A 56,562-nucleotide genomic window follows, 5' to 3' on the forward strand; every position below is an offset into this window, starting at 1 on the left:
ACCTCTTTCACTTTTTTCCATTATTATATCGAAATAGAGGCCAGCCTGCAAGCAGGCCGGCCTTAAACACGGGTTTTTTGTGCTTAATCTTCCAGATTAACAAAGTACGGCCGTGAAATAACACTGCTCCACGGCAGATATAACTGAGAAGTTTGCGGTATTTCTCCGTCCACTGTTATTTGTATCTGTGAGTAAAACGCATTTTCAGCGATTGTCAGGCTGATGGCATCGCGGAGCATGGCGGCCCTGGCAGCGGACTCTGCATCATTTCCCAGATGCCGTCTTATGGGTTGGGCCAGGTCCACGTGCACAACGCTGTTCTCAATGGTTACATCCTGCAGTTCCAGATTGTAAGAGAAGAATGGCTGGCTTTCGGCTAACACATAACGTACCAGCGTCTCAATCAAAGCCCGGTCTCTTAAAGGTAAGAACTCGTTGGTGGTCATACGCAGGTAATACCTGTCGCCGGATTGGGCCGGAGCAAAAATCAGCCGTTCTCCTTCCTGGCGCCCAAAGCGCCGGGACGCAAAAGGTTCATCAATGGCCATTCCTTCCTGTCCGAAAAATTCCTGCTCCTGGCCGTCCACAGTATAGCGCACTTGCTCAACGGTGGGAAACTGGCTAACGGTAAAAAGCAGGGAATCCAAAACGCCGGTGATAAAAGTGCTGCCGGCCATCTCATCCAGTTGGGCTGGCAAATCCAGCTGCACCGTACCCTCTTCCACAGAAACTCCTACTTGTGCATCTTTGGGGATGGTACGGCTCAGGCGACTACCCTGGACAGGGCCCCGGACTAACTCATCGATGCTGGAGCGCAAAAGGGAAGAAGTCCGCTTGATACGGCGGGTAACGGGAATCAGATTGCTGGCATTTTCATCGTAGAAAAACAGAGTGATTAAGCTTTCCCCTTCGCCCCGAGTAAAGCTCACCGGATTATAATAATCCTCCACGGTCTTCTCCATTTCCTGCACCACGTCCGACTGCTGCACGGATTGGTCCTGTATGCTCAGGTAGTAGACCCTTCCGTCCTCCAGACCCAACACCAACACGGAAGTGCGGTCGGCAAGAACCATTTTCTCTGCGCGGCCGGCAACCCCCAGGCTGTTTATTTCCTCACCATCCTGGTTATAAGTTATCACGTGGGTGGAATCATCCCGGTACTGACGCCAGGAGGAAACGATAACCTGTCGTCCGTTAGGAGATAAAACCACGTTAGACTCATCGGGCAGCCGTACACTCCATAGTTTCTCCCCATTTGCATTAAGATAAAGCAGTTGTTGATTTTGCGTGGCTTCATCTGTAATGACCAAGGCCAGGCGGGAGCCGTCCCGGGCCAGAATAATCCTGTTTACGGTGCCCTCTGCTTCATAGCTCCAATTCTCGGTACCGCTTCTGTTATAGCGGAACACTTGATTTTCCCTGGCGCTAAACAGCATGGAAGCTTCGCTATCCAGGCTCATCAGATTCTGCCCGGCACGCTCCCAAAGGGGTTCGCCGTCAATGGAGAATACGCCCAACACCGGTTCATCGTCTTCCAGCCAATTGATAAAAACATCATTGCCTCTGCCGGCAATTTTGGCATCCAGTACTGCAGGGAATGTTTTTTCCCATTGTACTTCTCCCTCTTTGTTTAACAGCAGTAAAGTATCCGGCTCTTTTGCTTCTTCTTTTTCTTTGCCGGAAACCCTGATTAAAATATTTTCTCCGTCCCCGGAAACAGAAATCAGGTCCACAGGTCCGTCTAAACTTTTTGTGGCCCGCTCAGTTTGGTCCGGGTCCATGATTAAGAGCTTTCCTCCGGCGGTACCTACAGCCAGATAACGCCCCTCCGGCTCCAGATAAGTTACCAGCGGTTCGCTGCTCATGGCCATCTCCCAGCTTAAATTCCCATCGCCCTCCAAAAGGTATACACCCCGTGATGCGGTGGCCACCAGCGTAAGAGGGCCGCTTCTGGTCACAGCAAGATCACGGATTTGCACATCACTGCTTCTCACGTAAAATCCACCCTGCAGAGCCTGCGCTTCTCCTTTTTCCACGCCGGGGGCAATGGGCTCCACTGGGTCCCCATTGCTTGTGTTGCGGCCACTGCAGCCTCCCAATAATACACCCAGGGCCATTATTATAATCATTAACTTTGTTTGTCCCTTAAAAAATTGCATGAATACACCTCGGCTTAATATGCACTACGTCTATTATAACGCCTATTTTGGGAAGTTCCTTTAATTCTGTTTTAATTTTTATTAACAGACTGAGCAGCCTCTGCTTCTGGAATTAAAGGCAGTTTCACTACAAAACGGGAACCGATGCCGTCATCATTATCCTCTACGAAAATTTGCCCGCCATGGCGCTGGACAATTTCATACACAATTGATAAGCCCAGTCCGGTACCGCCTGCCTCACGGGAACGGGCCTTGTCCACACGGTAAAAGCGCTCAAAAACTTTTTCCCGGTGCTCAGCCGGAATGCCTATTCCGGTATCAGCCACAGTCAATACCAGCCAATTGGGGTCCTGTTTCAGGGAAACATGCACCTGTCCGCCGGCAGGAGTATACTTAATGGCATTATCTACAAGATTAAAGACCACTTGCTTGATCTGATGCAAAACGGCAAAAACCGGTGCCGTTTCCTCCGGAACCGTATAATCAAGGGAAATCTCTTTTTCCAGGGCTTTCTTTTTCAGCATTTCCAGAGTATTGACCACTGTGGGCACCAGATCGGCCATGGCCACCGTGTCTTCTGCCGCCAACCGGTCCAGCCGGGTAAGATCCAGCAGGCTTTCCACCAAGCGAATCATCCGCTCCAACTCCTGGTCTATATCTTCCAGAAATTCCTCCCGCTCCTCTTCCTCCAGCGGATATTCGCGCATGGACTTAACCAGAATGTTAAGGGATGTGAGCGGTGTCCGCATTTCGTGGGACGCATTGGCCACAAACTCCCGCAGCTGACGGGTCATTTCCTGCAGCCTTTCCGCCATGTTGTTAAACTGTTTAGCCAGGCGGCCAATTTCATCCTTGGAACGGACCGGCACCCGCTGTGACAGGTCTCCGCGGGCCATCTGTTCGGTGGCGCCGGTCAAAGCTTCAATGGGACGGGTCAGGCGCTGAGCCAGATAAATTCCGATTAGCGCCGCAAATAATAGCGAAAGGACCGTGGCAATCTGTAGCAGTCGGCTGATATCGCCCAGTACCTGATAGATAAAGGCCAAAGATGTGGAGATAAAAACGGTTCCCACAATATTTTCTTCACTGTAGATAGGAACGGCAACCTGCATCACCCATTGCTGGGACTGCTGGGAAAACTGGACGCTGCGCCCCTCTTCCCCCTCCAGGGCCGCCTCTATCTCCTCACGCTCCAGGGTGGAGCCCACCATTCCCCCCACACGCAAAGAATCCCCCAGTACCCGCTGGCGGTGATCGGTTATCAGTACACGGGCATTAATTTGCTGGGCAAACCCTTCGGCCAGATTAGAGATGGTAACCACATCCGGCGTTGTCCGCAAATAACTGCCCGCCAACTCCGAAATGGGCATGGCGGCCCGGGACACAGTTTCGTACTGATGGTCTATATAGTATTGTTCAAGAAGGCTGTGGAGAAAAAAAGAAGTCAGTACCATGACCGCCAACATTAAAATAACATATGTGGCGGTCAGTTTGGTACGGATGCTGTTAACCATTTTTAGCCTCCCGGAATTTGTACCCGGCTCCCCAAACCGTTAAAATTAACTGTGGTGTGCCCGGGATCCGGTTCAATCTTTTCCCGCAGATGACGAATATGCACATCCACAGTTCGGGCATCACCGTAGTAATCATAGCCCCAGACATGTTCCAGCAGTTTCTCGCGACTGAAAACGCGGCCGGGATGACTGGCCATTAAACTCAGCAGAGCAAACTCTTTGCTGGTAAGATCCACTTCTTTATCCCGGACCCGGACCTTGTGCTGGAATAAATCAATCTGTAAATCCTGCAGACGAATTACCTGCAGATTGCCGGAATCTCCGGAGGAAGACTGTGAGCGACGCATAATAGCCTTAACTCTGGCGGCCAGTTCCCTAGGATTAAAAGGTTTGGTAACATAATCATCGGCACCCAACTCCAGGCCCAGGATTTTATCGATATCCTCACCCCGGGCTGTAAGCATAACTATGGGCACATCGCTGGTTTTGCGGATATTGCGGCAAACCTCAAAACCATCCAGCTTGGGCAGCATTAAGTCCAGCACTATTAAATCCGGGCTTTCCTCGTTAAAAACCCGCAGGGCCTCTTCACCGTCAAAGGCCACCAGCACTTCATACCCTTCCTTTTCCAGATTGAACTTTAAGCCTTTAACAATGGTTTTTTCATCATCTACCACAAGAACGCGGGGCATAGGCTTCGTACCTCCTTTACGAATGTAGACGGTATGCATCTCTGATTTTTTGAATATCTTCCCAAACCGGTCGCTTGCGTGACGGATCACGTAGCAGGGCGGCGGGATGGAACGTGGCCATCATTTGCAGGCCGTCTTTTGTAAACCACCGGCCCCGCACCGCACTGACACGGGCTTGGGGGTCGATTAACGCCTGGGTGGCCAAAGAACCCAGGCATACTACTATGCGTGGTTTTAGCAGAGCGATTTGTTTTTGCAGATGTTCGCTGCAGGCTGCCGCTTCATCCGGGTTTGGCGTCCGGTTTTTAGGGGGGCGGCACTTAACCACATTGGTAATATATACTTCCTCACGGGAAATCTCAGCGGCGGCCAGAATCTTATTTAAAAGCTTCCCCGCCTCACCCACAAAGGGGCGCCCCTGTGCATCTTCCTCTGCACCCGGTGCCTCTCCCACAAAGAGTAAGTCGGCATCGGGGTTACCCTCTCCAAATACTACCTGAGTGGCCTGGCTACGCAGCCCACATTGAGCGCAGTCTAATACATCTTTGGACAGAGCGGCTATAGTTTGGGGTTGTTCCACAACAGGCAGAGGAGCAAAAACTTTGGCGGGCTTTTGCAGCCTTTTTTTCTCCGAGCCTGGTACCAATAGATCAAAAAGTATTCTTTCGCGCATATTATTCACCATATGAATAGTTCCACGTCAAACTCTGTTCTCCTCTTCCCTTTATAGAGAAGAGAAGGGTGATATACCCTTCTCTTCAGCACAGTTTATATTATTTAGCCATCTTAACAAAATAGAGGTGCATACGGTGGTCGTCTGTAAGTTCGGGATGAAAGGAACTCACCAGAATATTACCCTGTCGCGCCGCCACCACCCGATCATCACAGGTGGCCAGAATTTCCACATCTTTGCCGTATTGGGTGATCAGGGGCGCCCGGATAAATACGGTACGAAACGGCTCATCTCCCAGACAGGCTATAGGCAAGTCTGCCTCAAAGCTTTCCCGCTGCCGACCAAAGGCATTACGTTCCACACAAATATCCATCTGGCCCAGCAAAAACTGGTCTGAACCCTCAACTTTCCTTGCTAAAAGAATCATTCCCGCACATGTGCCGTACACCGGCTTACCCTGTTCAATGAGGCCTTGAATGGAAGAAGCCAAATCATAGCGGTCAATTAGCTTGCCGATGGTGGTACTTTCACCGCCGGGAATAATCAAACCGTCCAGATCGGCAAAGTGCTCTTTCTTTTTAACGCACGCCACTTCCACACCGCACTTTTCCAGAGCAGCCACATGCTCGCGCACCGCACCCTGCAGGCAGAGAACGCCAATCTTCATTAACTACCAGCCCCGTTCCTGCATCCGCTCTTCCGGGCGAATGCCGGAAATCTCCAGGCCGGGCATGGCCTCGCCCAACCCACGGGAAACGTCGGCCAACAGCTTGGGGTCATCATAATGCAGTGCCGCATCTACAATGGCTTTGGCCCGGCCCTGGGGGTCTGTGGATTTAAAGATGCCGGAGCCCACAAAAATACCATCACAGCCCAGCTGCATCATTAACGCCGCATCCGCCGGAGTAGCAATGCCGCCTGCAGCAAAATTCACCACCGGCAGCCGGCCCAGTTCTTTAATCTGGCGCACCAGCTCATAAGGTGCGGCAATATTTTTGGCAAAGGTCATCAGCTCATCATCGGGAGTATTAATTAGCTTGCGGATTTCAATCATCATCATCCGCATATGCCGTACGGCTTCCACCACATTGCCGGTACCCGGCTCGCCTTTGGTGCGGATCATGGCTGCGCCTTCACCGATACGGCGCAAAGCTTCGCCCAGATTGCGGGCTCCACAGACAAAAGGCACGGTGAAATCATGCTTGTTGATATGAAATTCATCATCTGCCGGCGTAAGCACTTCGCTTTCGTCAATATAGTCTACACCCAGTGCTTCTAAAATCTGCGCTTCCACAAAATGCCCGATACGCGCCTTGGCCATCACGGGAATAGTGGCCACGTCCATAATGCGGGCAATTATATCCGGATCAGCCATGCGGGCCACGCCCCCTGCGGCACGAATATCTGCAGGTACGCGTTCCAGGGCCATAACGGCCACAGCACCGGCTTCTTCTGCAATCTTAGCCTGTTCAGGAGTGGTGACATCCATGATAACACCGCCCTTTTGCATCTCTGCCAGGCCTTTTTTAACTCGAAAAGTTCCTTGTTCTGCCATACTGTAATCCCCTTTCATCAGCAAACCCTGTTTCCATATATGTTTAGCTAATAATATATTTTACTACACTTTACCATAAAGGACAAGCAGGAGAAGGTTTTGGCAGGATAGTATTATATAGGTGAAATATATCACACATATCATAGCGGAAAAGGAGGGTTAGTATGCCACGGAAATTTATACTTACCGCTTTAGTTGTACTTGTGGTGGGAGTTTTTCTGGTTTTGTATCAGGGTAGCCCAGAGCAGGCTGAGCCAGAACAGCCAGCTGCGGCAGAACAGAACCAGGCTGAACAGGATCAGCAAATTGCCGAAGAAAGCTCTGACCTGCCGGATTTGCCGCAGCAGACGGCAGAAATGGAGTTGGTCGACTCCTACAGTGGGGACCGGGCCATGTGGGAAATACTGCGGCTGCACCGCAACGATTTCCCTCTGGATGACGGAGTGGTGGCCATTTATCAAGGCGAAAATGCCGAAGGAGTGCTTTGGGTATCTGTATCTCCCGATGTGGAGGAAGCAACCAAGTTGATGCAGCTGATGGTACAGGAATTGCCCACCAGCGACGTCTTCCGGGAAGAAGACGTTTTTGAAGCCGCGGGTAAAACCATCTACTATGTTACCGGAATGGGAAAGGATCATTATTATTGGCATGACGATCTTTATGTGTATTGGCTGCAAATAGACAGCCAGGATCCCATCAGCGAACTTAATGTCTTTTTGGAGTACTAGCGTTGTGTTTTTTTAATTCTTGCCTGAAAGACTAACAGGAGTACGGCAACCCCTGCCAGCATCAAAAAAAGTGACGGGGCCACTTCTCCCGGCCGTTGCGTGGGGGCCCTCTCTTGTTCCCTCTCCCCTTGGTCAGTTTGGGCGGAGGGGATTTTTTTTGGCTCGCTTTCTGCCAGAAATTCATTATACGCCGTAATATATTGGCTCTCATCCCAGTTATGATAACGGGCACCCATAAAAAGACGGGTAACCCTCTCCTCTTCCAGAAAGCCGGCCCAATTTAAATCAGCCATGGGTGTTAGCTGTCCCGCTTCGTTTAAAGAAAAAAACATTATCAGGCGCTCTTGGGCCTGGGGAATCTCCGGCTCTTGTCTGAATTGGCCGGAAGATGTCAGGGGGATTCTCAGCACGGCAGCGCCTATATCTCCCCGGTAAACAGTATCCACTTCCACCAACAATTCCGGGATATCAGCATCGCTCACTTCTATAACGCCACCGGCCAGAATAAACTCTGCTTCCTCCACCATCTCCGTCGGTGAAACCATGTCCACACCATGGACAGTGCCTGTCCACAACAGGACTAAAAAAAGGAGTAAAAACCCCAATCTTTTCATATTCTCACCTCTGTCTTCAGGACGGATCAAATGTGGTCTTTAATCTTTCCTTCTGGGAGAAGCGCTCCAAGGCCAGTTTTACCAGCTTCTGCAATAATTCATTGAAAGAAATCCCCGATGCTTCCCACAGTTTTGGATACATACTGATGGATGTGAAGCCGGGCAGGGTGTTTATTTCTATAATCCACATCTCTCCGGTTTTTTCATCCACAAAAAAGTCCACCCGGCCCAGTCCGGCACAGTCCAGCGCAATAAATGTTTGTACCGCCATCTCCCGAACCTTTTTTATGGTCTCCGGGGCCAGTTTTGCCGGGATCTCCAAACCGGAGTTATCGTCCAGATATTTGGCACTGTAATCATAAAAGTCGTTACAGGGGATGATTTCACCGGGAACCGAGGCCTCCGGGCGGTCATTGCCCAGTACACTGCACTCAATCTCACAGCCGGTAAGCATCTTTTCCACCAACACCCGCCGGTCATACTGCAGCGCTTCGTTTATGGCTTTCTCCAGTTGTGCACTGTCATAAGCTTTGGATATTCCCACACTGGAGCCCAGATTAGCCGGCTTTACAAAACAGGGAAAAGCCAACTCTTCTTCAATCTGTTTTAAAAGCTGTTTTTTATTCTCCTCCCAGTCGGCCACGGTAAACCAGAGATATGGCCCCACCGGTAAGCCGGCTGCCAAAAGCCCGGCCTTCATTAATATCTTATCCATACCGATGGCGGAGCCGGGAACTCCGGCCCCCACATAGGGTATCCGTGCCAATTCCAACAGGCCCTGCACCGTGCCGTCTTCGCCGTATGTACCGTGCAAGACCGGGAATACCACATCCACCGGAATTACCTCTCCTGCCTTTTCTCCCTCCAGAACATATAAGCCTCCAATGCCCGGTTCCGGCAGTATTGCCACCCGGACCCCTTCCAGCGTCCAGATTCCTTCCCGGGAAATAAATACCGGTAAAACTTCGTACTGGCCAACATCCCGCAACCCGTCCATAATGGACGCGGCGGAACGCAGTGAAACTTCATGTTCCCCGGAACGGCCGCCATGCAGGACGGCAATGGTTGTTTTACTCATAGTACCCCTCCATGCTCTTAGCTTGGCTATAGTCTATTCATAATTGTGGGCAAATGTGCACAAATACATGCGTCCACACTTCTACTCTTAAGTGTAAAGAGCAAGCGCCACGCGCTTGCTCTCTCTCTAATTTTCTTAGCTGACTTCTGCTTTTTCCGCTTTGGCTTCGGCTATCACCTGTTCGGCGGTATGAGCCGGCACTTCTTCATAGCGGTCAAATTTCATGGTAAAGGAGCCGCGCCCCTGGGTCATGGACCGCAGGTCAATGGCGTATTTAAGCATTTCCGACATGGGCACATTGGCTTTTACCACCTGTAGCCCGTCAATGGGCTCCATACCAAGGATGCGTCCGCGGCGGCTGTTCATATCACCCATGATATCGCCCATAAACTGATCCGGCACCGTTACCTCCACATACATTACCGGCTCAAGCAAGACAGGCTGGGCCTGTTCCGCCCCTTTTTTAAAGGCCAGGTTGGCGGCAATCTTAAAGGCCATTTCCGAAGAATCCACGTTATGATAAGAACCGTCGTAAAGTGTAGCCTTAATATCCACCACGGGATAGCCGGCCAGAATGCCCGACTCCATGGCTTCGCGCAAACCTTTTTCCACAGCGGGAATATATTGTTTGGGTACCGCACCCCCGAAGATTTTATCCTCAAACTCAAAATATTGACCGGACTCCAGCGGTGAGAATTCAATCCAGACATGACCGAACTGTCCACGTCCACCCGACTGTTTCTTGTGCTTTCCTTCCACCTTGGCGGTACCGCGAATAGTTTCTTTATAGGGGATTTTAGGCGCCAATAAATCTACTTCCACGCCAAACTTACTGGCCAGTCGGCTGGTGATGATCTCCAGATGAAGCTCACCCATACCGGAAATCAATGTTTGCTTTACCTCGGTGTTGCGTTCCATGCGGAATGTGGGGTCTTCCTCCAGGAAACGGGCCAAACCGGCGGCCACCTTGTCTTCCTCACCCTGCTTTTTGGGCTCCACCGCAAATGTGGTTACCGGTTCCGGGAATGCAATGGGAGCAAACTCCACAGCGACACTCTTTTCGCACAGTGTATCTCCGGTGGCTGTAGACTGCAGTTTGGCAACGGCGGCAATATCGCCGGCGGGAACCTGATCCAGGTTAATCTGGTTTTTACCCAACATGGTAAAGACCTGCCCTAACCGTTCTCCCTTATCCTTGCTGGAGTTATGCAATTGGCTGTCGCCTTTTAATGTTCCGGAATAGACTCGGAAATAAGAAATCTTACCCACAAAGGGATCGGCAAAGGTTTTAAATACCAACGCAGAAACCGGCCCATTGGGATCTATTTTTACAGCGACTTCTTCTTCGCTGCCTGCTTTCGTAGCTATTACTTCCGCCACATCTGCCGGAGACGGGAAGGCGGAAACAATCATGTCCAACAACGGCTGAGTACCGATATTTTCTGTGGCGGCGCCGCAAAGAACCGGGACAATACTGCCGGTGAGAATACCTTTGCGCAATCCGGAAACTACTTCCTCATCGCTGAGCGGCTCCCCTTCCAGATATTTCATCAGCAGGTCGTCGTCACTTTCAGCCACCGCTTCAATTAACTTTTCCCGGTAATTTTCCACGGTGTCGGCAAGATCGGCGGGGATATCCCCTTCATTAACTTTCTTTCCGTCTCCCTCAAAGGTCAGCGCTTTCATGGAAACCATGTCCACCACACCTTTAAAGGATGCTTCAGCGCCGATGGGAATCTGCACCGGGGCCACTTTGTGGCCGAAAAACTCCTGCAGGTTATCCATAACCTTATCAAAGTTTGCATTCTCTTTGTCCATACGGTTTACAAATACCAACCGCGGCAGACGGTTTTCATCGGCATAGGTCCATACTTTTTCCGTACCAACCTCCACACCGGAAGTGGCAGATACCACCACCACCGCAGCGTCGGCCGCACGCAATGCACCGGATACATCACCAATAAAATCAAAATATCCCGGGGTATCCAATAGGTTAATTTTGACACCGGACCATTCCACCGGTGCCAGAGCTGTGTTGATTGTTACCTGGCGTTTTACTTCTTCAGGGTCAAAATCCGTGGTTGTCGTGCCAGAATCAGCTTTTCCCAAACGATTGATGGCGCCGGTGGTATAAATCATGGCTTCCGCCAAAGAAGTCTTACCTGCCCCGCCATGTGAAACTAAGGCCACGTTGCGAATTTTTTCCGTTGTGTAGGTTTTCACGCCAAAATGCCTCCTTTTTAGTGCTAAAACAATTAGGACACAAAAAGTACAGGACAATCGGTACACAATACAAATTCTTTGGATACTTCGACTATCTGGGAAGAAAATCCTTCCCCGACCTTTAATATTTCTCCAAATACCAGAAATATGCAAATGCAAATTGGTGCAAATTGGGGACGGACCTTTTCTCGCACAAACCGTGCAATTTACTGCAACAGGGGTCAGACCCTTTTTTGCCCGGATGAAAGAACTTAAGGGTCTGACCCCACATCGACCCCACGCAAAAGAGGCACGCCGGTGCGTGCCTCTTTTTGATGTTACTTTTTCTTATTCTCTTCGCTTTTTGCTTCCTTTTTTTCAAACGCTACCTGTTCATCACAGGTGGTGCACTTTTTGGGTTTACAGCGGCCTTCCCGTTCCAGGCCGCATTTGGGGCACTGCCATACTGCCATGCATGTTCACCTCCAAACGTTTTATAATTTCCGTTTCACAAAGAGGATTTATCCTTTCCCCGCCAGAATAATATGTTAGAAAACCGGCAGGAAAGGAGAACAAAGATGACAACCAAAAAGCTCTATCGTTCACGGCACAACAGAATGCTCTCCGGGGTTTGCGGCGGCATTGGTGAATATTTCGATCTGGATCCCACATTAATCCGCCTGGGATGGGTTGTTTTTTCCGTATTTTCAGCAGGCTTTGGCGGGCTGTTGGCCTACATCATCTGCGCACTGATTATTCCGGAACAACCGGCATAAATATGTTTTTTACTCTTTACCGCACCCGGAGTGCGGTTTTTCTTTTATTTTAAAAGTCTTCTTTGGCATCAATCCAGGTCATCATGCGGCGCAATTCTTTACCCACTTTTTCAATCTGGTGCTCCTGCTCCAGATTATTGGTGGCTTTAAAGAACGGGCGGTTGGCCTGGTTTTCTAAAATCCAGTCCAGAGCAAACTTACCGGTTTGCACTTCTTCCAGGATTTTCTTCATTTCCTGGCGTGTTTCATCGGTGACAATCCGCTTGCCCCGGGTTAAATCACCGTACTGTGCGGTGTCAGAAACGGAATAGCGCATATAGGACAGTCCGCCCTGATAAATCAGGTCGATGATCAGTTTCAGCTCATGGAGACACTCAAAGTAAGCAATTTCCGGCTGGTAACCTGCGTCCACCAGGGTGTCAAAGCCGGCCTTAATTAACTCGGAAACTCCACCGCACAATACGGCCTGCTCACCGAAGAGATCGGTTTCCGTTTCCTCTTTGAAAGTTGTTTCAATTACACCGGCGCGGGTGCAGCCAATGCCTTTGGCATAAGCCATGCCAAGATCCCGTGCATTGCCGGTGAAGTCCTGATACACAGCCAAAAGTCCGGGTACTCCTGCACCTTCGGTGTATGTACGGCGCACCAGATGACCCGGGCTTTTCGGGGCCACCATAAACACGTCCACATTTGCCGGCGGCTCAATCTGCTGGAAGTGGATGTTAAAGCCGTGGGAGAAAACCAGGGCATCCCCTTCATTGAGGTAAGGCGCAATTTCATTTTCGTAAACTGCCCGTTGTGTTTCATCGGGCAGCAGAATCTGAATCACGCTGGCCTCACGGGCAGCATCTGCCACCGTCATCACCTTCAGCCCGGCGCTTTCCGCCTCGGCCCGGCGGGCGCTGCCTTCACGCAAACCCACCACCACATCTACACCGGAATCTTTTAAGTTTTGGGCCTGAGCATGTCCCTGGCTGCCAAATCCCATCACCGCCACGGTGCGGCCCTTCAACAATTCCAGGTTTGCATCCTGATCATAATACATTTTTGCCATCTTACTTTACCTCCCCATTTTTGGTTGTTTTGCTGCCGCGCAGCAGTGCTATTTTTCCTGTTCGGACAATTTCCAGAATTCCGTAGTGCGAAAGCAGAAGCGCGATGGCCTCCAGTTTTTCTTCGTTGCCCGTGATTTCAATAATCAGGGAATCCAGGGAGACATCCACAATTTTGGCACGGAATGTTTCCACAATCTGCTGGATTTCCGCCCGGTTTGCCGCATCAGCCTTCACTTTGATTAGCACCAGTTCCCGGTTTACCGAGGGCTCTTCCGTCAGATTGCTGATCCTAATTACATTTATCAGCTTATTAAGCTGCTTTATTACCTGCTCCAGCGTTTTCTCGTCGGCGTCCACTTCTATGGTCATGCGGGAAATGCCGGGATCCAGGGTTTTACCCACCGCCAGGCTTTCAATGTTAAAGCCACGGCGGGCAAAAAGGCCTGCCACCCGCACCAACACACCGGGTTTATTCTCCACAAGAACGGCAAGAACGTACTTCATCATTCTTCCCCCCTGACCATATCACAGATGGGACAATTGGGCGGTACCATGGGGAACACATTTTCCTCGGCGCGCACCCTAAAATCCATAACCACAGGTCCCGGTGTCTCCAGGGCCTTTTTAATCACCGCAGTGACCTCAGACGGTTTTTCTGCCCGCAGGCCCGTTGCTCCGTACGCTTCGGCCAACTTGACAAAATCCGGACCCTGCTCCATTACCACCGAAGAGTAGCGACGTTTGAAAAACATCTGCTGCCACTGGCGTACCATTCCTAGAAACTGGTTATTAATAATTGCCACTTTCACCGGTATGTTATACTCCACCGCAGTGGCCAATTCCTGTGAATTCATCTGAAAACTGCCGTCACCGGCAATACAGAACACCGTCTCTCCGGGACGTGCCACCTGTGCTCCCAGCGAAGCGGGGAAGCCGTAACCCATGGTTCCCAGTCCACCGGAAGAAGCAAAGGAGCGCGGTTTGTTAAACTTGTAGTATTGCGCCGTCCACATCTGATGCTGGCCCACTTCGGTGGTAATCAGCGCTTCACCATCGGTTTCCTGATAAATCATTTCAATGACGTATTGCGGCGAAATATCGCTGTCGTCTTCCTGATTATACCCTAAAGGCACTTCTTTACGCCATTCTCCGATTCTTGCCAGCCAGTCCTCATGGTTTTTGGGTTCAACTTTTTTCAGAACCTCACAGAGAACCCGTTTCACATCACCCACCACCGGAATGTCTACTTTCACATTTTTGCCGATTTCCGCCGGGTCAATATCGATATGAATAATTTTAGCATTTTTGGCAAAATGACTTAATTTACCCGTTACCCGGTCATCAAAGCGGGCCCCGATGGCAATAATCAAATCTGCTTCGTGCATGGCCATATTGGCCCAGTACATGCCGTGCATCCCCAACATACCCACCGACAGCGGGTGATTTCCGGGAAAACCGGAAAGTCCCATCAATGTGGTGGTGACAGGAATCTGCGCTTTTTCTGCCAGTGTTAAAAGCTCTTGGTGAGCTTCGGCATAAACAACGCCGCCACCGGCATAAATAACGGGCTTTTTGGCCCGGCCAATTGCTTTGGCCGCCCGGGTTATCTGACCGGGATGGCCTTCATAGGTGGGATTATAGCCGGGAATCTCCACTTTGTCGGGATAGCGATAATCAGTTACCGCCTGCTGCACGTCCTTGGGTAAATCGATGAGCACCGGGCCGCGGCGGCCGGTGGTGGCCAGATAAAAAGCTTCCTTGATAATTCTGGGCAGTTCTTCAACATCTGTAACCAGATAGTTGTGTTTGGTTATGGGCAGGGTAATGCCGAAAATATCCGCTTCCTGGAAAGCGTCGGTACCAATCAGAGGCGAGGCCACCTGCCCGGTAAATACCACCATGGGCACCGAATCCATATAAGCGGTGGCTATCCCGGTAACCAAATTGGTAGCTCCCGGTCCGGAAGTGGCAAATACCACCCCGGGGCGTCCCGTCATCCGGGAATACCCGTCTGCGGCATGAATTGCTCCCTGCTCATGACGGCTCATAATATGGCGGATATCGGCATCATACAGCTGGTCGTAGAGGTTTAAAACAGCTCCGCCGGGATAACCGAAGATCACATCCACATTTTCCTTTTTTAACGATTCAATAATCATCTGTGCGCCTGGTATTTTCATCTCGCTACACCTCTTTGAAAACAGCGCCGGTATTGGCTGAAGTTACCTGCCGTGCATAACGCGCCAGGTACCCTTTGCTGATTTTTGGCTTGGGAAGTTCCAACTCCGCCAGTCTTTTTTCCAGTTCTTCCTCGGTTAAATCCACCGCCAGCTTACGGTTGGGAATATCGATAATAATGGTATCCCCTTCCTGCACCGCCGCAATGGGACCTCTTTCCATGGCTTCGGGCGAAACGTGGCCGATGGAGGCGCCCCGGGTTGCCCCGGAAAAACGCCCGTCGGTAATCAGGGCCACATCTTTGTCCAGCCCCATGCCCGCCACCGCCGAAGTGGGGGTGAGCATCTCCCGCATACCCGGGCCGCCCTTGGGCCCCTCGTAACGTATTACAATAATATCGCCGGCGGAAATTTTGCCACCCATAATGGCCTCCACCGCTTCTTCTTCACTGTGAAACACACGGGCCGGCCCCGTTTTCTGCATCATTTCCGCAGCCACAGCGCCTTGCTTAACCACCGCGCCATCCGGTGCCAGGTTCCCCCGCAACACTGCGATGCCGCCGCTTTCGCTGTAAGCCCGTTCAAAAGGCCGGATAACTTCTTCATCCATAACACGAGCCTCTTCTATAAGCTCACCCACCGTCCGACCGCTGACCGACAGACAATCGCTGTCGATGAGGCCGCGCTCATTCAGCCGCTTCATCACCGCCTGAACTCCCCCTGCTGCCGCCAAATCTTCGATATGGCTCTCTCCCGCCGGAGATAATTTGCTGATCTGGGGAGTCTCGCCGCTGATTTTATCCACCAGCTCCAAATCTAATTTAACGCCTGCCTCATGGGCAATGGCGGGTAAATGCAGCACCGTATTGGTGGAGCAGCCCAGCGCCATATCCATGGCCAGTGCGTTGGTAAAGGCCTGCTTGGTCATAACTTTTTTAGCTGTTAAATCATTTTTTACCGCATCCAGAACCTGAATCCCGGCTTTTTTAGCCAGGCGAAAACGGGCTGCAGAAACTGCAGCTGCCGTGCCGTTGCCGGGCAGTCCCATTCCCAGGGCTTCGGTGATACAATTCATGGAATTGGCGGTAAACATCCCGGCACAGGAGCCGCAGCCTGGGCAGGCCGATTCTTCCAGAGCCGCCAGTTGTTCTTCACTCATCTGTCCGGCTTTAACCCGTCCCACCGCTTCAAATACATTACTTAAATCCACAGCTTTGTTTTCAAAGCGGCCGGCCATCATGGGGCCGCCACTGACAAATACCGCCGGCAAATCCAGTCTGGCCGCAGCCATCAGCATGCCGGGAACTATTTTATCGCAGTTGGGAATAAACACCAATCCGTCCAGCGGATGGGCGCTGACCATTACCTCAATGGAATCAGCAATTAACTCCCTGCTGGCCAATGAGTAATGCATCCCCTGATGGTTCATTGCCAGTCCGTCGCAAACGCCAATTGTAAAAAACTCCATAGGCGTACCGCCGGCCAGACGTACTCCTTCTTTTACCGCGTCTCCGATTTGGTGCAGATGTTTATGGCCGGGAACAAAATCGCTGGCGGCATTAATAACGCCTATTAGCGGCCTGTCCATTTCTTCTTCCACCCAGCCCATGGAGAAAAGCAGGGAACGATGCGGTGCCCGTTCCAGTCCTTTTTTCAGTTTATCACTTCGCATGGGGCTCTCCTCCTGTTTAATATCTTTTAATCCATTAGGGATGAATATCTGTTCCTGTGGTTCCCGCCAGTTCACGGAACCGTGCCACCAGATCCCGGGTGACAGGGCCTGGTGTGCCGCTGCCGATTTGGCGGCCGTCCACTCCGATGACCGGAATTACTTCTGCTGCGGTGCCGGTGAGGAAACACTCATCGGCCACATACAGTTCATGACGGGTAAAGGGCCTCTCTTCCAGCAAATAACCGGCCTCGGCAGCAAGATCAATAATTACCTGGCGGGTAATGCCACACAGGGCGCCCACATAGGAGGGCGGCGTCAGTATTTTACCCCTTTTGACAATAAACACATTATCGCCGGTTCCTTCTGCCACATACCCCTGGCCGTTTAGCATAATGGCTTCCATTACGCCGGCCCGGTTGGCCTCTATTTTTACCAGAATGTTATTCAGGTAGTTTAAAGATTTAATCTGCGGATCCAACGCGTCGGGGACATTGCGCCGGGTGGCCACCGTAATTACTTCCAGGCCCTGTTCATACAACTCTTCCGGAAACAGGGTAATGGAGCTGGCAATAATCACCGTGGTAGCTTTGGGACATTTGCGCGGGTCAAGCCCCAAATCCCCTGTGCCGCGGGAGACCACAATCCGAATATAGGCATCTTCCAGGTTGTTTTGCCGGATAGTCTCCAGGGTGGCTTCGGTCATTTCCTCATAGGACTCGGGAATATCCAACATAATGGATTTTGCCGACTCGTATAGACGGGCCATATGTTCTTCCAATTTAAAAACTTTTCCTTTATAGGCACGGATGCCTTCAAAGACGCCGTCGCCATATAGAAAGCCGTGATCAAAAACGGATACTTTTGCCTCCTGTTCCGGGACATATTTTCCGTTTAAGTAGATGATTCTGCTCAATATTTTCGCCTCCTCCGACTACTGAAATCTGGTTACTTTACAGCACTAAAGTACTAAAAGATGATTATGAGTAAAAAAAAACTCCCACCCTGAAAGGGGCGAGAGTATTCCTCCGCGGTACCACCCTTATTCTCCGGTATAACCGGACTTAGGTTCAACCTGCATGTAACGGGCAGGAACCGGCCGTGCCTAATAACTGTGGCAGTTTTCAGACGGCAGCTTCGGGGTGACTTTCATCAAGGTTATTTACCGGTTCACAGCAACCACCGGCTCTCTGCAAAATAAGCCTGGAATACTCTCCCCATCATTGCTTTTGTAAAAAATTTCTTTAATTATAGCGGAGTAGGTTTTCAATGTCAATAACAAAGTCTGGCAAACTCATTCACTTGCTTTAGGGCCGCTTCCCCGGCAAAAGCTTTGCCAGGCGTTTGGGATCAAAGCCCACCACCACTTCATCACCCACCACTATGGTTGGCACCGTGGTGTGACTGGACAAATCCACCATCCGCTCCCGGGCCTCTTCATCATCTTCCACATTATACTCCACAAAGTCCACCCTGCGCTCGGAGAGAAACTCTTTGACCCGGAGGCAGTAGGTACAGGAGTGGGTAGTATACAGTTCAACGTCCTGCATGACAAACTCCTTTCGGCGCTTTTCTCATAGTTTCTGCGCCGAAGCTGGAATTATGCCTAAACCACCGGATACGCCAAAATATCTGTTTCGTCAAAGAGCAGTCCGTCATCTACCAGGTAAAGCTGCTCCAGATTAGCTTCTTTCTTGCCGTTAGCCTTATTTCCCCCGTTATTTTTCTGTCCGGGAGGGAAACCGCATTTTTCTGTTTCGCAGATGCGGGGTTCAAGACCCTTGCGCCTTTTAAAGAACGCTTCCGCCACCTGCGGGAAAATGGCATAAGAAATAACATCTTCTTCGCTTTCGGCCAATTCGCCAACCTCTTTGGCCGCCGCCTCCATCTGGGGCTCCAACAGGTCAGCTGGCCGGCATTGGGCCGGCTCGGCATCGCCCAGCACTTTCTTCTGCAGCTCTTCATTTAACGGTGCCGGAGAGCGCCCGTAAAGGCCGCGCACATAATTTTTCACTTCGGTGGAAATCATCTTATAACGCTCTCCCAGAAGGACATTGACCACTGCCTGGCTGCCAACAATCTGAGATGTGGGTGTTACCAGCGGGGGATAACCCAAATCCTCCCGCACCCGCGGTACTTCCTTTAACACTTCAGGCAGAAGATGGCTGGCTTTTTGCTGCTCCAGCTGGGAAGCCAGGTTGGAAATCATACCGCCGGGAATCTGATAGTTTAGCACATTGGTATCCACACCCAGCGCGATGTCCAGAGGGATGTAGTAGTGCTTGCGTATTTCTTTGAAAAACTCACTGGCCTGGGAGAGTAGATCCAAATCCAGCCCAGTGTCATAAGGTGTTCCTTTTAGCGCCGCCACCAAACTTTCGGTGGGTGGCTGGCTTGTTCCCAGTGCCAGGGGCGAACAGGCGGTGTCCACCACATCCACACCGGCTTCGATTGCTTTTAAGTACGCCATAGAGGCCATGCCGCTGGTGTAGTGGCAATGCAGCTGGATGGGCACGCCCACCTCTTTTAAACGGGTAACCAGCTCCACCGCATCATAGGGGGAAATCAAACCTGCCATATCTTTGATGGCAATGGAATCTGCTCCCAGGTCCACCATCTGACTGGCCATATCCACAAAGTAATCCAGGTTGTGCACCGGCGACAAAGTGTAGGACAAAGTAGCCTGCACATGGGCACCTTCCTTACGGGTTACTTCCATGGCTTTGGCCATGTTGCGGGTGTCGTTTAACGCATCAAAAATACGAATGATATCGATTCCGTTGGCCACCGCTTTTTTGATAAACGCTTCCACCACATCGTCGGCGTAGTGTCGGTACCCCACCAGGTTTTGGCCGCGCAGAAGCATCTGCAGCTTGGTATTTTTAATGACGCTTCTCAGTTTACGCAACCTTTCCCAGGGGTCCTCATCCAGAAAACGCATACAGCTGTCAAAGGTGGCTCCACCCCAGACTTCCATAGAGTGAAAACCGATTTTATCCATCAGTTCCGCGACTCCAAGCATATGCTCCGTCTGCATGCGAGTCGCCATTAAAGACTGGTGTGCATCTCGAAAAGATGTATCCGTAATTCTGGCGGGCTTCCTTTCTGACATCGGTTCTCCTCCTCATAAATGAGTTTTTTTTTTTGGCAGCTCTGCTTTTCATAATTCTCTCTGTTGTTTTCATCAGGCAAAAAAAAATAGTTATGTTATCCAATATATCATTTTTTTTCAGAGTATTCAATAATTAATATTTTGCCTGTGCTTTTTCCGGCGTTTTTTAGCGCCTTGCCCATTGTGCCGCACTACTTCCTGCAATTCTGGCCGAGGTAATGTATTCACTGAAAAAAAGGTCGGTGATGGCTCTTCTGCCATGGATTCCCCCGGTAATCTCACCGGCGGCAAACAAGCCGTCTATCCCACCGTCTTCACTCATAACACGGTACTGTTGATCCACAATCAGGCCCCCCGGTGTAAGGGCAACATTGCCAAGAATGGCCACATGGTATGGGGCTGACAGCTCAGAGGTCACTTCCTGCAGCTCAGCAACCTCCATCCCCAGTCCGGAGGCTAATTCAGGCAAAGAGTTCATACGCATAAAATTACGGTTAATATCCGCATCTTCGTCTCCATACACCACATACAACCGGCCGCCCGCTTCCCGGACGGTTTCGGTAATGTCATTCTCATTTTCCAGCACCTCTCCGGCGGTGTTCAGCAGCACGGCGCCGGGAAAACTGCTGCGCTGCACCCTGCGTGCCTCCGGCAAATAAACGGGCAGCATGGTCACGTATTCCATATCCCGGGTCAACGCACCGGCATCTGTGGCCAACTCCAGTCCTGTACCTTGGTGGTTGCCGTCGGGACGGGGTGTAACGGCGGTGACTCCGCTGAATTCTTCAAGAAAATCCATGTTACTGCCAAAGCCGCCGTCGGCCAAAATAACGGCCTGAGCATAAATTTCCTCCGTCTCATTTTCCCGGTTTTCCACCACCATTCCCCGGATCCGTTGATTTTCTACCAATAGTCCTTTTGGCTGTAGGGCTTGGGTAGTTTCCACAGCTTTATCTTCCAGTTGACGTGCTGTGTTCCACACCACCAAATCGGCAGCTCTTCCCTCCTGGGGAAAATGCAGGCCCGGGTTTGTTTCCGAGGTAAGCTCTGAAAATTCCGTGTTGGTCAATTCCTCCAGCCAGGACAGGCCGGCAGCGGTGTCTTCGGCCAGGTGCATAATCAGGTTAAAATCCCCTCTTTCCCGGCCTCGCTCATAAATGTCCAGTGCCATGGCTTCCACGGTATATTCTAATTCTTCTTCCTGCTGATATTGTGTTCCGGCAGCCCAAAAAGCCGGACTGAAGGCGGGAAAACCGCCTGAATCCGGCTGACTTAAGTCAATATATAAAACATGAGCGCCTTCCCCGGCGGCGGCCAAAGCCGCCACCTCACCTGTGATTTCACTGCCAATCACGATCACGTCCACACTCCTTGGTAGGGGTGGATAGACAGGTACGTCACGGCGCAGGGAATAAACCCCGATAAGATAACCTGTGGCTATCAGCATAATCAGAAAGGTAATGGGGCGCCAGCTCCCAGTGCTGCTACTTCTTGCCATAAACTCACCTGCTTAAGCTTCGTTTTCCTCCACCACAACCCGGGCCAGGCTGACAACCCGGTCACCTTCATCCAGGCGAATCAGTGTCACGCCCTGAGTATGGCGCCCCTGAATGGAGATATCGGCGGCGTCTTGGCGAATTACCACACCACGGGCTGTAATCATCATCACTTCATCACCGGGGCGGACCATTTTGGCACCCATTACCGGCCCGTTTTTCTCCAGAATGCGAATGGTGTAGATTCCCTTGCCACCCCTGGTCTGTGCCCGGTACTCGCTAAAGGGCGTGCGTTTGCCAAAACCTTTTTCAGTAACCACCAGCATTTCTGTTTCTTGCTCCATCTCAGGAGGAAGTACTTCCAGCGACATTACCTTATCGCCAGGCCCCAGACTGATACCGCGCACACCACGGGCACTGCGTCCCATGGAACGGACATTCTCTTCGGCAAAACGGATAGACAGACCATGATAGGTAACCAAAGCCACTTCATATTTTCCGTTAGTGAGCCGAACATCAATTAGCTCATCGTTTTCTGCCAGAGACAGAGCTATCAGGCCGCCTTTACGGGCATTTATGAACTCCTCCAGCGGAGTTTTCTTCACATACCCCTGACGGGTACACATAAACATAAATTGCCCTGCGTTGAAGTCTTTGACGGGAATAACCGCGGTTACGTATTCGCCCGGCTCCACTGCCAGCAGGTTAACTATGGCCACACCGCGGGTAGTTCGTCCTGATTCAGGAATCTCAAATACTTTCTTACGGTACATCTTACCGCGGTTTGTAAAGCAGCACAGATAATCATGGGTAGAGGCTACAAAAACATGTTCCACAAAATCATCGCCTTTGGTGGACATGCCGGTTATGCCGCGCCCACCCCGTTTCTGTACCCGGTAGGTGGTGACAGGCAGCCTTTTTATGTAGCCGTTGTGGGTAAGTGTTACCACCATGTCTTCCTCGGCAATCAAATCTTCCACCGCAAAGTCGTCCTCATCAATGACAATGGCGGTGCGTCGGTCATCACCGTATTTTTTACGAATCTCGCCCATCTCATCTTTAATAATCTGATAGACCAGCCGCTCATTGGCCAGAATTTCTTTTAAGTAAGAAATCTTCTGAATCAGCTCCAGATATTCATCTTCCAGCTTCTGCCTCTCCAGTCCGGTAAGCTTTTGCAGGCGCATATCAAGAATGGCCTGGGCCTGAATCTGAGTGAGGCCGAAATTCTCCATTAGCCCGGTTCTGGCCTCCTCTGTGTTTTTAGAGGCTCGAATCAGCTTGATTACCGCATCCAGATTCTTCAGCGCGATACGCAAACCTTCCAGAATATGAGCACGCTCTTCTGCTTTACGTAAATCAAAGCGGGTTCTGCGGGTAATAACATCTTTTTGGTGTTCCAGGTAATGGCCCAGCATTTCCCGCAGGTTCAGCACCTGGGGCTTGTTATTAACCAGCGCCAGCATAATTATGCCGAAGGTCTGCTGCAGTTGGGTAAATTTAAACATTTGGTTAAGCAGAACCTGGGCGTTTGTTTCCCTCTTTAACTCTATCACAATACGCATGCCGGTCCGGTCTGATTCGTCCCGCAGGTCGGTGATGCCTTCCAGCTTCTTTTCCCGTACCAAATCAGCAATTTTTTCAATGGTTTTGGCCTTATTTACCTGATAGGGTAATTCGGTAACCACAATCCGGGACTTGCCGTTTTCCATGCGCTCAATTTGGGTTTTCGCCCGGATTTTAATAATGCCCCGCCCGGTGCGATATGCACTGCGAATACCTTCCCGTCCCAGAATCAAGCCACCGGTGGGAAAATCGGGGCCGGTGATATGCTGCATGATTTCCGTATCTTCGCACTCCGGATTATCTATCATATGTACCAGTGCGTCCACCACTTCGCGCAGATTATGGGGTGGAATGTTGGTGGCCATACCCACCGCAATACCGGCGGAACCGTTTAACAGCAGGTTGGGGAAACGGGCCGGCAGCACCTCCGGCTCTTCTAAGGTATCATCAAAATTAGGGCGAAAATCAATGGTTTCTTTATGAATTTCCGAAAGCATTTCCGTAGCGATTTTTGACATGCGTGCTTCGGTATAACGCATGGCCGCCGCCCGGTCCCCGTCAACGGAACCAAAGTTGCCGTGGCCGTCCACCAGGGGGTAGCGGCTGGAAAAATTCTGTGCCAGGCGCACCATGGCATCATATACCGCCGTGTCGCCGTGGGGATGGTACTTACCCAGCACTTCACCCACCAGACGGGCAGACTTTTTATGGGGTTTATCCGGCCACATCCCCAATTCGTACATGGCATAGAGAATACGGCGATGAACCGGCTTTAAGCCGTCCCGCACATCGGGAAGGGCCCGGCTCACAATAACACTCATGGCGTAATCAAGGAATGAATTTTTTACTTCATCATGGATTGGCATCGGCATAATTTTGCCGTGGGTAAAATTCATGCAGGCTCACCTCCCAACTTAAATATCCAGATTCCGCACCTGGTTGGCGTGGCTTTCTATAAATACACGGCGGGGCTCCACTTTGTCCCCCATCAAAACAGTAAACATGTCGTCGGCGCGGATGGCATCTTCCATGGTCACCTGCAGGATGGTCCGCTTTTCCGGATCCATGGTGGTAGACCACAACTGTTCCGGGTTCATTTCGCCCAGGCCCTTATAACGCTGCAGCGAATTTCCTTCCCGCCCTATTTCCTTCAGCAGCCTGTCCAACTGATCCTCAGTATAGACATAGTGCTCCTTTTGCTTTTTCTTCACCAGATACAGCGGAGGCTGAGCAATATACACATAGCCGGCCTGAATTAACGGCTGCATATAGCGGTAAAAGAATGTTAAAAGCAGAGTACGGATATGGGAGCCGTCCACATCGGCGTCGGTCATGATAATAATTTTGTGGTAGCGTGCTTTTGCTAAATCGAAATCTGTGGAAATACCGGTCCCCAGCGCCGTAATAATGGTGCGTATTTCTTCATTGGCCAGGATCTTATCCAGGCGCGCTTTTTCCACATTGATAATTTTGCCCCGCAGGGGCAAAATGGCCTGAAAACGCCGGTCTCGGCCCTGTTTGGCCGAGCCGCCCGCAGAATCACCCTCAACCAGGTACAGTTCGCACATGGCCGGATCACGGCTGGCACAGTCCGCCAGTTTACCGGGCAGAGAAGTTACCTCCAAAGCGCTTTTGCGCCTTGCCAGCTCCCGGGCCTTGCGGGCCGCTTCCCGGGCCCGGGCCGCGCTGACTGATTTTTCCACAAGCCGTTTGGCCATCTGGGGGTTTTCTCCCAGGTAGGCTCCCAGCTCTTCATAGAGAAAAGAATCCACAATACCGCGCATCTCGCTGTTGCCCAGTTTGGTTTTGGTCTGCCCTTCAAACTGCGGCTCCAGTAATTTTACGCTAATAACAGCGGTGAGACCTTCCCGGATATCCTCACCGCTCACATTACTCTCGTTTTCTTTGAGCAAGTTGTTTTTGCGGGCGTAATCATTTATCAGCCGGGTCAGTGCCGATTTAAAACCGGCTTCATGGGTCCCGCCTTCATGGGTATGAATGTTATTGGCAAAAGAAAGAATCAAATCATTGTAACCGTCATGATACTGCAGGGCTATTTCCACCTGACAGCAATCTTCCTTCTCCTGCTCCAGATAAATTGCTTTTTTATGCAGCGGTTCTTTGTTTTTGTTTAAAAATTCCACAAAGGATTTGATACCGCCGTCATATTTGAACGTTTCTTTTACTTTTTCATTTGTCTCATCTGTGAGCTCGGTGCGCTCATCGGCAACGGTAATTCGGATTCCTTTATTTAAAAAGGCCAACTCCCGCAGGCGCTTGGAGAGCGTTTCATAGGAAAATTCCACAGTTTCAAAAACTTCCGCATCCGGTTTGAAGCGAATTTGGGTGCCGGTCTTTTTTGTTTTTCCTGTTACGGTCAGCTCTTTGACAATGGCGCCCCGGGCAAAGCTCATTTGATGAATTTTTCCGTCCCGGTGCACTTCCACTTCCAGCCATTCAGACAGAGCATTAACCACCGATACACCAACTCCGTGCAAACCGCCGGAAACTTTATATCCTTCTCCGCCGAATTTACCGCCGGCATGAAGAACGGTGAGCACAACTTCCACCGCCGGCCGCCCGGTCTGAGGCTGGATCCCCACCGGAATACCGCGGCCGTCGTCGGATACCGTAATGATATTATCTTTTTCGATGGTGATAACAATATCATCACAGTGTCCGGCCAACGCCTCATCGATACTGTTATCTACAACCTCAAACACCAAATGATGCAGGCCGCGGGCCCCGGTGGAGCCGATATACATCCCCGGGCGCCTCCTGACGGCCTCCAGCCCTTCCAATACCTGAATATGCGATTCGTCATAATGCCCGTTATTTAACGGGTTATTATTTTTTTCTTCAGCCACTATCTTTCCTCCCATTCACCCAAAACATCTTTATTTGTCAAATATGTTGGCCTGAAACCTTTTTTTCAGCGTAACCGGAGCAATGGGTGAAAAACTGACGGAATCGGTGGTGACAATAAAAGATTTCACCTCTTCGGCCAGGTTGTTTTCCATTACTTTTGTGCTCTGCAAAAATTCTTTGTTGCATTGTTTGTCCCGGATGCGGGTATCAAAAATTCCAATAATATCCTTTGCCCCCACTACCCGGGAACCGCCGATATGTAAAAACATAGTATCCCCCTTTTCCTGAATTCCTGCTTTACCTGTTATTTTACCCTTTATCCTCATTCTTACAGCAAAAACATGTTTTTTCCGGCCGTACCACTATCTGCGGCATACCGCATTTTACGCAGGGAGTATACCCCTGCTTCAGGTACCAGCGAATCCTTTGCTGCTGTGCTGTAAAAAATGATTTCATCGTATCTTCCAGGTCGGCGGGAAGCTCTGTTTCTGAAAAAGCCTGATTGATGCGCGAAAGTGTTTCTTCATCCAACTTGTTCAGACGCCAGTTTTCCACGGCCTCCTCCGGCTGGTTCTCCCCTGATAGGGAGGGCCTTTTACCGCCGGCCTGAAAACGCAGATCGGTGAGCGCCCTGGTTTTGGCATACCTGTTTAATTGAGCAATAATCTGTTTTTTTTGCAGGGCCAAATGCTGTGCCCAAACCGAATCATTAACCCAGACAAACAAAATACCGTTTTCAAAGGAAACCGCCATGGTTTTCTTGGCAATTTGCCCGCCCACCACATGCGGCCAGGCATCGATCATCATCTGCCCTTTTATTTTTTTGGCATTAGGGAGCCGCTTTAAGGCTTGGTCCAAAACAGTGGCAATAGTTTTCAAACTAGACCACCTCTCCCTCTCTTACCTTAAACATTTTACCCGATTCTTTAAATTGCCGCAGTTTTTCCGCTTCTGTTCCGGTAATAAATGTCTGAATGCGGCCGTCAATGGTTTCCACCAACAGCCTGCGGCGCCGCTCGTCCAATTCGGAAAAAACGTCATCAAACAACAGTACCGGGTATTCCCCTGTTTCACCTTTGATAAACTCCAGCTCCGCCAACTTCAGCGCCAAAACCAGCGTGCGCTGCTGACCCTGCGAGGCATACAGCCTGGCATTGCGTCCGTTAATGTTAAAAACGATATCATCCCGGTGTGGGCCCAAAAGTGTTTGGCCCAAACGTGCTTCCTCATGTTTTTTTTCTTCCAGCCCTGCCAGCAAAGCATCTTGAATTACCTGCGCATCTAAAATTCCATCATCCAACGGCAAAAATGACTGATACAAAATTTCCAGACTTTCATCCCTGCCGGTCAGATTACGGTGGGAAAGCCGGGCTAAAAGGCCAATTCGGCGAATAGCAGTCACTCTTTTTATAAGAATTTTAGCAGAAAGTATGGCCAACTGCTCATTCCAACTGGCCAACTCCTGTGAACCCAATACTTTCTGGCGAAATTTTTTCAGCAAGTTATTGCGCTGCCGAATGATTTGCTGCAGGCGGCCCAGTTCATACTCATAAACCGGTGATATTTTACTGATTTCATCATCGAAGAATTTTCGCCGTACCGCAGGGGACCCTTTGACAATGGATAAATCCTCCGGTGTAAAAAGTACCGTAACCAGTCTGCCCGCATAATTGCTGCGATTCATGGTCAGACCGTTTACCGAAAATATCTTGTTTCTACTGCCGGCATCGAAGGAAACTTTTAGTGTTTCCCGGCCCATACGGTTACAGACCCGGGCAGAAGCTGTGCAGTTATTTTCTCCCCACAAAATCAGTTCCCCTTCATTGCGGGTACGAAAAGAGCGTCCCGCAGCGATAAATGCCACAGATTCCAGTAAATTGGTTTTTCCCTGGGCGTTGGAACCAAAAAGAAGATTGATGTTGGGGTTCAGCTCTAAGCTGAGGGAAGAATAGTTTCGGTAATTTCGCAGCTCTATTGTTTCTAGTCGCAATGCCTGTCTCCTAACACCCAAAGGGTCAGATTTTAATTGGCAGGACGAGATAGAGATATTCCTGATAAAGTGAATCCCTGAGAATACAGGGTTTGTTTGCATTGGTCAGTTCTAGTATACACTGGTCACCTTCGTGCACTTTAAGCATGTCCAGAATGAACCGGGAGTTCAGGGATATCTCCAGCCCTTCTCCGGAGAGCTCAACGGGAACATGCTCCTGAGTTTTACCAAACTTAGAAGAAGCACGGATAACCAGGCCTTCTTCACCTATTGACAATCTCACCACATGGTTTACCCCTTCGGATAACAAAGAAGCTCTTTCCACCGCATGTAAAAAATCGGCAACATCCACTGTGGCTCGTCCGCTGAATTCCCGCGGTATCACCCTGTCAATATTTGGAAAGTTCTCATCAAGCAGACGGGAACTAAGCTTGATATTTTTGCAGGTGATTAAAAGCTGATTGTCTGCCACCGCCAACTGCACACTGTCTTCGTCATTGGTGAGAATGCGAATGACTTCCTGCAGATTTTTAGCAGGAACCAGAAAAACTCCGTCTGCTCCCTGGTTTTGCACACGGCAGCTGGTGGTGGCCAGACGGAAGGTATCGGATGAAGACAAAGTCAGAGTATTGTCTTTTAGAGTAAACATGATCCCGGTAAAAGCCGGTTTTCCTTCATCCTGAGAAGCGGCAAAGAGAGTTTGGCGCAGTGCGCGGCGGAATTCTCCGGCTTTTATTTCACAGGCATACTGGCCTGAATCAGCTGAAAGATCTGCAAACGCCGGGTATTCCTCAGTACTTAACCCGTAAAGTTGAAATTCCGACTGTCCGCTTTTGATTTCTGTCAGAAAGTTTTCCTCATTTACGGTTAAAGAAACAGTATCACCAGGAAGCTTACGGATAATTTCCACCGCTTTTGCCGGCAGAACCACTTCTCCCTTTTCCTGGTCAGGAACAGGAAATGAAGTGCGGATTCCCAGCTCCAGATTGGTGGCGGTAAGTGTCATTGTTTGACCGTCGCTTTGAAATAATATCCCTTCCAAAACCGGCATAGTGCTTTTGGGAGGAGCGGCTTTAGCCGTAATCTGCAGATGCTCAGCCAACAGAGCTTTTGGTACAGTCAGTCGCAAAAGAATCACCTCACATTTTTTTTTTAAGTTTTGGTTCTAAAGAATTACTTACAGTCATATAATTTAAATTTTAGTCGTATTGGTATTAAGGGCTGTGTATGGTGTGTATAACACTAAAAGGTGCTGATAATACCGGGCCTTGTCCCTGGGGACACAGCGGTGGATAAAACGGTTTTGTTTTCCACAGGATTCACATATTAACAGTGACCCTTAATTTATTCAGAAACTGACAACAGGAAACAAGCATCTTTTCCACAAGTTATCCACAGTTGTTAATTTTTTCGATTATCTGTTCGATTGTGCCTCGCAACTCATTGTTGTTACGCATGTCCTGTAAGATTTTTTTATGGGCATGCATCACGGTGGTGTGGTCTCTTCCGCCAAATTCTTCTCCAATCTTAGGCAGGGAGGCATCGGTCAGCTCTCGGGACAAATACATGGCCACCTGTCTGGGCAAGGCCACGTTCCTGGTTCTTTTTTTGGCTTTTAACTCTTCCGGTTTAAGAGCAAAGTGCTCGCAGGTTTCTTTTTGAATCCTTTCGATGGTGATGAATTTTGGACGGTTTTTTTGGGAAAGAATACCTTGTAGTGCTTCCTCGGCCAAAGAAACATCAATATTGCGATTGGTCAGGGAAGAATAAGCTATAACCCGGATAAAGGCGCCTTCCAACTCCCGAATGTTGGTGACAATGTTATTTGCTATATATAACATGACATCATTGGCCACCGTGATTTTTTCCGAATGGGCTTTTTTGCGTAAGATGGCAATTCTTGTCTCCAGATCAGGAGACTGAATATCGGTAATAAGGCCCCATTCAAAACGGGAGCGCAGCCGGTCTTCCAGGGTGGGAATCTCTTTTGGCGGACGATCACTGGAAATGATAATTTGCTTGTTGTTCTCATGCAGCGCATTAAAGGTGTGGAAAAATTCTTCCTGTGTTTGTTCTTTACCGGCTAAAAACTGAATATCATCAATCAATAACACATCAATATTACGGTATTTGTTACGAAAATCCACGGTTTTGTTATCACGGATGGAATTGATGAACTCATTGGTAAACTTTTCGGAAGAAATATAAAGCACCCGATAAGAGGGGATGTTCTCCAGCACATGGTGGCCAATGGCATGCATCAGGTGAGTTTTTCCCAGGCCCACTCCCCCATAAATAAACAATGGGTTGTACGCTCGGGCCGGTGCTTCCGATACAGCCAGTGAAGCAGCATGGGCAAAACGGTTACTGTTGCCGATGACAAAAGTATCGAAAGTGTACTTGGGGTTCAGCCAGGAAGAGGACAACTTTGGCTCCTCAACCTGCTTTAAACGCGGGGCCGTTTCTTTTTCACCGGATGTATCGAAGGTTTCATCTTCGTTGATGCGCGGTGTGATAAAATGAACATGGTAATTTTTATTAGAAACATCCTGCAGAGTTTCTGTGATCATCTCGGCATATCTGCCTTGCAGCCAGTCTTTTGTAAAATCATTAGGCACACTGATGACAAGAGTATCGTCACTTAAAGAAACGGGACGTGTAGTTTTTAGCCATGTTTCAAAACTGGGCTTACTCATCTTCTCCGAAATTTTATCTAGTGTGGCCTGCCAGATTTCCAGCAGTTCCTGTTCCATTACGTACCCTCCTACTTAATTCTTACTACATAATAAACATACACATCTTATCCACAAGTGGAAAAGTAGATTGTATGGGGCAAACGAGCTTATCCACAAATGCACGCAATTATCCACATTAAATGTGGATAAAATGATAAAACAGCCAGTGGACAGGCTTTTTTGGCTAGTTTTGTGGAAAGTTATTAACATTTTATTAATAATTTTTTACAAACGAATTATGTAGTAAAAAAATATGCTTCAAACCAATACTATCTTAACAAAATCTTTCCAATGCTGCAATAGCGCATTGTGTATAAGCGATAAAAAGCAAGTAATATCAAGGGTTTATCCACAATCCAGACCTTGACATGTAATAGTGAAAACGTTATAATCGGTTTGATATAGACAAGGATACCTTTATAGAGATAGTTTTAGGAGGTGTGAGGATTGAAACGGACTTATCAGCCAAAAGTAAGAAAAAGAAAGCGGATTCACGGTTTTCGTAGCCGCATGTCTACGGCTGCGGGCCGTCTGATTATTAAAAGAAGACGCGCCAAAGGCAGAAAGAGACTGTCTGCTTAACCTGCTGTATCCTGGTTTAGGGGAACGATGTGGATAAGTATATGGAGAAAAAGGGACGTATCACTAAAAACAGCGAATATCAACAGGTCTTTCAGCATGGTAAATCCGTGGCATCCCGTGGTCTGGTTTTGATAATGTTGAAAAATAATGCGAACGGGAATCGCACCGGGTTTATTACCAGTAAAAAAATTGGCAATGCTGTGATACGAAACCGTGTGAAAAGATTGCTGAGGGAGACGTACAAAATGTATGCCGCCGATCTGGCCACCGGCTATGATCTGGTTTTTGTGGCACGTCGTCCCGCAGCGGGTTTTGACTTTAAGCAGGCCGCCGCCGAGATGAGACGGGTTTTACAACGGGGCGGCCTTTTTACAGTTTAAATTAAAAGAAGAACTTGAAAATAACAGGTGATATAATGAAGTGGCCACTGATAGCACTGATATGGATTTACCAGAAATTCATTTCCCCCATGAAAAGACCCAGTTGCCGTTTCTATCCATCCTGTTCGCAATATGCCTTGGAAGCTTTGCAGCGTTATGGATTTATTCGGGGTACAATAATGGCCCTTTGGCGGCTTTTGCGTTGCAATCCATTTAATCCCGGCGGTTACGACCCGGTGGAACCACAGAATAAAGGAGGCCACTAGATGGGCGCCATTGTTGATTTTTTGAATGAGATTCTTATGTTTTTTAATAATGTCACCGGCAATTACGGAATTGCCATTATCTTGTTAACCCTTTTGATACGTCTTGTTACCTGGCCCCTGCAGAACAAACAGCTTACTTCAGCTAAAGCTATGCAGGAGTTGCAACCCGAACTAAAAAAATTACAGGAAAAATATAAGAATGATAAGGAAAAGCTTAACCAGGCAACAATGGAGCTGTGGAAAGAGCATAAGGTTAACCCCGCTGCTTCATGTTTGCCGTTATTGATTCAAATGCCGGTCTTATGGGCCATGTTTCAGGTTTTACGTGATCAGGTAACCATCGCTGATACCATGTTTTTGGGAATGGATATGACCGTATCCGTTATGGATCTGCGCGAACTGGGCCTTTTGTTTGCCGCCACCAGTATAGGTTACTACTTGCTGGTTATCATTTCCGGAGTGACCACCTTTTTGCAGCAGAAAATGATGATGAGCGACAAATCGCAGCAGGCTATGATGATTATGATGCCCCTGATGCTTTTGTTCTTCAGTTTACAGTTCCCTGCAGGTTTGGTTCTGTACTGGGTGGTAAACAACTCTTTGTCCATTGGCCAGCACTTCCTTATCAATAAGAACGTCAAGAAAGGAGCGGTCACCGAATAATGCGATCTGCAGAGGCTACGGGAAAAACAGTGGGTGAAGCTACACAAAAAGCTTTGGAAGAATTGGGAATAGATGCAGAATATGCTGAGGTAGAAACCCTGGAAGAACCTTCCAACGGGTTGTTTGGCCTGATTGGCTCAAAATTGGCTCGAGTACGCGTCACTGAAAAAGAAAGGCCGGAAAACTATCTGCTTGAATTTTTAAACGGCATCATGACCAAGATGAATCTTGACGGAGATGTGGAAATTATTAAGGATGATGACATTCTGAAAATGAATGTGAGCGGACCTAAAATGGGCATGCTAATCGGCAAACGGGGCCAAACACTCAATGCCCTGCAGTATCTGCTTAATGTGGCCTACCATAAGCGTTTCAGCGGCCAGAGCCGCCGTGTTATCCTGGATGTGGAAGATTACCGGGAAAAACGTGAGGAAACCCTACGGGTGCTTGCTTCCAACCTGGCAAAAAAAGCTCTGAGAAATGGCAAGCAGGTTATTCTGGAGCCCATGTCCCCCCAGGAAAGAAGAATTATCCACACTGCTCTGCAGGACCATCCCGATGTTTCCACCTATAGCCAGGGCGATGAACCTTACAGGAAAGTGGTCATCGCGCCCAGGTAATTAATTTCAATAAACCGCGGCTCATATGGGCGGCGGTTTTTTTACACACACACAAACTGTTAAAGAGGTGGCTTTTATGCATGAAGATACCATTGCCGCCATAGCAACCCCTGTGGGTGAGGGCGGTATAGGTATTGTCAGAATCAGCGGCCCCCAGGCCAAAGATATTGGCAAAGAACTGTTTCGTTTCCATCGGCCTGTGCAGAATCCACAGAGCCATAAGCTTTATTACGGCCATGTTATTGGGGAGGGCGGCGAAGTACTGGATGAAGCTTTGCTGGCCTTTATGCACTCCCCCCGTACATATACCACCGAAGATGTGGTGGAAATCAACTGTCACGGTGGAATTATGCCGCTTAAAAAAACGCTGGAGCGAACCCTGCAGTTAGGTGCCAGGCTGGCGGAAGCGGGAGAGTTTACGCAACGGGCTTTTTTAAACGGCCGTATAGACCTGGCTCAGGCTGAAGCAGTAATCCAGATCATCCGGGCCCGCACCGAAACAGCCATGCAGTTAAGTGTGGCCCAGCTGCAGGGCCGTCTCTCCCAAAAGGTTGGAGAAATCAGGCAGCAGCTCCTTTCGGTGCTGGCGCATATGGAAGCCTCCATCGATTTTCCCGAACACCAGGATGTGGAAGATGTGGCTTTTGTGCAGCTCAGGGAAGCAGCTGAGCTGGCCCACAAAGAAATTGACTTGCTGTTACAAACAGCAGATAAGGGCCGTATATTACGGGAGGGGTTACGAACCGCCATTGTGGGCCGTCCCAATGTGGGTAAAAGTTCCCTGCTCAATGCCCTGTTAAAGGAGCAGAGAGCCATTGTTACCGATATACCCGGAACCACCCGGGATGTGCTGGAGGAAAGCGTTAACCTGGGGGGCATAGCTCTTACCATGGTAGATACCGCCGGCATCCGGGAAACCACAGATACCGTGGAAAAAATGGGTGTGGAGAGGTCGCGGGAGGCCCTGGGGCAGGCAGATTTGGTCCTTTATGTTTTAGATGCCTCCGATGATCTCACTGCGGAAGATATAGAACTGCTGCAGGCGGCCGGTGAGAAACCCCTTATTGTGATTGTTAATAAAACAGATTTGGTCAGCAGCCCGGCAGATGTGACAACCAAGCTGCACAGTGAGTTGGCTTCTGTGCCGGTTGTGCCCATGTCGGTGGTGGAAAACAGAGGTTTGCAGGAATTGGAGGAGGCCATTGTTTCTCTGGTTTTTCAGGGCGATGTTAAGCCCTCCCAGTCGGCAATGGTTACTTCTGCCCGACATAAAGATGCTTTGAGCCGTTCGCTTACCTTTTTGCAGGACATGCTTTCAGCTTTGGAAAGTGGTTTTGCCATTGATCTGCTGGCCATAGATTTACATTCGGCCCTGGATGCCCTGGGGGAAATTACCGGTGAGACTGTGGGAGCAGATCTGGCTGATGAAATATTCAGTGCCTTTTGTATCGGGAAGTAAACATAGTTTGAGGTGAGGCAGATGAATTTTCTCGGAGGAGAATACCATGTGGTTGTTATCGGAGCAGGTCATGCCGGCAGTGAAGCGGCGCTGGCCTCTGCTCGCATGGGCTGTAAGACATTACTGTTAACATTGAACCTGGACGCGGTGGCTCTCATGCCCTGTAACCCGGCCATAGGTGGTCCCGCCAAGGGACATTTGGTCCGTGAAGTGGATGCGCTGGGTGGTGAAATGGGCAAGGTCATTGACCGGACCAAAATTCAGATACGCATGTTAAATACCGCCAAGGGGCCCGCTGTCCATGCGCTGCGTGCCCAGGCTGACAAATGGGTCTACCAGCGGGAGATGCGTACTGTTTTGGAGAATACCCCGAACCTGGATTTACAGCAAGCTACCGTGGAAAGGTTTCAGGTCAAGGGTGGCCGGATCCGCGGTGTGATAACTCAAAACGGTACAATGTATAAAACACAAGCGGTGGTGCTCACCGCGGGAACATACCTGCGGGGCCGTATTATTGTGGGCGCTTCCATGACTGCCGGTGGGCCCAACGGTCAGTTGGCCAGCACTAAACTTTCCGGCTATCTGAAGCGTATCGGTTTGGAGCTTTTACGTTTTAAAACCGGCACCCCGCCCCGTATTCACCGCGATTCCATCGATTTTAGCAAAACTGTGATTCAACCAGGTGATGAAGACCCCTTTTCTTTTTCCTTTGCCCAGGTACCGCCAAAGATTGAATCAGTTCCCTGTTGGCTCACTCATACCACCGAGGAGACCCATCGGGTTATTCAGGAAAACCTGCACCGCTCTCCTTTATATGCCGGGGATATTGAAGGTGTGGGTCCCCGCTATTGTCCTTCCATTGAAGATAAGGTGGTCCGCTTTAGTGAGCGTCCTTCCCATCAGGTTTTTCTGGAGCCGGAAGGACGCAATACAGCTGAGTTTTATGTCCAGGGGATGTCCACCAGCCTGCCTGAAGATGTGCAGCGCGCCATGTTAAAAACTATCCCCGGCCTGGAAAATGTGTTGATTATGCGCCCCGGGTATGCCATAGAATATGACTGCATTGATCCGCTGCAGCTTAAACCCACCATGGAAACAAAAACGGTTGCGGGACTCTTCAGTGCCGGACAGATTAACGGTTCTTCCGGTTATGAAGAAGCGGCGGCCCAGGGGATTGTGGCCGGAATTAATGCTGCTTTAACCTTTAAGGGCCAACCTCCGCTGCATATAGACCGTTCCATGGCCTACATCGGAGTATTAATTGATGATCTGGTAACCAAAGGCACCTCTGAACCGTACCGGATGATGACCTCCCGTGCCGAATACCGTCTGCTTCTCCGGCAGGATAATGCGGATCTGCGCCTGACCCCGCTGGGACACAGAGCGGGCCTGGTATCAGAAGAACGCTTTCAGAAATTCCAGGAGAAATGCCGCGCTGTGGAGGAGGAAATAGAGCGCCTTAACTCTGTAAACATCTCTCCTGCTGCGGCTGTAAATGACTTACTGCAGGAAAAAGGCAGCAAGCCTCTTTCCGGTCCTGTGGCCGCCGGGCAGTTGCTTAAACGACCTGAATTAACCTATGATGCCATAATTCATATCCTGGGTGAAGAACATCGTCTGAGCGGGGAGGCAGCCCGTCAGGTGGAAATTCAAATAAAATATCAGGGTTATATAGAAAAACAGTTACAGCAAATTGAGAAATATAAAAAAATGGAAAACAAAGCATTGCCCGAAGACCTTCCTTATTGTGATTTGGATGGGTTATCCACAGAAGCTGTGGAAAAGCTGATGAAAATCCGCCCCCGTTCTGTGGGTCAGGCCAGCCGTATTTCCGGAGTATCTCCAGCAGACATTGCGGTGCTTTTGGTTTATATGGAGCAGCGGCGCCGACGGGAGGGACGCTAAATATGCGTGATAAGATATGGGAACTGGCAAAGACTCGCAACATTACCCTGCCGCCGGAAGCTCCGGACAGATTTGAGATGTATTACAGGCAACTGGTGGAAGCTAACCGGCAGGTTAATTTGACCCGTATTACCGAGCCGGCAGAGGTAATGATCAAGCATTTCCTGGATTCTCTGGAAGTTCTCTCTGCCTGCCGGGAATTTAAGGGCCCCCTACTGGATGTGGGAACAGGGGCCGGCCTGCCTGGAATCCCCTTAAAGATAGCCTGTCCGCAAATTTCTCTCACGTTATTGGACTCCTCCAAGAAGCGAGTCTCCTTTCTTAAGGATCTGGTTTCCGCTTTGGAATTGGAGAATGTCACAGTTATCCACGGTCGGGCCGAAGATTATGCCCGGCAGGATGATTACCGGGAACAATTCCCCTTTGTTGTTTCCCGGGCCGTTGCCAGACTGAATGTGCTGGCGGAGCTTTGTCTGCCCTTTGTCTCCCAAAACGGTTATTTTGTAGCTTATAAGGGACCGGAAGGAGCAACCGAATTGCAAGAGGCACAAAATGCCCTCTCCCAATTGGGCGGTGCGCCGGGAAAAGAGTGGCGCTACCAGCTTCCAGAGAATATGGGTGAGAGGTCACTGCTTTTTTTGCGTAAGCTGGAGACCACACCGGCAAAATACCCCCGCAAGGCAGGATTACCGGAAAAACGCCCTTTATAGCTGAGACCTTGATACTTTTTGCAGTATAGTATGGCGCAAAAGACAAAATTTGTCTTTTGCGCTTATTTTATTCCCCGAATGTTTTCATTTTCTTCCCGGCAAGATGGCAGGATATTCCTTTCCTGTGTCGAAAAATATAGTTATGCTAAACTAACCCGAACGGAGGTAATTTAATGGCGGAGGAATTAAAAACCCTTATGGAGATTGAGGAAACCCAGTTCGATCAGGAGCAGATTCAATACATAGCCATTGCAAATATTCGACCAAACCCCTACCAACCACGTAAAAACATCGAAGAGGAAAAAATATATGAGTTGGCGCAGTCAATTAAAACTTACGGGCTGCTCCAACCTGTAATTGCCCGTAAGTCTGCCACCGGCTATGAACTGGTGGCGGGGCACCGCCGGCTGTTGGCCTGTAAGAAACTTGGTTGGGCAGAAGTACCGGCCATAGTCAGGGAATTATCCAACAGTGCCATGGCCACCGTGGCTCTCATTGAGAACCTGCAGCGGGAAAACCTCTCCTTTTTGGAAGAGGCACAGGGCTATGAAAGCCTGATTCGCGAGTTTAAGTTAACCCAGGAAGTGCTGGCGCAAAGGCTGGGGAAGTCCCAATCCACCATCGCCAACAAGCTGCGTATTCTCAAACTTCCGCGGGAAGTAAAAGAGAAGTTGCAGATACAGGAGTTGACGGAGCGGCACGCCCGTGCCCTGCTCAAGCTACCTGGCGAAGAAGATCAGTTAAAAATTCTGCAGGAAGTATGTAACCTGCGTTATACGGTTCAGCAGACTGAGAAACGGGTGGCGGATTATCTCAGTAACCTGGAGCCCACTGCGGTGAAGGAGCGTAAAAAAGTTATTATCCGCGATATCCGTATTTTCCTGAACACTGTCCGCCAGGCTGTCTCTATCCTGGAAGCCGGCGGGTTAAATGCCCGACTACAGGAAAATGATCTTGGTGACAGTATTGAGGTTACCATTCGGCTTCCCAAAAACAAAAAGAATTCTGCTCAGGCTGTTAAATCGACATCGGTTGCTGCCGCAGTACAGCGCCCATTATTGCCCGGGCAATAAGCATTGCTAGGGCAAGACTGTTAACTTGCGGAATCGACTTTGCCGCAATCCGGACAATGTTCGACCTGAAAATACATGAAAATCATGCCACCCTGCAGGAGAAGAGCCAAAATTCGCGAATTTATATCGTACTGCGGAGAAGCGAGGTGGAATCATGTCCCGTGTAATTGCGGTGGCTAACCAAAAAGGCGGTGTGGGGAAAACTACCACATCGGTGAATCTGAGTGCGTGCCTGGCTGCACAAGGACGTTCTGTCCTGCTCTTGGATATCGATCCTCAGGGGAATGCCACAAGTGGAATAGGACAGGAAAAAAAGAATATTAAAGTATGTATTTACGATGCATTAATTAATGAACTGCCCTTAAAAAACATTATTATTAAATCCGTCATTAAGAACCTGGATTTGGTTCCGGCCACCATTCAGCTGGCAGGTGCTGAAATTGAGCTGGTACCAACCATGTCCCGTGAAGTTCGGCTACGCCGCGTCCTGGAAGAGGTCAGAGATTTATACGATTACATAATCATAGATTGTCCTCCTTCCCTGGGCTTGTTAACCATTAATGCCCTAACTGCTGCCGACACTGTTTTGGTACCAATTCAGTGTGAATATTATGCCCTGGAGGGGCTAAGCCAGCTGACTAATACGGTAAAGCTGGTGCAGAAGCACTTAAACACAGAACTGCGGTATGAAGGTGTGGTGCTGACAATGTTTGATTCCCGCACCAACCTGGCAAACCAGGTGGCCGACGAGGTGCACAACTATTTTGGTAATAAAGTATTTAAAACTGTGATTCCCCGGAACGTGCGCCTCAGTGAAGCTCCCAGTCACGGACAACCCATCATTGTCTATGACGAGCGCTCCAAAGGCGCAGAAACATATATAGAATTGGCAAAGGAAGTGATGGCCAATGAGCAAAAAGCGGCTGGGTAAAGGTCTGCAGGCTCTGATTCCAGAAATAGAGGATACCCCGCTCTCCGATGCGGTGGATGTGGATGTTGCACAAATCAGTGTTAACCCATATCAGCCCAGAAAGCATTTTGACGAGGAGAAACTGGCGGAGCTAGCTCGCTCCGTGGAACAGCACGGAATTCTGCAACCGCTTATTGTGCGTCCCTCCGACGGAGAGTACGAACTGGTGGCGGGAGAAAGAAGGTTACGCGCTGCCAAAAAAGCCGGCCTACAAAGGGTCCCGGTGGTAATCCGTCCTCTCACCGACAAAGAGATGATGGAGATTGCCTTGATTGAAAACCTGCAAAGGCAGGATTTAAACCCGCTGGAAGAGGCACAGGCCTATCAGCGCCTGATGGAAGAGTTTAATTACACACAGGAACAGCTGGCTGAAAGGGTTGGAAAAAGCCGCTCAGCGGTGGCAAACACCCTGCGCCTCACCGCTCTGCACCCCGAGGCACGCAATTTTGTGGCCAACCAGCAGTTAAGTGAGGGGCATGCCCGGGCCATTCTGTCTCTACCCTTGGAAAAGCAACCCCTAGCCGCCCGTAAAGCGGTGGAGTTGGGCCTGTCAGTCCGGGATACGGAGAGAATGGCCGGCCAGGAGCCGAAGAAGAAAGCGGCGAGAAAGCCAAGGGCAGCAACCGGTGGGGCCACAGACAGCTATATTGCCGACTTGGAGGACAGGTTGCGTCAGGTCTGTGGAACGGCAGTAAACGTTCGCATGTCTGCCAAAGGCGGCGGCAAGTTGGAGATTCAGTTTTACGATCTGGATGAACTGGAAAGAGTATGCGAGATATTATTTTAATCAGTACTATAATTTGTTTCACGTGAAACATTTGCGGAAAATACCTTAGTGTTTCACGTGAAACATTTAATCGGACAATAAGAGAGGTTGGCCATGGAGGTTACATGGGGTTTTGCGCTCCTGGGTACAGTGGTAAACAGTGCTGCCATTGTGGCCGGGGGCGTGCTTGGTTTATTTCTGGGAAGCCGGATACCGGAAAAAATGAAAGTGTTGGTGATGGAGGGCGTCTCGCTGGCAGTGCTGCTAATCGGTATAAAAATGGCGCTGGAAGCGCAAAACATCCTGGTTGTGGTGTTAAGTGTGGTTTTGGGCGGGATTGCCGGGGAGTTGATAGGTATTGATGCCTGGCTGCGTCGAACCGGAGCATGGTTGGAGCAGCGGGCAGCTAAGAGTGAATCGGGAATTTCCCGTGCTTTCGTGTTTGGTACCCTGTTGTACTGTGTGGGTGCCATGGCCGTAAATGGAGCGTTGGAAAGCGGCCTGCTGGGGCGGCATGACACCCTTTATGTAAAAGCCGTTTTGGACGGGGCCATTGCTGTTTCCGCTGCGGCAACAATGGGCATCGGTATTACACTCTCCGCGGTACCGGTGATGATCTATCAGGGGGGGATTGCGTTGGCCGCAGGCACACTGCAGCCTTTTTTAGGGCCGGAAGTTGTAACTGAGCTCTCAGGTGTGGGCGGTTTGCTCATTGTGGCCATTGGGCTTAACTTGTTGGAGTTAAAGGAGATCAGGGTGGCAAATTTTCTGCCCGCATTTATTGTGGTTTTAATCTGGACCGGGATACTGCCAAATTTATTTTATTAGTTACAAGGATTTGATTTCTTTATGGCGAAAATTTTATAGCTGCACTTTTATAGGAGGTTTTGTATGGAAGAATATTTGTTATTAATTTTTTTGGCGGCTGTGGCGGTGCTGTTTATTTTTTATCTGGTCTTATATCGTAAGTTTTTATTTCTTTCCCGTCGGTACCAGGAGTTTATGGTCGGGGGAAACGGGGAAAGCCTGGAAGGAACGCTGGAAAACCTTTTTGCCGATATCCGAATGGTTAATGAGAGTATTAATTCTAACCGGAAGCGGATGGAGAAGATTGAAAAAGTGCTGGATACCGCAACGCGCGGTATCGGAGTGGTTCGTTTCAATGCTTTCCAGGAAACCGGCAGTGACCTCAGTTTTGCTGTGGCCTATCTGGATGCACAGAGAAACGGCGTGGTTATAAGCAGTATTTACGGCAGGGAAGAATCACGGACGTATGCCAAGCCGGTTAAGAACGGGGAGTCCACCTACCAGCTGAGTATGGAGGAACAAGAAGCTATCCGTCAGGCGGCGGCCTCCCTGCAGCCGCTCTCCATACAGGAAAAAACATGAGTCCACAGCATTTTGAGGATAGGGCCAGCCATCTGCCTGCTAAAGACAGGCCGCTGTATTTTATCATTAATCCTGCAGCCAGCAACGGCAAAGCCCGCACAGCCTGGGACGAATTACAGCAATACCTGCATCAACAAGACATCCCCTACTGGTTTGCCATCAGTGAGGATGAGGATAATCTGACAGCACTGGCAAAGAAGGCGGCAGAAACACCGGGGGCTGTGGTAGCCGGGGTGGGGGGTGACGGGACCATGTCCCTCATTGCCACGGCCATTTACGGCACCGATGCCGTGTTGGGTATTATCCCGGCCGGAACGGGAAACGATTTTGCCCGTACGTTTTCTATTCCTGCCAACCCCGTTCAGGCCTGCCGCAGCTTGCTTGACGGTAATATAGTGCCTTTGGACCTGGGGCGTCTGAACGGAAAGCTGTTTTATAATGTGGTGGGGGCCGGCCTGGATGCGGAGGTGGTGGCCGATGCCAACCGATTGTTTAAAAAAGTTTCCGGTTCACTGGGATACATGCTGGCCTTGGTTAAACAGTTGGTGTTTTATCGCCCACATCGCTTTCACATTACTGTGGATGGAAAACACACGGAATTGGACGCCTGGCTTGTTTCGGTGGCTAACGCCCAATACTACGGCAGCGGCATGAGAGTAGCTCCGGAAGCCGATCCCCAGGATGGCTATGCAGATGTGGTCATTGTGGGTAAACTACACCGCCTGCAGTTTATGCGCCTCTTCCCCCTGGTTTATCAGGGTAAGCACGTAAAACATCCGGCAGTACAAGTTTTGCGCGGCAAACAAATTGCTGTAAAATGTGCTAAGCCCCTTCATGTGCATGCCGACGGTGAACTGATCGGTAAAACTCCGCTGAAAGTAGAGATGTGCCATCACGCCATTAGCATAAAGGTCCCTGCTGCAGAAAACGAAAAAATAAGCCCGGCAGTATAAAAACACCGCTAAATGCGAAGGATAATGCCAGAAAAGGAGGCATGATCCATGGAACGCAGAATTGCAGTGGAAGAAGGTTTGTCCCCCATCAGGGAATATTTGCAGCAGAAAGGGTATAAGGTCGTAGATATGAAGTCTGTTGCTCAGGCTGATGCGGCAGTTATCAGCGGTGGTGACAAAAACTTTATGAATATGCAGGACGCCATGACCGATGCCCCGGTAATCAGTGCCCAGGGGTTGACGCCAGAAGATGTCCTGAAACAACTGGAAAGCAAATGGTTGCACTAAAAAATCAGGCACCGACGGGTGCCTGATTTTTTTAGTGTGCTCATCCTGAATGTACAAGTTCGGGCTTGCCTTGCTTTTTACTGTCGTCACTGCTTAGCCTGGGTAGGCTCTGCAGGCTGAAATAAAGCCCCCGGGCGATGGTTTCCGCCAGCCGGACCACCACGCTGAGGCGGGTGTTTTGCAAAACAAAGTACTCTAAGAAACCTCCCACATTAACAATGCCGTTGATATGGATTTCTCCTACGGCGGGTAACTCTTTGTTTACTCCTGCTCCCGGTTTCATGGGACCAATGCCGATGTCGATGGACCCCACGCTTTCCATCCGCCCCAGGCAGGCATCCACCGCAATTATCAGAGGAGAGGGGTAAGTGTTATTAATTTTGTCAATGGTTTCTGCTAAATTAACTGCATGTACCGGTTCATCCAGAGTGCCAAAAATTGCGGCATGCCTGGGTTGAAGGCGTCCTAGTTTGGTGCCGATTAACGGTCCCAGGGCATCGCCTGTGGACCGGTCTGTCCCGATACACAACACCACAAGCTGATGAACGGGTTGCTGATATTTATCCTCCAGCATCTGATTAAGTGTACACCTAATTTTTTGAACTGCAAAAGGATCGGTACTTTCAACTCTGACGTTCTTTTTATGTGGACTCAGAAGACGATTTCCAATGTTAGACATAGCATACCCCCGCAAAGAATACGTATATGATAGTATATTTAACTGCCATCCTTTTTATGTGTAGAGTATTTGGCATACTATGGTAATTTTCGTTATTTCCCGGGAAATAAAGTTATGCGGAGGTTTTAGAATGTCCTGGATCGATCTGGCTGCATTGACCATGACCCTGTGGAGCGCGGCAAAGGGCTACATCTACGGCGGCTATAAAATGTTTCTGCACTGTCTGGGGCTGGGGGCAGCTTTAGCCATGGCGGTTTATTTTCAACGTCCATTTAGTGCCTACCTTAATCAGGAGTGGCAGGCAGAAACAGTCTTTGCAGAATTCTTTAGCAAAAATTCGCAATTGGTGCTGGAAGCCGGCACGTCCCAAACAACAGGAGTTAACCTCCCCCCCCTGGCCGGGCAGGTTATGCTGAGACTGATGCCGGAGGCACAGCTGCTGCCGGCGGCTACGGGAGAAGGAGCCCTGGCACTGATGGCAACCATGCTGGTAAAAGTGCTGGCTCTCTTTGTTTTCTTTGTATTTATAGCAGCGATTATCACCCTGCTCATCAGAGTAAAGCACTTTGGAACAAATTGGAAAAATATACCAGAGCATCAGCGGCTGGTCGGTGTACTTTTGGGCGCTTTATATGGGCTGATGTTATCAATGGTGGTTTGTGTAGCGCTGGATGCCCTGTCCATGCTGGGCATTTTCGGTTTTTTGCATCAAGACCTGACCGTTTCCTATCTTGCCTGGATGGTATCTTATCTACTGCAGTTTATCTGATAAGCAGTGATATGAAAGATCCGTAATTATTTGCAGCCCATTTCTTTTGGCGAAAATGCAGGATTTCCCACTCTTTGGGCAGAATACATAGAAGGTCAAAATATTCAGAATGCTAAGAAGGAGGGAGATGTACGCATGCGTATAGTTCTGCTGGGCCCCCCCGGCGCCGGGAAGGGGACACAGGGAGAGAGGCTGGTAAAAAAATATAACATCCCCCATATTTCCACCGGTGATATCTTCCGCGCTGCCATCAAGGAAGGCACCGAGCTGGGTCTGAAAGCCAAAGAGTATATGGACAAAGGGGAATTGGTTCCCGATGAATTGGTGGTTAATATTGTCAAGGAAAGGCTGAAGCAGCCTGACTGTGACAACGGTTATCTGCTGGACGGCTTCCCCCGGACGCTGGCACAAGCGGAAGCGTTGGATGAAGCACTGCAGGAGATGGGTACACCGCTGACCGGTGTGGTAAATGTGGATGTAGATCAGGAAGAGCTGGTGGAGCGGCTGACCGGGCGTCGTGTCTGCAGAAGCTGTGGTTCCTCGTTCCATGTACAGTTTAACCCGCCTAAGGTAAGAAGTGTCTGTGACAAGTGCGGCGGTGAATTGTACCAGCGCTCAGACGATACCGTAGAGACGGTAAAGCAGCGCCTGGAAGTATATAACAATCAGACCGAGCCGTTGATTAAGTACTATGATGAAAAGGGAATCCTTTTTACGGTGGACGGTTCCAAAGATATTGATGAGGTATTTAAAGAGATCACATCCGTACTTGATAAACAATAGGTTTACTTAGGCTAGGTAAGGAGTTTTTTGATGCAGGAATTACTACAGGGCAACTTCTTAGGTGCCAATCTGGAGGATGTACTTTATCCTCTGGCTCTGAATTGGGGCGGCCGGATTTTGACAATCCTTATCATTCTGGTTCTGACCAGACTGGCCATGCGCTTTGGTAACGCTCTGATTCACCGTATCTTCGCACCAACGGAGGACAAGCCTTCCTATATACCGGAAAACAAGGTAAACACGCTGATTGCGCTGTTATCCTCTATCCTGCGCTATGTACTTTATGCGCTGGCCGGTGTGCTAATACTTGCAGAACTGGGTCTGGAAATTGGGCCCATCCTGGCCGGTGCCGGTGTCTTGGGCCTGGCCGTGGGCTTTGGCGCGCAAAACCTGGTAAGAGATCTCTTAGGCGGATTCTTTATCATTCTGGAAGATCAGTTTTCTGTGGGCGATTTCATAACCACCGGCTCCTATTCCGGTATTGTGGAAGAGCTGGGGCTTAGAATCACCAAGATCCGCGATTTTGGCGGCGAGCTCCATATTTTGCCCAACGGGATGATTGAAACGGTAACCAACAGAACCCGCGGCAACATGCGCGCCATGGTGGATGTGGGTGTGGCCTACGAGGAAGATGTGGACCATGTTCTTGTGGTGCTGGAAGAGCTGATGCGGGAGTTTGGTGAAAGTGAACAGGATGTGGTAGAGGGTCCCACCGTATTGGGCGTGGTGGAACTGGCAGACTCTTCTGTGGAAATCCGCATTATTGCCAGAACAGAACCCATGACACAGTGGCAGGTGGAACGGAATATGCTGCGGGCCATTAAAAATAAATTTGATGAGCTGGGCATTGAAATCCCCTATCCACGCCGGGTAATTTATGACCGGGGCAATGACAAGGAGGAAAATCAGCATGGCTGATTATGCCGTGGGCCAAACAGTTCGCATGAAAAAACAGCATCCCTGCGGCAGCAATGTCTGGCAGATTCTGCGCATCGGCATGGATTTTCGCATTAAATGCAGCGGATGCGGACGCAGCGTCATGGTGCCCAGAGCTAAATTCGAAAAAGGCGTACGTGAAGTACTCACCGATAATGAAAAGAGCTAAACCAAAACCCCGGCGTGCCGGGGTTTTTCCATACTTCTTGTGGGGTCAGGCCCCACATATGAACCTATGCAATATATTGCACGGTTTAAGCGAAAAAAGGTCCGTCCCTGTTTTGCGTTTCGCGGCAGAATTGGGGGAAGCCGGAGACAGCGCGCCAGGGGACGGCGGGCGGCAAGAGTTCTCCGATGGCGGCACACCGTTTTTCATCACGGTTGATGATGACCACCTCTTCCAGGCTGAGATTGTTTTTGATGCCGCTTATGAACCGGGCGCGAATGTCGGCGTCCCGTTGGGCAAAAGACAGCCCGCCGATGATAATGCGGGTGGCGCGGGCTAAAAGCCGGTCGGCCTGCTGCCAGAGGGGGGTAAGGGGCCGGGCCAGAACAGATGCTTTATGGAAGGTGGGCGGGATAATCAGCGGAATCAGGGGCTTTTGGCACAGCGGGCAGGGCTGTTGGTGATAAGCGTCGGCCAGGATGTGCCGGTAACGGTTTGCCGAGTAACTGCAGCTTAGGCACCTAAGCCAGCTTATGGAGCCGTGAAGTTTGTAGATGGGCACGGCGCCGGCTTTTGCCGTATGGCAGGGGCGACAGTAGCTTTCTGTAAAGGAGAGGGAATAATCTTCCCCCAAACCTGTACGCCACCACAATACGTCCTCTAATATTAAATCATAGTTAAAAGTAAGGACCCGGGCGTCGGTGTTGGCCAAAAGCCGCGCAAAGTCCTGGTACCAGCCCACATCACCGCCGGTGCGGCAGATGTCAAGAAATTTACGGGAACACTGGTTGATGGTCATGCCGAAAGCCCAGATTAAATCAAAGAAAACCGGCTTATTTATAGCTGCTGCCAGCAAGTCTTCTATGTTTTGGGTGCCGGTTTCTGCGGCATAACCAACGGCACGGTCCAGTACTTCCCAAACAGTCTTATCGGCCAGGGTTTCTTTGGTTTGTTCCACCGCAGCGATAAAGTTTTTCATGGTGGGCACGCCGGCATCGCTGGAAAAGCCGGCTCCCAGTAAATAAAGGTCCATCTTATCACAGTCCTGTCGAAAAAAGTCATGTTAATAGCATGAGCATCATTTTTTAATCTCATGCTTGTCTTGTCTGGCTGATTATGGTACTATAAAGGATGTACTTCCCTGCTCCCGGTTACCGGGGGCCAAAAGTCCATAGGGAGGAGGTGAAATAGGCCATGAACAAATACGAAACCATGTTTATTTTAAAGCCCGAACTGGAAGAGGAAGCTTATGATACTCTGGTGGAAAGATTTAAGGGTATCCTGGAAGGTGAAGGCGCTGAAGTAACCAATGTAAATCGCATGGGACGTCGCAAGTTGGCCTATGAGGTAAAGAAGAAGTTCAATGAAGGGTATTATGTGCTCTTCAACTATACCGGTGAGTCGCGTGCAACCGACGAGCTGGAGCGGAACTTCCGGATATCTGATGATGTCATTCGTTACCTCTTTGTTAAAGAAGAAGAATAAAGTGTGCAGGTGGTGAAATGAATGCTAAACCGTATCGTGCTGATAGGTCGTCTGACAAGAGACCCCGAGCTTAGGTACACACCGGCAAACGGCGTGGCGGTGGCCTCGTTTACGTTAGCTGTTAACCGCCGGTTTTCCTCACAGGGTGGACAGAAGGAAGCGGATTTTATACCCATTGTGGTCTGGCGCGCCCAGGCGGAAAACTGTGCCAAGTACCTGGGAAAAGGCAGCCTGGTGGCTGTGGAGGGCCGTTTGCAGATTCGCTCTTATGAGGACCGCGAAGGACAAAAGCGAACCGCAACAGAAGTGGTGGCCGACAGCGTCCAGTTCCTCGACACCAAGGAAAAGCGTTCATTTGACGGGCCACCGGCCTTCGATGATTCAATGATTGGTGAAGATGACGTTCCCTTTTAAGCCTGCCTGAGGGCGGTTGTGGGAACAAAAGGAGGTTTAGGTAATGCGCAGAGAGCGTGGTCGCAGAGGCAGACGTAAAGTCTGTAACTTCTGTGTAGATAAAGTGCAGAATATCGATTATAAGCTGACAGGCAAGCTGGCACGTTTTGTCACCGAGCGGGGCAAAATCCTGCCGCGCCGTATTTCCGGCAATTGCGCCAAGCATCAGCGTCAGCTGACCATTGCCATTAAAAGGGCCCGCAATATTGCTTTGCTGCCCTACTCAACTGAGTAAATAAAGGATAAGCGTCCGGGTTCCGGGCGCTTTTCATATACCGGCAGGCAAATCTGTTTCACAGTTTATGATGCTTTTCCTATCTTCCCAAAAATAGCGAAAAATTAGCAATGAAAAGCAAAGGAAAACAGGCAGGAAATCATTTGCGGCTTGTGGAAAGAAGAACAGTCACGCAAGTCTGTTGCCTGTGAAGAGGAGGTTGATCAGATGCAGGTGATTTTATTAAAAGATGTTAAGGCTCTGGGAAAAAAGGGTGAGATTAAAGAGGTGGCGGAAGGCTACGGCCGAAACTTCCTTTTGCCCCGTGGTCTGGCGGTGGAAGCCAGCGGCGGCCACTTAAAGCAGCATAAGCAGCAGGAAAAAGTGGTGGCAGGCAAAAAAGCCAAAGCCCTGACTGAAGCCCAGGAAACGGCGTCCAAGCTAAATGGGCTTAAGTTGGAGATGAAGGCCAAGGTGGGTGAAAACGGCCGCCTGTTTGGTTCCATCACCAGCAATGATGTGGCGGCTGCCCTGAAAAAACAGGGTTTTTCCGTGGACAAGCGTAAAGTAGAACTCTCCGACCCGGTAAAGGCTCTGGGGACGTATTCTGTACGTGTAAAACTTCATCCCGAAGTGGATGCCAACCTGGAGCTTATCGTTAAGTCATAAGCACTAAGGAGCTTGTAGTAATGAAAAAAACATGGACAACAAGAGTATCACAAAACCTACAGTCACTGGACCAGGAAGATCAGCTTAAGCGGGAGATCAATGCCCTCTATACCATGCTATCCGGGATGGTTGGTGCAGATAAGCTGATTTTAAAGGCAGGGAAGCTGGAGGCTTTAACTCTGCTGCGTTCCCGTAAACCGGAGGAAAGGGTACTGGGTCTGCAGCGGGTGATTTATGAAAACCCCGCCATCGTGGAGACTCCGGCTATGGAGGATATTCCCGCTGTATTACAGGAGCTCTATGACGAGCTGGCGGACCAGACCGCCCGCCGCGCTGTGGAAGATTCCATTGAGCGCAAAGTGGCGGAGAAAATGCAGGAAAAGCATGAAGAATATATAATGGAAGTTAAGCGCCAGCTGGTTAAAGAACAGGGCGGCCCGGAAAGCCCGCAGACATTAAAAAAGTTTGCCCAGCTGGAAAAGATGAAGTGCCAAAAACTTAACCGTTCCGCCATGGATATTCTGCGTCCCCAGTCCCTGGACGAAATAGTGGGCCAGGAAGCAGGGGTTCAGGCGCTGATGGCCAAGCTGGCCTCTCCCTATCCCCAGCATATGATTATCTACGGCCCTCCCGGCGTGGGTAAAACCACAGCGGCCCGCCTGGCACTGGAGGCAGCCAAAAAGCTGAAACAAAGTGCTTTTCATGCCGAAGCGCCCTTTGTGGAAGTTGACGGCACCACTTTGCGCTGGGATCCCAGAGAGACCACCAATCCCCTCTTGGGGTCGGTCCATGATCCCATTTATCAGGGCGCCAAAAGAGACCTGGTGGACGGCAGTGTGCCGGAGCCCAAGCCGGGCCTGGTAACCGAGGCGCACAGCGGTATCCTGTTTATCGATGAAATCGGCGAGCTGGATTTGCACCTGCAGAGTAAGCTTTTAAAGGTACTGGAAGATAAAAACGTCAAGTTTGATTCCGCATATTATGATTCCAGCGACAGCCAGGTGCCGCAGTATATCCGTAAGCTTTTTGAAGAAGGGGCTCCGGCAGATTTTGTGCTTATCGGAGCCACAACCTGCGCCCCGGAGGAAATTAATCCGGCGTTGCGTTCCCGCTGCACCTCAGTGTTTTTTGAGCCACTGACTTCAGCGCACATTGAAGAAATTGCCGCCGGTGCCGCCGTCAAGCTGGAAGCCAAACTGGAACCGGGCGTGGCGCGCACCATCAGCGAATATACCACCGAAGGTCGCCAGGCGGTAAACCTGGTGTCAGATGCTTTTGGACTGGCTCTGTACCGGCAGGCCGAAAGTGACAACGAAGAAATTATCATCACCCGGGAGATTGTGATGGATTCCCTGCGTTCCGGGCGCCACAGTCCCAATGCGCCGCAGAAAAATACCGAAGGTGAAGCTTGCGGCCGGGTTTTTGGCCTGGGAGTGAGCGGCTACCATGGCGGAGTGCTGGAAATAGAGGCCATATCCTTTCCTGCCCGCCAGCCCGGCAAAGGTACAATCCGGTTTAATGAAACCGCCGGCAGCATGGCCCGCGATTCGGTTTTTAATGCGGCGGCGGTCATCCGTCGTATCACCGGGGAGGATTTACAGGACTATGATTTGCATGTCAATGTAATCGGTGGCGGACGTATAGACGGTCCTTCTGCGGGACTGGCGGTGGTTATTGCCCTGATAAGCGCTATTAAAGACTGGCCTGTGCGGCAAAACGTTGCTGTGACCGGCGAAGTTTCCCTGCAGGGTTATGTCCGTCCTGTGGGCGGAATCCCCGAAAAGATCTACGGTGCCAGACTTTCCGGCATGCCGGTGGTTTTAGTACCGCAAGAGAATAAAGATGATGTTCCCAAAGTGCCGGACGGGATGCAGGTTATTCCCGTGGCCACTGTAGAAGAAGCTCTGCCCTGGTTCTTTGGAGAAACCGCCGCAGAACTGGTGCAGAAAAGAAATAAAGTTTCCTAAAAAGAGGTGTCCTATGAGCGGGAATATGGAACGGGTACCCCCGCAAAACCTGGAGGCGGAACAGTCTGTTCTGGGCTCTATGCTGATTGACAAAGATGCCATTGTGGCCTCCAGCGAATATTTGCGGGCCACAGATTTTTATCGTGACGGCCATCAAAAAATTTACCAGGCCATGCTGGATTTAAGTGAACGCGGTGAACCGGTGGATCTGGTTACTTTGGCCGAGGAGTTAAGCCAGCAAAACCAGCTGGATAATATCGGCGGCATGCCCTATCTCACCACCCTGGCCAATATAGTCCCCACCGCGGCCAATGTGGGTTATTATGCCCGCATTGTGCAGGAGAAAGCGGTGCTGCGTTCGCTGATTAACAGCGCCACCCGTATTGTTTCGCGCGCTTTTGAAGCCAAGGACGATGTGGAAGAAATCATGGATGAGGCCGAGCAGGCCATTTTTGAAGTATCCCAGCGCTCTAACCCCCAGGGGTTTGCTTTGATGAAGGATATTTTAAAAGGTGCCTTTGACCGCATCGATAAACTGTGGGGCAACAAAGGGGGCGTAACCGGTGTGCCCACCGGTTTCCCCGACCTGGACAACATGACCTCCGGCTTCCAGAATTCAGATTTGATTATTCTGGCCGCCCGGCCTAGTATGGGTAAGACCACCCTGGCGCTAAACATAGCCCAGCATATAGCGGTGAATGAAAAACTGCCGGTGGCTGTCTTTTCCCTGGAAATGTCCAAAGAGCAGCTGGTACAGCGGATTCTTTGTGCCCAGGCCAATATCGACGCGCAACGCCTGCGGCGCGGTTTTCTGGCCGAGGATGATTACCCCCGGCTGACCAAGGCGGCGGGGCCGCTGGCGGAAGCGCCGCTGTTTATTGATGACACCGCCGCCATTTCCGTGATGGAGATGCGGGCCAAAGCCCGCCGCCTTAAAGCGGAGCATGGCCTGTCTGCCATCTTTATCGACTACCTGCAGCTGATGCAGGGCAGCGGACGGGCGGAAAACCGACAACAGGAAATTTCGGGTATCTCCCGTTCCCTGAAGGCACTGGCCAAGGAACTGGATTGCCCCGTTGTGGCGCTGTCTCAGTTATCCCGTGCGGTGGAACAGCGGGAAAAGAAGCGGCCCATTCTCAGTGACCTGCTGGAATCGGGCGGGATTGAAGCCAACGCCGATATTGTGGCCTTTATTTATCGCGAAGGCTATTATGATCCCAACATGGAAAACCGTCAGGATACAGAAATTATCCTGGCCAAGCAGAGAAACGGCCCGGTAGGGACCATTAACCTGTACTTCAAAGAGAGCCACAACAAATTCCTCAGCATTTCCCGTGACCATGAACCGGGGATGGAACCTCCGGCCACCGCTTGACAAAAATCCTTTACTCTGCTAAACTATGGTGGAAAAACCAAGAAAAAAAAGGTGGAGATTGCTATCTGTAACTCAAATGGAATTAAAAATTCTGTTTGGGTTATTTTTATACCAGAAAGGAAGTGAGTGCATGTCGACCGTCGTTTTAATCGGGTCTCAATGGGGAGATGAAGGAAAAGGGAAAGTAACCGACTTTCTTGCGGAAAAGGCAGATGTGGTAGTTCGTTATCAGGGAGGAACCAATGCCGGGCATACATTGAGTGTGGGTGACGAGGTATTTAAGCTGCACTTGATTCCTTCCGGGATTCTCTATCCCGGCAAAATCTGTGTAATCGGCAACGGGGTGGTTTTGGATCCCGCAGCACTGGCCAGCGAGATGGCGGGGCTAAAGGAAAGAAACATTGACCTTGCCAATTTGCGCATCAGTGACCGGGCACACCTGGTGATGCCTTATCACAAACGACTGGATGAGTTGGAAGAAACACAGCGTGGAGAAGGTAAAATCGGCACTACTCTGCGCGGCATAGGGCCGGCCTATATGGATAAGGTCAACCGTACCGGAATGAGAGTTGCGGATTTGCTCAATGAAGAGGAACTACGGCAAAAACTAAGCGGTATTCTGGAAGGAAAAAATATCTTACTATCCAAGGTGTATGGCGCCGAGGCCTTTGATGTGGATTCGCTGGTGGAGGAATACAGAGAATATGCTGAGATTCTTCGCCCCTACGTTACCGATACCAGCCTGCTTTTAGCCGATCTAATCAGTGATAATAAGAAGATTCTCTTTGAGGGAGCCCAGGGAACCATGCTGGACCTGGATCACGGCACTTACCCCTATGTAACCTCTTCCTCCCCTGCTGCGGGAGGAGCATGTATCGGAGCCGGTGTGGGCCCAACCCGCATCAATACCGTTTTGGGCGTGGCCAAGGCCTATACCACCCGGGTGGGCGACGGACCGTTTCCTGCGGAGCTTCACGATGAAGTGGGCGACCGCATCCGTGAGGTGGGCAGGGAATACGGGACAACAACGGGACGGCCGCGGCGTATCGGCTGGCTTGATGCGGTGGTTTTGGCTCATGCAGCCCGGATTAACGGCCTCAGCTGCCTGGCGCTGACCCTTTTGGATGTACTGACCGGATTGGATACAGTGAAAATATGCACCGCCTATCGCTACCAGGGAGAAATAATTAACCATGTACCGGCAACCTTGAGCGCTCTGGAGGACTGTGAGCCCATCTTTGAAGAATTTCCCGGTTGGCAGGAAGATTTGGCAGCCATTGAGCGGTTTGAAGATTTCCCCCCGGCGGCCAAAAATTATGTGCAGCGCATCAGCGAAATATCCGGAGTGCCGGTGGCCATAGTTTCTGTGGGCCCAAAACGCAGCCAGACCAAGGTACTGCAGGACCTCTTCTAAGGCTCTCTTCTAAGGCATTGCTTATTTCCTGAATTAACCGTTGACAAAGTATCAATGATATAGTAGTATATTATTCCGTAGGACATTTGAGCCATTAGCTCAGTTGGCAGAGCACCTGACTTTTAATCAGGGTGTCGGTGGTTCGAGCCCACCATGGCTCACCATTATTCTGGCCCCTTGGTCAAGCGGTCAAGACACCGGCCTTTCACGCCGGTAACACGGGTTCGATTCCCGTAGGGGTCACCAAGAATGTTAAGAGACCTATTAATGGTCTCTTATTTTTTTTTAAGTTTTTTTAATAAAGTATTAAATTTTTGCAGGATTTTCTTAAGAAATGAAGAAATAGACTGAAGTGAAGTCAGAAAATACCATTGTAGAACCGGAAATTACATATTTTCCCGGCAAACTAGAGAGGTGTCATATGCATAAAGAAAAACTGACGGCAATCATGCAAATGGCTAAGAAAAAGCTGCAGGCAGGGTTGACAGGGTTACGGCAACGCTCAGCAAAGCTGGTCAAGCCGGATCTGGCAAAATTTAAAGCCAAGTTACAGTCAGTGAGGTTACCAAAACCGGATTTAACTAAACTTCGGGACATAAAGGTTCCTAAGCCGGATTTTACAAAACTTCTTGCGCAGGCCAGGCGCATTAATTTAAAATATGTCGGCGCCGTTTTGGCCGTGGGTTTAATCCTGGCCACTTCGCTGGTGGTTCAGGCAGGATCCTACGCTTATGTGGTCTATGTTGATGATGAGGAAGTGGGACTGATAAGCGAAGAGGAATTTGTCACGGAGCTTCTGGCCGAGCTTAAAGAGCAGGAAGAAGAGCGTTTTGGCCTGGACGTGAGCGCACTTCAGCAAATCCGTGTGGAGAGGGAGCAGCGCCGGGGCGAGAAACCCGATGACTGGGAAGTGAAGGATTACCTTCGCCGCACTTTGGATTATAATGTATACGCCTATGTCATTTACATAAATGGCAAATCCACTCTGGCAGTGGAGAGTGAAGAAGATTACGAAACGGTGCTGGAAGGTTTAAAAACCGCCTATGTTAGCGGCGATGATAATGCCATTATCCAGGCCGTGGTCTTAAACGACCAGGTGGAGGCGCGCCTGATGCTGGTGGATCCCGATGAATTATACGCTGCGGAAACAGCCACACAGATTCTGGCCCGCGGTACAGACCGCCGGGAAACTTATCTGGTTTCCCGCGGGGACTCGCTGTGGACCATTGCCCGAAACAATAATCTTACCGTCAGTGAGATCAGGGAAGCCAACCCCCAGATAGATGAAGACAGTATCAAGCCCGGTGAGGAACTGGACCTTTTAGTCTCCCAACCCCTTGTTAATGTATCGGTAACCGAAGATGTGGTAGTGACCCAAAGAATCCCCTACGAAACAAAGTACCAAAATGACAGCAGCATGTATCGCGGCAACACCCGCGTTGTTGAGTCGGGGAAACAGGGAACCAAAGAAGTTACGTATCGAATTACCACAGAAAATGGTCATGAAGTTAAGCGTGAAATGGTGTCTGAAGAGGTTATTCAGGAACCGGAAGACCGGATTGTGGCCCGGGGTACGGCTGCAGTACCTGCCGCACAGGGCACCGGCCGGTTCCAGTGGCCGGTATCCGGCGGCGGCAGAATTACATCCCCGTACGGACCGCGTGGAGGCGGATTCCATCGTGGTGTAGACATTGCCACTTCCAGTGGTACACCGGTGTTGGCTGCAGACAGTGGACGGGTGACCCAGGCCGGCTGGTCCGGCGGGTACGGACTGATGGTAACCATTGACCACGGAAACGGCTATGTGACACGGTATGCGCATAACTCTTCAAACCAGGTTTCTGTGGGCCAAACAGTACAGCGCGGTCAGCAGATTGCCCGAATAGGCAGCACCGGCAATTCCACCGGCCCGCACCTGCATTTTGAAGTGCTTCGCAACGGCTCTCATGTAAACCCGATGCAGTTTTTCTAAAGAAACCCCAAAGCCCGGACCTTGTCCGGGCTTTGTCATATAAAAATAACTCCACTGTAATCTGCTTGTAATATAAGCACTGTATAATGAAAATAAGTTTGACCCCCTCTTAATATATTTTTCTTTTAATAACGTGGCACCCCACGTTATTTTTTTTGCCTAAATTTATCTTCTTTGTGCCTGCTATTTCCAATGAAGAGTCGGCATAAATCTGTTATGATGAAAATGAAGGATTGACGGGGGAGGGGATACCATGGCAGGAGTCCAACTTAAACGCCATCAAATGCGCCTGGCAGTGGTGGCGCTTTGTTTTTTGCTGGTTACCAGTCCAATGTTTTCTAATCTGCTGCACACTGCCTGGCAGGGCATTGTGGCGGTCTCGGCCCGCAGACACTATGTGCAGTGGCCGGCACTGGAGACCGAGTATTTTCAGTTGCGCTACAGCCCGGAAGATGAGGATATAGCTGCCTGGCTGGGATCGGAAGCCGATGCGGCGGTAAAGCAGGTGGCCGCCATTTTACCTCACCAATCCGGAACAAAAAGACCTTGGCTGGTGGTTGTCCCCGACCAGGAAACTTTTCAGGAGGTTTTTGGCTGGAGTGACGGTACGGGAGCATTAGGAGTATACCTGGCAGATACAGTTAAAATCCTTACTCCCCGCGCCTGGGACTGGGTGGGAGAAGAAGAACGGCTGGAGCAATTTGTGCAGAAGGGCCCTTTGGTTCATGAGTACACCCATTTTGTGCTGGATTTGCGTACCCGGGGAAATTACACCCGGTGGTTCAGTGAAGGACTGTCCCAAATAGTCGAATATCAGGTGCTGGGTTATGAATGGCTGGAAGCGGGAAGCTCGCTGGCCAATACCCTGTACTCTCTGGATGAACTGGACAAAGGCTTTGATGAACTGCCAAATCAGGCTCTGGCCTATCGGCAGGGTCTGAGTATGGTGACATACATGGAGCATTTGAAAGGCGTGGATGGCCTAAACCGTTTTATT

56 protein-coding genes, 2 tRNA genes, 1 pseudogene and 1 other annotated feature (1 of these 60 only partly in view) are annotated in these 56,562 nt (G+C 50.1%); of the genes and pseudogenes, 32 read left to right on the forward strand and 27 right to left on the reverse strand.

What is annotated here, in order from left to right:
* Positions 1-83: 83 nt before the first annotated feature.
* From DEALDRAFT_RS10635 to pdxS, 6 genes and pseudogenes are all read right to left on the reverse strand, one after another.
* A complete protein-coding gene (locus DEALDRAFT_RS10635) occupies positions 84-2,159 on the reverse strand; it encodes a GerMN domain-containing protein (protein ID WP_008517295.1) in 2,076 nt (691 codons plus the stop codon).
* 71 nt (positions 2,160-2,230) lie between these two features.
* Positions 2,231-3,673 carry a sensor histidine kinase gene (locus DEALDRAFT_RS10640; RefSeq protein ID WP_008517297.1) on the reverse strand — a complete coding sequence of 481 codons (1,443 nt, stop codon included), beginning with the start codon at positions 3,671-3,673 and terminating at the stop codon, positions 2,231-2,233.
* Positions 3,666-4,365 (reverse strand): annotated as a pseudogene (locus DEALDRAFT_RS10645) (response regulator). The gene DEALDRAFT_RS10640 and the pseudogene DEALDRAFT_RS10645 overlap by 8 nt, the downstream one beginning before the upstream one ends.
* 16 nt (positions 4,366-4,381) lie before the next feature.
* Entirely contained in the window at positions 4,382-5,038 is a 657-nt protein-coding gene (locus DEALDRAFT_RS10650) for a uracil-DNA glycosylase (RefSeq protein WP_143753441.1), read from the reverse strand.
* 100 nt (positions 5,039-5,138) lie between these two features.
* A complete protein-coding gene (gene pdxT / locus DEALDRAFT_RS10655; protein WP_008517302.1) occupies positions 5,139-5,705 on the reverse strand; it encodes a pyridoxal 5'-phosphate synthase glutaminase subunit PdxT in 567 nt (188 codons plus the stop codon).
* Positions 5,706-5,708: 3 nt separating this feature from the next.
* Entirely contained in the window at positions 5,709-6,593 is an 885-nt protein-coding gene (gene pdxS, locus DEALDRAFT_RS10660) for a pyridoxal 5'-phosphate synthase lyase subunit PdxS (protein WP_040378943.1), read from the reverse strand.
* A gap of 164 nt (positions 6,594-6,757) precedes the next feature.
* Here pdxS and DEALDRAFT_RS10665 point away from each other — a divergent pair, with 164 nt between their 5' ends.
* A complete protein-coding gene (locus DEALDRAFT_RS10665) occupies positions 6,758-7,321 on the forward strand; it encodes a hypothetical protein (RefSeq protein ID WP_008517305.1) in 564 nt (187 codons plus the stop codon).
* Here DEALDRAFT_RS10665 and DEALDRAFT_RS10670 read toward each other — a convergent pair.
* From DEALDRAFT_RS10670 to DEALDRAFT_RS17435, 4 genes are all read right to left on the reverse strand, one after another.
* Complete coding sequence (locus tag DEALDRAFT_RS10670) at positions 7,318-7,935, reverse strand: hypothetical protein (RefSeq protein ID WP_008517307.1); 618 nt, start codon at positions 7,933-7,935, stop codon at positions 7,318-7,320. The genes DEALDRAFT_RS10665 and DEALDRAFT_RS10670 overlap by 4 nt on opposite strands.
* A 16-nt stretch (positions 7,936-7,951) precedes the next feature.
* Entirely contained in the window at positions 7,952-9,013 is a 1,062-nt protein-coding gene (locus tag DEALDRAFT_RS10675; protein ID WP_008517309.1) for a D-alanine--D-alanine ligase family protein, read from the reverse strand.
* A 135-nt stretch (positions 9,014-9,148) separates the two neighbouring features.
* Positions 9,149-11,236, reverse strand: coding sequence for an elongation factor G (gene fusA, locus DEALDRAFT_RS10680; RefSeq protein WP_008517311.1), 2,088 nt, complete (start codon positions 11,234-11,236; stop codon positions 9,149-9,151).
* A 317-nt stretch (positions 11,237-11,553) separates the two neighbouring features.
* Entirely contained in the window at positions 11,554-11,688 is a 135-nt protein-coding gene (locus DEALDRAFT_RS17435) for an RCKP-type rubredoxin-like domain-containing protein (RefSeq protein ID WP_008517313.1), read from the reverse strand.
* A 105-nt stretch (positions 11,689-11,793) separates the two neighbouring features.
* On the opposite strand from DEALDRAFT_RS17435, the gene DEALDRAFT_RS10685 reads away from it, so the two are divergent.
* Positions 11,794-11,991 carry a PspC domain-containing protein gene (locus DEALDRAFT_RS10685; protein ID WP_008517315.1) on the forward strand — a complete coding sequence of 66 codons (198 nt, stop codon included), beginning with the start codon at positions 11,794-11,796 and terminating at the stop codon, positions 11,989-11,991.
* Positions 11,992-12,040: 49 nt separating this feature from the next.
* Here DEALDRAFT_RS10685 and ilvC read toward each other — a convergent pair whose 3' ends face one another.
* From ilvC to dnaA, 15 genes are all read right to left on the reverse strand, one after another.
* Complete coding sequence (gene ilvC, locus DEALDRAFT_RS10690; protein WP_008517317.1) at positions 12,041-13,045, reverse strand: ketol-acid reductoisomerase; 1,005 nt, start codon at positions 13,043-13,045, stop codon at positions 12,041-12,043.
* A 1-nt stretch (position 13,046) separates the two neighbouring features.
* Complete coding sequence (gene ilvN / locus DEALDRAFT_RS10695) at positions 13,047-13,550, reverse strand: acetolactate synthase small subunit (RefSeq protein ID WP_040378944.1); 504 nt, start codon at positions 13,548-13,550, stop codon at positions 13,047-13,049.
* Positions 13,550-15,226: a biosynthetic-type acetolactate synthase large subunit gene (gene ilvB, locus DEALDRAFT_RS10700; RefSeq protein WP_008517321.1), complete on the reverse strand. Its 1,677-nt coding sequence runs from the start codon at positions 15,224-15,226 to the stop codon at positions 13,550-13,552. Before ilvB ends, ilvN begins: the two co-directional genes overlap by 1 nt.
* 4 nt (positions 15,227-15,230) lie before the next feature.
* Positions 15,231-16,895, reverse strand: coding sequence for a dihydroxy-acid dehydratase (gene ilvD, locus DEALDRAFT_RS10705; RefSeq protein WP_008517323.1), 1,665 nt, complete (start codon positions 16,893-16,895; stop codon positions 15,231-15,233).
* A gap of 34 nt (positions 16,896-16,929) precedes the next feature.
* Entirely contained in the window at positions 16,930-17,808 is an 879-nt protein-coding gene (gene ilvE, locus DEALDRAFT_RS10710; RefSeq protein WP_008517325.1) for a branched-chain-amino-acid transaminase, read from the reverse strand.
* A gap of 91 nt (positions 17,809-17,899) precedes the next feature.
* Positions 17,900-18,125, reverse strand: a binding site (T-box leader).
* Positions 18,126-18,199: 74 nt separating this feature from the next.
* On the reverse strand, positions 18,200-18,442 hold the full coding sequence (locus DEALDRAFT_RS10715) for a glutaredoxin family protein (RefSeq protein WP_008517327.1): 243 nt from the start codon (positions 18,440-18,442) through the stop codon (positions 18,200-18,202).
* Between the two features lie 56 nt (positions 18,443-18,498).
* Positions 18,499-20,004 carry an oxaloacetate decarboxylase subunit alpha gene (locus DEALDRAFT_RS10720; protein ID WP_008517328.1) on the reverse strand — a complete coding sequence of 502 codons (1,506 nt, stop codon included), beginning with the start codon at positions 20,002-20,004 and terminating at the stop codon, positions 18,499-18,501.
* A gap of 166 nt (positions 20,005-20,170) precedes the next feature.
* Positions 20,171-21,502: an FAD-binding protein gene (locus DEALDRAFT_RS10725; protein ID WP_008517330.1), complete on the reverse strand. Its 1,332-nt coding sequence runs from the start codon at positions 21,500-21,502 to the stop codon at positions 20,171-20,173.
* Positions 21,503-21,514: 12 nt separating this feature from the next.
* The gene (gene gyrA / locus DEALDRAFT_RS10730; protein WP_008517333.1) at positions 21,515-23,962 is read right to left on the reverse strand and encodes a DNA gyrase subunit A; all 2,448 of its coding nucleotides are present in this window, start codon (positions 23,960-23,962) and stop codon (positions 21,515-21,517) included.
* An 18-nt stretch (positions 23,963-23,980) separates the two neighbouring features.
* Complete coding sequence (gene gyrB, locus DEALDRAFT_RS10735) at positions 23,981-25,948, reverse strand: DNA topoisomerase (ATP-hydrolyzing) subunit B (RefSeq protein WP_040378945.1); 1,968 nt, start codon at positions 25,946-25,948, stop codon at positions 23,981-23,983.
* A 15-nt stretch (positions 25,949-25,963) separates the two neighbouring features.
* Entirely contained in the window at positions 25,964-26,203 is a 240-nt protein-coding gene (remB, locus tag DEALDRAFT_RS10740) for an extracellular matrix regulator RemB (protein WP_008517338.1), read from the reverse strand.
* 40 nt (positions 26,204-26,243) lie between these two features.
* On the reverse strand, positions 26,244-26,813 hold the full coding sequence (locus tag DEALDRAFT_RS10745) for a DUF721 domain-containing protein (RefSeq protein ID WP_008517340.1): 570 nt from the start codon (positions 26,811-26,813) through the stop codon (positions 26,244-26,246).
* Between the two features lies 1 nt (position 26,814).
* Entirely contained in the window at positions 26,815-27,924 is a 1,110-nt protein-coding gene (recF, locus tag DEALDRAFT_RS10750) for a DNA replication/repair protein RecF (RefSeq protein WP_008517341.1), read from the reverse strand.
* Between the two features lie 25 nt (positions 27,925-27,949).
* On the reverse strand, positions 27,950-29,053 hold the full coding sequence (dnaN, locus tag DEALDRAFT_RS10755) for a DNA polymerase III subunit beta (RefSeq protein ID WP_008517343.1): 1,104 nt from the start codon (positions 29,051-29,053) through the stop codon (positions 27,950-27,952).
* A 259-nt stretch (positions 29,054-29,312) separates the two neighbouring features.
* Positions 29,313-30,677 (reverse strand): chromosomal replication initiator protein DnaA, encoded by a 1,365-nt coding sequence (dnaA, locus tag DEALDRAFT_RS10760; protein WP_008517346.1) that lies wholly within the window; start codon positions 30,675-30,677, stop codon positions 29,313-29,315.
* Positions 30,678-31,106: 429 nt separating this feature from the next.
* On the opposite strand from dnaA, the gene rpmH reads away from it, so the two are divergent.
* The 15 genes from rpmH to DEALDRAFT_RS10825 all read left to right on the forward strand — a co-directional run bounded on the left by rpmH (position 31,107) and on the right by DEALDRAFT_RS10825 (position 42,683).
* A complete protein-coding gene (gene rpmH, locus DEALDRAFT_RS16510) occupies positions 31,107-31,241 on the forward strand; it encodes a 50S ribosomal protein L34 (protein WP_083798748.1) in 135 nt (44 codons plus the stop codon).
* 29 nt (positions 31,242-31,270) lie between these two features.
* Positions 31,271-31,621, forward strand: coding sequence for a ribonuclease P protein component (gene rnpA / locus DEALDRAFT_RS10765; RefSeq protein ID WP_083798749.1), 351 nt, complete (start codon positions 31,271-31,273; stop codon positions 31,619-31,621).
* Between the two features lie 35 nt (positions 31,622-31,656).
* Complete coding sequence (gene yidD, locus DEALDRAFT_RS16515; protein ID WP_083798750.1) at positions 31,657-31,887, forward strand: membrane protein insertion efficiency factor YidD; 231 nt, start codon at positions 31,657-31,659, stop codon at positions 31,885-31,887.
* Complete coding sequence (locus DEALDRAFT_RS10770; RefSeq protein ID WP_008517351.1) at positions 31,888-32,550, forward strand: YidC/Oxa1 family membrane protein insertase; 663 nt, start codon at positions 31,888-31,890, stop codon at positions 32,548-32,550.
* Complete coding sequence (jag, locus tag DEALDRAFT_RS10775; RefSeq protein ID WP_008517352.1) at positions 32,550-33,170, forward strand: RNA-binding cell elongation regulator Jag/EloR; 621 nt, start codon at positions 32,550-32,552, stop codon at positions 33,168-33,170. Before DEALDRAFT_RS10770 ends, jag begins: the two co-directional genes overlap by 1 nt.
* Before the next feature lie 76 nt (positions 33,171-33,246).
* Positions 33,247-34,629, forward strand: a complete 1,383-nt coding sequence (mnmE, locus tag DEALDRAFT_RS10780; RefSeq protein ID WP_008517354.1) for a tRNA uridine-5-carboxymethylaminomethyl(34) synthesis GTPase MnmE — start codon at positions 33,247-33,249, stop codon at positions 34,627-34,629.
* A 21-nt stretch (positions 34,630-34,650) separates the two neighbouring features.
* Complete coding sequence (gene mnmG / locus DEALDRAFT_RS10785) at positions 34,651-36,534, forward strand: tRNA uridine-5-carboxymethylaminomethyl(34) synthesis enzyme MnmG (RefSeq protein ID WP_008517357.1); 1,884 nt, start codon at positions 34,651-34,653, stop codon at positions 36,532-36,534.
* Positions 36,535-36,536: 2 nt separating this feature from the next.
* On the forward strand, positions 36,537-37,244 hold the full coding sequence (gene rsmG, locus DEALDRAFT_RS10790) for a 16S rRNA (guanine(527)-N(7))-methyltransferase RsmG (protein WP_008517360.1): 708 nt from the start codon (positions 36,537-36,539) through the stop codon (positions 37,242-37,244).
* Positions 37,245-37,417: 173 nt separating this feature from the next.
* Complete coding sequence (noc, locus tag DEALDRAFT_RS10795) at positions 37,418-38,317, forward strand: nucleoid occlusion protein (protein ID WP_008517362.1); 900 nt, start codon at positions 37,418-37,420, stop codon at positions 38,315-38,317.
* A 154-nt stretch (positions 38,318-38,471) separates the two neighbouring features.
* On the forward strand, positions 38,472-39,248 hold the full coding sequence (locus DEALDRAFT_RS10800; RefSeq protein ID WP_008517364.1) for a ParA family protein: 777 nt from the start codon (positions 38,472-38,474) through the stop codon (positions 39,246-39,248).
* A complete protein-coding gene (locus tag DEALDRAFT_RS10805) occupies positions 39,226-40,074 on the forward strand; it encodes a ParB/RepB/Spo0J family partition protein (protein WP_008517365.1) in 849 nt (282 codons plus the stop codon). Before DEALDRAFT_RS10800 ends, DEALDRAFT_RS10805 begins: the two co-directional genes overlap by 23 nt.
* A gap of 93 nt (positions 40,075-40,167) precedes the next feature.
* Complete coding sequence (locus DEALDRAFT_RS10810; protein ID WP_008517367.1) at positions 40,168-40,881, forward strand: DUF554 domain-containing protein; 714 nt, start codon at positions 40,168-40,170, stop codon at positions 40,879-40,881.
* A gap of 63 nt (positions 40,882-40,944) precedes the next feature.
* Positions 40,945-41,442, forward strand: a complete 498-nt coding sequence (locus DEALDRAFT_RS10815; protein WP_008517368.1) for a DUF4446 family protein — start codon at positions 40,945-40,947, stop codon at positions 41,440-41,442.
* On the forward strand, positions 41,439-42,395 hold the full coding sequence (locus DEALDRAFT_RS10820) for a diacylglycerol/lipid kinase family protein (RefSeq protein ID WP_008517372.1): 957 nt from the start codon (positions 41,439-41,441) through the stop codon (positions 42,393-42,395). The genes DEALDRAFT_RS10815 and DEALDRAFT_RS10820 overlap by 4 nt, the downstream gene beginning before the upstream one ends.
* A 48-nt stretch (positions 42,396-42,443) precedes the next feature.
* Positions 42,444-42,683, forward strand: a complete 240-nt coding sequence (locus DEALDRAFT_RS10825) for a YkuS family protein (RefSeq protein ID WP_008517374.1) — start codon at positions 42,444-42,446, stop codon at positions 42,681-42,683.
* 40 nt (positions 42,684-42,723) lie between these two features.
* Here DEALDRAFT_RS10825 and yyaC read toward each other — a convergent pair whose 3' ends face one another.
* On the reverse strand, positions 42,724-43,362 hold the full coding sequence (gene yyaC, locus DEALDRAFT_RS10830) for a spore protease YyaC (RefSeq protein WP_008517375.1): 639 nt from the start codon (positions 43,360-43,362) through the stop codon (positions 42,724-42,726).
* A 130-nt stretch (positions 43,363-43,492) separates the two neighbouring features.
* Here yyaC and DEALDRAFT_RS10835 point away from each other — a divergent pair, with 130 nt between their 5' ends.
* The 4 genes from DEALDRAFT_RS10835 to DEALDRAFT_RS10850 all read left to right on the forward strand — a co-directional run bounded on the left by DEALDRAFT_RS10835 (position 43,493) and on the right by DEALDRAFT_RS10850 (position 46,019).
* The gene (locus DEALDRAFT_RS10835; RefSeq protein WP_008517376.1) at positions 43,493-44,131 is read left to right on the forward strand and encodes a CvpA family protein; all 639 of its coding nucleotides are present in this window, start codon (positions 43,493-43,495) and stop codon (positions 44,129-44,131) included.
* A 135-nt stretch (positions 44,132-44,266) separates the two neighbouring features.
* A complete protein-coding gene (locus tag DEALDRAFT_RS10840; RefSeq protein ID WP_008517377.1) occupies positions 44,267-44,914 on the forward strand; it encodes an adenylate kinase in 648 nt (215 codons plus the stop codon).
* 30 nt (positions 44,915-44,944) lie between these two features.
* Positions 44,945-45,832, forward strand: coding sequence for a mechanosensitive ion channel family protein (locus DEALDRAFT_RS10845; protein WP_008517379.1), 888 nt, complete (start codon positions 44,945-44,947; stop codon positions 45,830-45,832).
* The gene (locus DEALDRAFT_RS10850) at positions 45,825-46,019 is read left to right on the forward strand and encodes a DUF951 domain-containing protein (protein ID WP_008517381.1); all 195 of its coding nucleotides are present in this window, start codon (positions 45,825-45,827) and stop codon (positions 46,017-46,019) included. Before DEALDRAFT_RS10845 ends, DEALDRAFT_RS10850 begins: the two co-directional genes overlap by 8 nt.
* A gap of 85 nt (positions 46,020-46,104) precedes the next feature.
* Here DEALDRAFT_RS10850 and DEALDRAFT_RS10855 read toward each other — a convergent pair whose 3' ends face one another.
* The gene (locus DEALDRAFT_RS10855; RefSeq protein WP_008517382.1) at positions 46,105-47,049 is read right to left on the reverse strand and encodes an SIR2 family protein; all 945 of its coding nucleotides are present in this window, start codon (positions 47,047-47,049) and stop codon (positions 46,105-46,107) included.
* 161 nt (positions 47,050-47,210) lie between these two features.
* On the opposite strand from DEALDRAFT_RS10855, the gene rpsF reads away from it, so the two are divergent.
* The 11 genes from rpsF to DEALDRAFT_RS10910 form a co-directional block, all read left to right on the forward strand.
* Positions 47,211-47,501 carry a 30S ribosomal protein S6 gene (gene rpsF / locus DEALDRAFT_RS10860; protein WP_008517384.1) on the forward strand — a complete coding sequence of 97 codons (291 nt, stop codon included), beginning with the start codon at positions 47,211-47,213 and terminating at the stop codon, positions 47,499-47,501.
* Between the two features lie 21 nt (positions 47,502-47,522).
* A complete protein-coding gene (locus DEALDRAFT_RS10865; RefSeq protein WP_008517385.1) occupies positions 47,523-47,915 on the forward strand; it encodes a single-stranded DNA-binding protein in 393 nt (130 codons plus the stop codon).
* 43 nt (positions 47,916-47,958) lie between these two features.
* Positions 47,959-48,189, forward strand: a complete 231-nt coding sequence (gene rpsR, locus DEALDRAFT_RS10870; protein WP_008517387.1) for a 30S ribosomal protein S18 — start codon at positions 47,959-47,961, stop codon at positions 48,187-48,189.
* Positions 48,190-48,396: 207 nt separating this feature from the next.
* Positions 48,397-48,837, forward strand: coding sequence for a 50S ribosomal protein L9 (gene rplI, locus DEALDRAFT_RS10875; RefSeq protein WP_008517390.1), 441 nt, complete (start codon positions 48,397-48,399; stop codon positions 48,835-48,837).
* A gap of 20 nt (positions 48,838-48,857) precedes the next feature.
* Positions 48,858-50,804 (forward strand): Lon family ATP-dependent protease, encoded by a 1,947-nt coding sequence (lonC, locus tag DEALDRAFT_RS10880; protein WP_008517391.1) that lies wholly within the window; start codon positions 48,858-48,860, stop codon positions 50,802-50,804.
* A 13-nt stretch (positions 50,805-50,817) separates the two neighbouring features.
* Positions 50,818-52,179 (forward strand): replicative DNA helicase, encoded by a 1,362-nt coding sequence (gene dnaB, locus DEALDRAFT_RS10885; protein WP_008517393.1) that lies wholly within the window; start codon positions 50,818-50,820, stop codon positions 52,177-52,179.
* Positions 52,180-52,309: 130 nt separating this feature from the next.
* Positions 52,310-53,593 (forward strand): adenylosuccinate synthase, encoded by a 1,284-nt coding sequence (locus DEALDRAFT_RS10890; protein ID WP_008517395.1) that lies wholly within the window; start codon positions 52,310-52,312, stop codon positions 53,591-53,593.
* An 88-nt stretch (positions 53,594-53,681) separates the two neighbouring features.
* Positions 53,682-53,757, forward strand: a tRNA-Lys gene (locus tag DEALDRAFT_RS10895).
* A gap of 7 nt (positions 53,758-53,764) precedes the next feature.
* Positions 53,765-53,839: transfer RNA gene (locus tag DEALDRAFT_RS10900), tRNA-Glu, on the forward strand.
* 175 nt (positions 53,840-54,014) lie between these two features.
* Positions 54,015-55,565, forward strand: a complete 1,551-nt coding sequence (locus DEALDRAFT_RS10905) for a M23 family metallopeptidase (protein WP_008517397.1) — start codon at positions 54,015-54,017, stop codon at positions 55,563-55,565.
* 253 nt (positions 55,566-55,818) lie between these two features.
* Positions 55,819-56,562: the 5' portion of a peptidase MA family metallohydrolase gene (locus tag DEALDRAFT_RS10910; RefSeq protein ID WP_008517399.1), read on the forward strand. The gene runs 144 nt beyond the window's last position; 744 of the gene's 888 nt are visible here — the first part of the coding sequence; its start codon is at positions 55,819-55,821; its stop codon lies off the right edge, out of view.

The sequence above is a fragment of the Dethiobacter alkaliphilus AHT 1 genome (genome assembly GCF_000174415.1).
GTDB lineage: Bacteria > Bacillota > Dethiobacteria > Dethiobacterales > Dethiobacteraceae > Dethiobacter > Dethiobacter alkaliphilus.

Coding starts and splice junctions, on each gene's coding strand:
- rplI (WP_008517390.1), top strand. CDS start 48,397: ATGCAGGTGATTTTATTAAAAGATGTTAAGGCTCTGGGAAAAAAGGGT.
- DEALDRAFT_RS10715 (WP_008517327.1), bottom strand. CDS start 18,442: ATGCAGGACGTTGAACTGTATACTACCCACTCCTGTACCTACTGCCTC.
- DEALDRAFT_RS10670 (WP_008517307.1), bottom strand. CDS start 7,935: ATGAAAAGATTGGGGTTTTTACTCCTTTTTTTAGTCCTGTTGTGGACA.
- DEALDRAFT_RS10840 (WP_008517377.1), top strand. CDS start 44,267: ATGCGTATAGTTCTGCTGGGCCCCCCCGGCGCCGGGAAGGGGACACAG.
- DEALDRAFT_RS10820 (WP_008517372.1), top strand. CDS start 41,439: ATGAGTCCACAGCATTTTGAGGATAGGGCCAGCCATCTGCCTGCTAAA.
- ilvN (WP_040378944.1), bottom strand. CDS start 13,550: ATGAAGTACGTTCTTGCCGTTCTTGTGGAGAATAAACCCGGTGTGTTG.
- DEALDRAFT_RS10725 (WP_008517330.1), bottom strand. CDS start 21,502: ATGGCAAGAAGTAGCAGCACTGGGAGCTGGCGCCCCATTACCTTTCTG.
- ilvB (WP_008517321.1), bottom strand. CDS start 15,226: ATGAAAATACCAGGCGCACAGATGATTATTGAATCGTTAAAAAAGGAA.
- DEALDRAFT_RS17435 (WP_008517313.1), bottom strand. CDS start 11,688: ATGGCAGTATGGCAGTGCCCCAAATGCGGCCTGGAACGGGAAGGCCGC.
- dnaA (WP_008517346.1), bottom strand. CDS start 30,677: ATGGAACAGGAACTGCTGGAAATCTGGCAGGCCACACTAGATAAAATT.
- DEALDRAFT_RS10905 (WP_008517397.1), top strand. CDS start 54,015: ATGCATAAAGAAAAACTGACGGCAATCATGCAAATGGCTAAGAAAAAG.
- DEALDRAFT_RS10685 (WP_008517315.1), top strand. CDS start 11,794: ATGACAACCAAAAAGCTCTATCGTTCACGGCACAACAGAATGCTCTCC.
- DEALDRAFT_RS10650 (WP_143753441.1), bottom strand. CDS start 5,038: ATGCGCGAAAGAATACTTTTTGATCTATTGGTACCAGGCTCGGAGAAA.
- DEALDRAFT_RS10805 (WP_008517365.1), top strand. CDS start 39,226: ATGAGCAAAAAGCGGCTGGGTAAAGGTCTGCAGGCTCTGATTCCAGAA.
- DEALDRAFT_RS10835 (WP_008517376.1), top strand. CDS start 43,493: ATGTCCTGGATCGATCTGGCTGCATTGACCATGACCCTGTGGAGCGCG.
- yidD (WP_083798750.1), top strand. CDS start 31,657: ATGAAGTGGCCACTGATAGCACTGATATGGATTTACCAGAAATTCATT.
- dnaB (WP_008517393.1), top strand. CDS start 50,818: ATGAGCGGGAATATGGAACGGGTACCCCCGCAAAACCTGGAGGCGGAA.
- DEALDRAFT_RS10640 (WP_008517297.1), bottom strand. CDS start 3,673: ATGGTTAACAGCATCCGTACCAAACTGACCGCCACATATGTTATTTTA.
- rpsR (WP_008517387.1), top strand. CDS start 47,959: ATGCGCAGAGAGCGTGGTCGCAGAGGCAGACGTAAAGTCTGTAACTTC.
- DEALDRAFT_RS10770 (WP_008517351.1), top strand. CDS start 31,888: ATGGGCGCCATTGTTGATTTTTTGAATGAGATTCTTATGTTTTTTAAT.
- ilvD (WP_008517323.1), bottom strand. CDS start 16,895: ATGCGAAGTGATAAACTGAAAAAAGGACTGGAACGGGCACCGCATCGT.
- DEALDRAFT_RS10845 (WP_008517379.1), top strand. CDS start 44,945: ATGCAGGAATTACTACAGGGCAACTTCTTAGGTGCCAATCTGGAGGAT.
- pdxT (WP_008517302.1), bottom strand. CDS start 5,705: ATGAAGATTGGCGTTCTCTGCCTGCAGGGTGCGGTGCGCGAGCATGTG.
- DEALDRAFT_RS10855 (WP_008517382.1), bottom strand. CDS start 47,049: ATGGACCTTTATTTACTGGGAGCCGGCTTTTCCAGCGATGCCGGCGTG.
- DEALDRAFT_RS10800 (WP_008517364.1), top strand. CDS start 38,472: ATGTCCCGTGTAATTGCGGTGGCTAACCAAAAAGGCGGTGTGGGGAAA.
- remB (WP_008517338.1), bottom strand. CDS start 26,203: ATGTTTTTACATATCGGCGGTTCCCGGGTAGTGGGGGCAAAGGATATT.
- DEALDRAFT_RS10665 (WP_008517305.1), top strand. CDS start 6,758: ATGCCACGGAAATTTATACTTACCGCTTTAGTTGTACTTGTGGTGGGA.
- DEALDRAFT_RS10865 (WP_008517385.1), top strand. CDS start 47,523: ATGCTAAACCGTATCGTGCTGATAGGTCGTCTGACAAGAGACCCCGAG.
- mnmG (WP_008517357.1), top strand. CDS start 34,651: ATGAATTTTCTCGGAGGAGAATACCATGTGGTTGTTATCGGAGCAGGT.
- lonC (WP_008517391.1), top strand. CDS start 48,858: ATGAAAAAAACATGGACAACAAGAGTATCACAAAACCTACAGTCACTG.
- jag (WP_008517352.1), top strand. CDS start 32,550: ATGCGATCTGCAGAGGCTACGGGAAAAACAGTGGGTGAAGCTACACAA.
- DEALDRAFT_RS10815 (WP_008517368.1), top strand. CDS start 40,945: ATGGAAGAATATTTGTTATTAATTTTTTTGGCGGCTGTGGCGGTGCTG.
- pdxS (WP_040378943.1), bottom strand. CDS start 6,593: ATGGCAGAACAAGGAACTTTTCGAGTTAAAAAAGGCCTGGCAGAGATG.
- gyrB (WP_040378945.1), bottom strand. CDS start 25,948: ATGGGAGGAAAGATAGTGGCTGAAGAAAAAAATAATAACCCGTTAAAT.
- gyrA (WP_008517333.1), bottom strand. CDS start 23,962: ATGAATTTTACCCACGGCAAAATTATGCCGATGCCAATCCATGATGAA.
- DEALDRAFT_RS10720 (WP_008517328.1), bottom strand. CDS start 20,004: ATGTCAGAAAGGAAGCCCGCCAGAATTACGGATACATCTTTTCGAGAT.
- noc (WP_008517362.1), top strand. CDS start 37,418: ATGGCGGAGGAATTAAAAACCCTTATGGAGATTGAGGAAACCCAGTTC.
- DEALDRAFT_RS10810 (WP_008517367.1), top strand. CDS start 40,168: ATGGAGGTTACATGGGGTTTTGCGCTCCTGGGTACAGTGGTAAACAGT.
- rsmG (WP_008517360.1), top strand. CDS start 36,537: ATGCGTGATAAGATATGGGAACTGGCAAAGACTCGCAACATTACCCTG.
- DEALDRAFT_RS10890 (WP_008517395.1), top strand. CDS start 52,310: ATGTCGACCGTCGTTTTAATCGGGTCTCAATGGGGAGATGAAGGAAAA.
- DEALDRAFT_RS10825 (WP_008517374.1), top strand. CDS start 42,444: ATGGAACGCAGAATTGCAGTGGAAGAAGGTTTGTCCCCCATCAGGGAA.
- DEALDRAFT_RS10850 (WP_008517381.1), top strand. CDS start 45,825: ATGGCTGATTATGCCGTGGGCCAAACAGTTCGCATGAAAAAACAGCAT.
- DEALDRAFT_RS10635 (WP_008517295.1), bottom strand. CDS start 2,159: ATGCAATTTTTTAAGGGACAAACAAAGTTAATGATTATAATAATGGCC.
- yyaC (WP_008517375.1), bottom strand. CDS start 43,362: ATGTCTAACATTGGAAATCGTCTTCTGAGTCCACATAAAAAGAACGTC.
- mnmE (WP_008517354.1), top strand. CDS start 33,247: ATGCATGAAGATACCATTGCCGCCATAGCAACCCCTGTGGGTGAGGGC.
- rpsF (WP_008517384.1), top strand. CDS start 47,211: ATGAACAAATACGAAACCATGTTTATTTTAAAGCCCGAACTGGAAGAG.
- DEALDRAFT_RS10675 (WP_008517309.1), bottom strand. CDS start 9,013: ATGAGTAAAACAACCATTGCCGTCCTGCATGGCGGCCGTTCCGGGGAA.
- ilvC (WP_008517317.1), bottom strand. CDS start 13,045: ATGGCAAAAATGTATTATGATCAGGATGCAAACCTGGAATTGTTGAAG.